Annotated in this window: 50 protein-coding genes, 6 tRNA genes and 1 other RNA gene; 37 read left to right on the forward strand and 20 right to left on the reverse strand. The window is 39.0% G+C overall.

What is annotated here, in order from left to right; genetic code table 11:
- The coding region (locus BLW93_RS08810) for a RidA family protein (protein ID WP_216818661.1) at positions 1–287 on the forward strand (287 nt) is incomplete at its 5' end.
- On the opposite strand, the gene BLW93_RS04155 is transcribed toward BLW93_RS08810, so the two are convergent.
- A complete protein-coding gene (locus BLW93_RS04155) occupies positions 284–466 on the reverse strand; it encodes a DNA gyrase inhibitor YacG (protein WP_076712851.1) in 183 nt (60 codons plus the stop codon). The two genes, BLW93_RS08810 and BLW93_RS04155, sit on opposite strands and share 4 nt — an antisense overlap.
- Entirely contained in the window at positions 466–1,032 is a 567-nt protein-coding gene (locus BLW93_RS04160; RefSeq protein ID WP_144444004.1) for a Fe-S-containing hydro-lyase, read from the reverse strand. Before BLW93_RS04160 ends, BLW93_RS04155 begins: the two co-directional genes overlap by 1 nt.
- 255 nt (positions 1,033–1,287) lie before the next feature.
- Between BLW93_RS04160 and BLW93_RS04165 the strand changes: the two genes are divergently transcribed.
- The 5 genes from BLW93_RS04165 to BLW93_RS04185 all read left to right on the forward strand — a co-directional run bounded on the left by BLW93_RS04165 (position 1,288) and on the right by BLW93_RS04185 (position 5,603).
- The gene (locus tag BLW93_RS04165; protein ID WP_076712853.1) at positions 1,288–2,988 is read left to right on the forward strand and encodes an FAD-binding protein; all 1,701 of its coding nucleotides are present in this window, start codon (positions 1,288–1,290) and stop codon (positions 2,986–2,988) included.
- A gap of 1 nt (position 2,989) precedes the next feature.
- Positions 2,990–3,316 carry a succinate dehydrogenase/fumarate reductase transmembrane subunit gene (locus tag BLW93_RS04170; protein WP_076712854.1) on the forward strand — a complete coding sequence of 109 codons (327 nt, stop codon included), beginning with the start codon at positions 2,990–2,992 and terminating at the stop codon, positions 3,314–3,316.
- Positions 3,313–3,618 carry a hypothetical protein gene (locus BLW93_RS04175; protein WP_076712855.1) on the forward strand — a complete coding sequence of 102 codons (306 nt, stop codon included), beginning with the start codon at positions 3,313–3,315 and terminating at the stop codon, positions 3,616–3,618. Before BLW93_RS04170 ends, BLW93_RS04175 begins: the two co-directional genes overlap by 4 nt.
- A 13-nt stretch (positions 3,619–3,631) precedes the next feature.
- The gene (locus BLW93_RS04180; RefSeq protein ID WP_076712856.1) at positions 3,632–4,372 is read left to right on the forward strand and encodes a succinate dehydrogenase iron-sulfur subunit; all 741 of its coding nucleotides are present in this window, start codon (positions 3,632–3,634) and stop codon (positions 4,370–4,372) included.
- 79 nt (positions 4,373–4,451) lie between these two features.
- Entirely contained in the window at positions 4,452–5,603 is a 1,152-nt protein-coding gene (locus BLW93_RS04185; RefSeq protein ID WP_076712857.1) for an N-acetylmuramoyl-L-alanine amidase family protein, read from the forward strand.
- Here BLW93_RS04185 and BLW93_RS04190 read toward each other — a convergent pair.
- A complete protein-coding gene (locus tag BLW93_RS04190) occupies positions 5,600–6,301 on the reverse strand; it encodes an O-methyltransferase (RefSeq protein ID WP_076712858.1) in 702 nt (233 codons plus the stop codon). The two genes, BLW93_RS04185 and BLW93_RS04190, sit on opposite strands and share 4 nt — an antisense overlap.
- Here BLW93_RS04190 and BLW93_RS04195 point away from each other — a divergent pair.
- Genes BLW93_RS04195 through BLW93_RS04210 form a run of 4 tightly spaced genes read left to right on the forward strand, consistent with a single transcriptional unit; the run spans position 6,275 to position 9,572 of the window.
- Entirely contained in the window at positions 6,275–6,838 is a 564-nt protein-coding gene (locus BLW93_RS04195) for a metallophosphoesterase (protein WP_076712859.1), read from the forward strand. The genes BLW93_RS04190 and BLW93_RS04195 overlap by 27 nt on opposite strands.
- Complete coding sequence (locus BLW93_RS04200; protein WP_076712860.1) at positions 6,831–7,775, forward strand: amino acid--tRNA ligase-related protein; 945 nt, start codon at positions 6,831–6,833, stop codon at positions 7,773–7,775. The genes BLW93_RS04195 and BLW93_RS04200 overlap by 8 nt, the downstream gene beginning before the upstream one ends.
- The gene (gene argB, locus BLW93_RS04205) at positions 7,759–8,637 is read left to right on the forward strand and encodes an acetylglutamate kinase (protein WP_076712861.1); all 879 of its coding nucleotides are present in this window, start codon (positions 7,759–7,761) and stop codon (positions 8,635–8,637) included. Before BLW93_RS04200 ends, argB begins: the two co-directional genes overlap by 17 nt.
- Before the next feature lie 8 nt (positions 8,638–8,645).
- A complete protein-coding gene (locus BLW93_RS04210) occupies positions 8,646–9,572 on the forward strand; it encodes a 1-phosphofructokinase family hexose kinase (protein ID WP_076712862.1) in 927 nt (308 codons plus the stop codon).
- Here the strand turns inward: BLW93_RS04210 and BLW93_RS04215 are convergent.
- Together BLW93_RS04215 and BLW93_RS04220 are read right to left on the reverse strand one after the other, a co-directional pair.
- Positions 9,573–9,649 (reverse strand) — tRNA-Arg (locus BLW93_RS04215). It abuts the gene before it with no gap.
- Positions 9,650–9,661: 12 nt separating this feature from the next.
- A tRNA-Pro gene (locus tag BLW93_RS04220) sits at positions 9,662–9,739 on the reverse strand.
- Between the two features lie 140 nt (positions 9,740–9,879).
- Here BLW93_RS04220 and fabD point away from each other — a divergent pair.
- The 3 genes from fabD to BLW93_RS04235 are packed head-to-tail and all read left to right on the forward strand — an operon-like array spanning position 9,880 to position 11,731.
- Positions 9,880–10,806, forward strand: coding sequence for an ACP S-malonyltransferase (fabD, locus tag BLW93_RS04225; RefSeq protein WP_076712863.1), 927 nt, complete (start codon positions 9,880–9,882; stop codon positions 10,804–10,806).
- Between the two features lie 3 nt (positions 10,807–10,809).
- Positions 10,810–11,394, forward strand: a complete 585-nt coding sequence (locus tag BLW93_RS04230) for a nicotinamidase (RefSeq protein WP_076712864.1) — start codon at positions 10,810–10,812, stop codon at positions 11,392–11,394.
- The gene (locus BLW93_RS04235; RefSeq protein ID WP_076712865.1) at positions 11,387–11,731 is read left to right on the forward strand and encodes an Hpt domain-containing protein; all 345 of its coding nucleotides are present in this window, start codon (positions 11,387–11,389) and stop codon (positions 11,729–11,731) included. Before BLW93_RS04230 ends, BLW93_RS04235 begins: the two co-directional genes overlap by 8 nt.
- Here the strand turns inward: BLW93_RS04235 and BLW93_RS04240 are convergent.
- From BLW93_RS04240 to purS, 4 genes are read right to left on the reverse strand one after another with little or no spacing between them, the layout of a single operon-like run.
- Entirely contained in the window at positions 11,724–12,839 is a 1,116-nt protein-coding gene (locus BLW93_RS04240; RefSeq protein WP_076712866.1) for an HD domain-containing phosphohydrolase, read from the reverse strand. The genes BLW93_RS04235 and BLW93_RS04240 overlap by 8 nt on opposite strands.
- Entirely contained in the window at positions 12,808–13,314 is a 507-nt protein-coding gene (locus BLW93_RS04245; protein WP_076712867.1) for a deoxycytidylate deaminase, read from the reverse strand. The genes BLW93_RS04240 and BLW93_RS04245 overlap by 32 nt, the downstream gene beginning before the upstream one ends.
- 4 nt (positions 13,315–13,318) lie before the next feature.
- The gene (gene purQ / locus BLW93_RS04250) at positions 13,319–14,014 is read right to left on the reverse strand and encodes a phosphoribosylformylglycinamidine synthase subunit PurQ (protein WP_076712868.1); all 696 of its coding nucleotides are present in this window, start codon (positions 14,012–14,014) and stop codon (positions 13,319–13,321) included.
- A gap of 8 nt (positions 14,015–14,022) precedes the next feature.
- Positions 14,023–14,283: a phosphoribosylformylglycinamidine synthase subunit PurS gene (purS, locus tag BLW93_RS04255; RefSeq protein WP_076712869.1), complete on the reverse strand. Its 261-nt coding sequence runs from the start codon at positions 14,281–14,283 to the stop codon at positions 14,023–14,025.
- Positions 14,284–14,373: 90 nt separating this feature from the next.
- Between purS and BLW93_RS04260 the strand changes: the two genes are divergently transcribed.
- From BLW93_RS04260 to rnpB, 14 genes are all read left to right on the forward strand, one after another.
- A complete protein-coding gene (locus BLW93_RS04260; RefSeq protein WP_144444006.1) occupies positions 14,374–14,877 on the forward strand; it encodes a CPBP family glutamic-type intramembrane protease in 504 nt (167 codons plus the stop codon).
- Between the two features lie 3 nt (positions 14,878–14,880).
- Positions 14,881–15,348, forward strand: coding sequence for a signal peptidase II (gene lspA / locus BLW93_RS04265; protein WP_076712871.1), 468 nt, complete (start codon positions 14,881–14,883; stop codon positions 15,346–15,348).
- A gap of 57 nt (positions 15,349–15,405) precedes the next feature.
- Positions 15,406–16,347 carry a malate dehydrogenase gene (gene mdh / locus BLW93_RS04270; protein WP_076712872.1) on the forward strand — a complete coding sequence of 314 codons (942 nt, stop codon included), beginning with the start codon at positions 15,406–15,408 and terminating at the stop codon, positions 16,345–16,347.
- 10 nt (positions 16,348–16,357) lie between these two features.
- Positions 16,358–17,203, forward strand: a complete 846-nt coding sequence (locus tag BLW93_RS04275) for a fumarate hydratase (RefSeq protein ID WP_076712873.1) — start codon at positions 16,358–16,360, stop codon at positions 17,201–17,203.
- 113 nt (positions 17,204–17,316) lie between these two features.
- Positions 17,317–18,504: an aminotransferase class I/II-fold pyridoxal phosphate-dependent enzyme gene (locus BLW93_RS04280; protein ID WP_078058134.1), complete on the forward strand. Its 1,188-nt coding sequence runs from the start codon at positions 17,317–17,319 to the stop codon at positions 18,502–18,504.
- Positions 18,504–19,013, forward strand: a complete 510-nt coding sequence (locus tag BLW93_RS04285) for a PH domain-containing protein (protein WP_076712875.1) — start codon at positions 18,504–18,506, stop codon at positions 19,011–19,013. Before BLW93_RS04280 ends, BLW93_RS04285 begins: the two co-directional genes overlap by 1 nt.
- A gap of 2 nt (positions 19,014–19,015) precedes the next feature.
- Positions 19,016–19,768: a tRNA1(Val) (adenine(37)-N6)-methyltransferase gene (locus tag BLW93_RS04290; RefSeq protein ID WP_076712876.1), complete on the forward strand. Its 753-nt coding sequence runs from the start codon at positions 19,016–19,018 to the stop codon at positions 19,766–19,768.
- A gap of 67 nt (positions 19,769–19,835) precedes the next feature.
- Positions 19,836–21,161, forward strand: coding sequence for a ComEC/Rec2 family competence protein (locus BLW93_RS04295; protein ID WP_158025377.1), 1,326 nt, complete (start codon positions 19,836–19,838; stop codon positions 21,159–21,161).
- Between the two features lie 25 nt (positions 21,162–21,186).
- Positions 21,187–22,443: a diaminopimelate decarboxylase gene (gene lysA, locus BLW93_RS04300; RefSeq protein WP_076712878.1), complete on the forward strand. Its 1,257-nt coding sequence runs from the start codon at positions 21,187–21,189 to the stop codon at positions 22,441–22,443.
- Positions 22,444–22,503: 60 nt separating this feature from the next.
- Positions 22,504–22,579: transfer RNA gene (locus tag BLW93_RS04305), tRNA-Lys, on the forward strand.
- Between the two features lie 7 nt (positions 22,580–22,586).
- Positions 22,587–22,664, forward strand: a tRNA-Glu gene (locus BLW93_RS04310).
- Between the two features lie 38 nt (positions 22,665–22,702).
- Positions 22,703–22,778, forward strand: a tRNA-Ala gene (locus BLW93_RS04315).
- An 8-nt stretch (positions 22,779–22,786) separates the two neighbouring features.
- Positions 22,787–22,863: transfer RNA gene (locus BLW93_RS04320), tRNA-Ile, on the forward strand.
- Between the two features lie 83 nt (positions 22,864–22,946).
- An RNA gene (gene rnpB / locus BLW93_RS04325) (RNase P RNA component class A) lies at positions 22,947–23,266 on the forward strand.
- Here the strand turns inward: rnpB and polA are convergent.
- The 11 genes from polA to BLW93_RS04380 all read right to left on the reverse strand — a co-directional run bounded on the left by polA (position 23,260) and on the right by BLW93_RS04380 (position 36,153).
- On the reverse strand, positions 23,260–25,776 hold the full coding sequence (polA, locus tag BLW93_RS04330; protein WP_076712879.1) for a DNA polymerase I: 2,517 nt from the start codon (positions 25,774–25,776) through the stop codon (positions 23,260–23,262). The two genes, rnpB and polA, sit on opposite strands and share 7 nt — an antisense overlap.
- 13 nt (positions 25,777–25,789) lie before the next feature.
- Positions 25,790–26,971, reverse strand: a complete 1,182-nt coding sequence (locus BLW93_RS04335) for an SPOR domain-containing protein (RefSeq protein WP_076712880.1) — start codon at positions 26,969–26,971, stop codon at positions 25,790–25,792.
- A complete protein-coding gene (cysE, locus tag BLW93_RS04340; protein WP_076712881.1) occupies positions 26,972–27,628 on the reverse strand; it encodes a serine O-acetyltransferase in 657 nt (218 codons plus the stop codon).
- A gap of 130 nt (positions 27,629–27,758) precedes the next feature.
- Entirely contained in the window at positions 27,759–28,838 is a 1,080-nt protein-coding gene (locus BLW93_RS04345) for a hypothetical protein (RefSeq protein WP_076712882.1), read from the reverse strand.
- A 117-nt stretch (positions 28,839–28,955) separates the two neighbouring features.
- Entirely contained in the window at positions 28,956–30,287 is a 1,332-nt protein-coding gene (locus BLW93_RS04350; protein ID WP_076712883.1) for a sigma-54-dependent transcriptional regulator, read from the reverse strand.
- Positions 30,268–31,488 carry a sensor histidine kinase gene (locus tag BLW93_RS04355; protein ID WP_076712884.1) on the reverse strand — a complete coding sequence of 407 codons (1,221 nt, stop codon included), beginning with the start codon at positions 31,486–31,488 and terminating at the stop codon, positions 30,268–30,270. Before BLW93_RS04355 ends, BLW93_RS04350 begins: the two co-directional genes overlap by 20 nt.
- Positions 31,472–33,685: a phosphoribosylformylglycinamidine synthase subunit PurL gene (gene purL / locus BLW93_RS04360; protein ID WP_076712885.1), complete on the reverse strand. Its 2,214-nt coding sequence runs from the start codon at positions 33,683–33,685 to the stop codon at positions 31,472–31,474. The genes BLW93_RS04355 and purL overlap by 17 nt, the downstream gene beginning before the upstream one ends.
- 13 nt (positions 33,686–33,698) lie before the next feature.
- Entirely contained in the window at positions 33,699–34,385 is a 687-nt protein-coding gene (locus tag BLW93_RS04365) for a YggS family pyridoxal phosphate-dependent enzyme (RefSeq protein WP_076712886.1), read from the reverse strand.
- On the reverse strand, positions 34,375–35,508 hold the full coding sequence (locus tag BLW93_RS04370; RefSeq protein WP_076712887.1) for a hypothetical protein: 1,134 nt from the start codon (positions 35,506–35,508) through the stop codon (positions 34,375–34,377). The genes BLW93_RS04365 and BLW93_RS04370 overlap by 11 nt, the downstream gene beginning before the upstream one ends.
- Positions 35,505–35,915, reverse strand: coding sequence for a PaaI family thioesterase (locus BLW93_RS04375; RefSeq protein ID WP_076712888.1), 411 nt, complete (start codon positions 35,913–35,915; stop codon positions 35,505–35,507). The genes BLW93_RS04370 and BLW93_RS04375 overlap by 4 nt, the downstream gene beginning before the upstream one ends.
- A gap of 58 nt (positions 35,916–35,973) precedes the next feature.
- Positions 35,974–36,153, reverse strand: coding sequence for a twin-arginine translocase TatA/TatE family subunit (locus BLW93_RS04380; RefSeq protein ID WP_245791993.1), 180 nt, complete (start codon positions 36,151–36,153; stop codon positions 35,974–35,976).
- Positions 36,154–36,327: 174 nt separating this feature from the next.
- Between BLW93_RS04380 and rpsO the strand changes: the two genes are divergently transcribed.
- The 10 genes from rpsO to BLW93_RS04430 form a co-directional block, all read left to right on the forward strand.
- Positions 36,328–36,597, forward strand: a complete 270-nt coding sequence (gene rpsO, locus BLW93_RS04385; RefSeq protein ID WP_076712889.1) for a 30S ribosomal protein S15 — start codon at positions 36,328–36,330, stop codon at positions 36,595–36,597.
- A gap of 185 nt (positions 36,598–36,782) precedes the next feature.
- Positions 36,783–38,921, forward strand: a complete 2,139-nt coding sequence (locus tag BLW93_RS04390; RefSeq protein ID WP_076712890.1) for a polyribonucleotide nucleotidyltransferase — start codon at positions 36,783–36,785, stop codon at positions 38,919–38,921.
- Positions 38,918–39,781, forward strand: coding sequence for a dUTP diphosphatase (locus tag BLW93_RS04395; RefSeq protein WP_076712891.1), 864 nt, complete (start codon positions 38,918–38,920; stop codon positions 39,779–39,781). Before BLW93_RS04390 ends, BLW93_RS04395 begins: the two co-directional genes overlap by 4 nt.
- A gap of 3 nt (positions 39,782–39,784) precedes the next feature.
- Positions 39,785–40,471, forward strand: coding sequence for a rhomboid family intramembrane serine protease (locus BLW93_RS04400; RefSeq protein ID WP_076712892.1), 687 nt, complete (start codon positions 39,785–39,787; stop codon positions 40,469–40,471).
- A 94-nt stretch (positions 40,472–40,565) separates the two neighbouring features.
- A complete protein-coding gene (locus tag BLW93_RS04405) occupies positions 40,566–42,086 on the forward strand; it encodes an ABC transporter substrate-binding protein (protein WP_076712893.1) in 1,521 nt (506 codons plus the stop codon).
- A gap of 93 nt (positions 42,087–42,179) precedes the next feature.
- Positions 42,180–43,184 carry an ABC transporter permease gene (locus BLW93_RS04410; RefSeq protein WP_216818662.1) on the forward strand — a complete coding sequence of 335 codons (1,005 nt, stop codon included), beginning with the start codon at positions 42,180–42,182 and terminating at the stop codon, positions 43,182–43,184.
- A gap of 10 nt (positions 43,185–43,194) precedes the next feature.
- Positions 43,195–43,992 (forward strand): ABC transporter permease, encoded by a 798-nt coding sequence (locus BLW93_RS04415; RefSeq protein ID WP_158025378.1) that lies wholly within the window; start codon positions 43,195–43,197, stop codon positions 43,990–43,992.
- Complete coding sequence (locus BLW93_RS04420; RefSeq protein ID WP_076712896.1) at positions 43,989–44,915, forward strand: ABC transporter ATP-binding protein; 927 nt, start codon at positions 43,989–43,991, stop codon at positions 44,913–44,915. The genes BLW93_RS04415 and BLW93_RS04420 overlap by 4 nt, the downstream gene beginning before the upstream one ends.
- Positions 44,902–45,528, forward strand: coding sequence for a M48 family metallopeptidase (locus BLW93_RS04425; protein ID WP_076712897.1), 627 nt, complete (start codon positions 44,902–44,904; stop codon positions 45,526–45,528). Before BLW93_RS04420 ends, BLW93_RS04425 begins: the two co-directional genes overlap by 14 nt.
- A gap of 2 nt (positions 45,529–45,530) precedes the next feature.
- A partial coding sequence (locus BLW93_RS04430; protein WP_245791970.1) for a transposase occupies positions 45,531–45,968 on the forward strand: 438 nt, incomplete at its 3' end.

The raw sequence follows: 45,968 nt of genomic DNA on the forward strand, positions 1-45,968 counted from the left end.
TGAGGCTAAGGAAGAACTTCAGGATATGTTCTCCAGGAGGTACTCCTAATGGTTTACACAAAATTATTGACACAACCGCTGCAGCGGGTTTAACACGCAGGGATAGAGTAAATAGCTGGTATTATGTTCATCATAGAGCTCCAAATCGTCCCTACGTTCCAAGGGGATGTGGTAGATGTCACGGACGATTTGGAGGTATAGGTCCTCAGTCTTGCATAAAATGCCATTTTCATGGAGGAGATGATAGGATTTTAGGATCTTATGCTACTTATAAAAGAACATTTTAGTTTTTGTTATCGTTTGTTGCTAACGGTTGTTTTTCAATAACGGTATACTCTTCGGTTAGCCATTTATGAAGATCGGCTAACTTACACTTTTCACTACAGAAAGGACGGAACGGGTTATTCTCCCACTCCGTCTCTTTTCCGCATGTTGGACATTTTATCTTCTTTGATTTCTCTTTCATTAGAATTCGAAAAGCTCCTGGTATTCTTTTCTTCCTATTTCGTAAAGATCGTTGCCGTAAATATCGTTAACCACAAATGCGGGAAAGTCTTCGACGACGAGCTTTCTAACGGCTTCAGGTCCTAAATCTTCGTAGGCTATAACTTCTGCTGACTTTACACACCTTGCGAGGAAAGCTGCAGCTCCTCCTATCGCGCCAAAATAAACTCCTTTGTATTTTTGAATTGCTTCTTTTACAGCTTTGTCTCTTTTTCCTTTACCTATCATGCCTTTGAGTCCCCACGCAAGCATTTTAGGGGCAAAGGGATCCATTCTGTAACTTGTTGTTGGGCCAACAGAACCGATTGGCATTCCGGGTTTTGCAGGCGCAGGTCCTGCGTAGTAGATGATCTGTCCTTTTATGTCAAATGGAGGGTTTTCTCCCCTTTCAACGGCTTCCACTATTCTTTTATGAGCTGCGTCTCTTGCAGTATATATTACTCCTGAAATCAGAACGAAGTCACCGGCTTTTAAGTTCTCTATTACGGAAACGTTAACGATTGGTGCTGTTATCCTTTTAGGTTCCATTGTTGCCTCCATACTTTAAGGTTAAGAAATGGTTTATTAATTATAAGTGACTTAATTATAAACGACGAGTGATTTTAAAGCAAAGTTTATCTGTTATTCTGATAGGTTTAAAATTCATTTCTGGTTATGCTACATTTATACTATGCTTATTAACTGCCGATTCTATATTGTGTTATACTATTTGTAGTTTTTAAATCTCTGTTTATGGTATAATTCCCATCCGCAAATTAAATCCATGTAGAAGAGGCAGTGGATATGGCTGTTTATTATCATGATGTTGTGATTTTAGGAACCGGACTTGCCGGTTTGAGGGCAGCTCTTGAGATTTTAAGGAAGACGGAAGATTCTGTTTCTGTCGGTCTTGTTTCAAAGGTTCAATTAATGAGAGCTCACTCTGTATGTGCAGAAGGTGGAACTGCAGCGGTTCTTTCACCTGAGGATAGCTTTGAAAAGCATGAATATGATACTGTCAAGGGAAGTGATTTTCTTGCCGATCAGGATGCTGTTGAGGTTTTTGTAGAAAATTGTCCGAGAGAGATTTACTTCCTTGATCACCTCGGATGTCCATGGTCAAGAACCAAAGATGGAAAGATAGCCCAGAGGCCTTTCGGGGGACACTCTTATCCGAGGGCGACCTATGCAAGTGATAAAACGGGCTTTTTTGAAATGCAGACGCTTTACGATAATCTTTTGAGATTTTCAAATTATGCTCGTTATGATGAATATTTTATCTATGATATATTTGAGAATAACGGAGCTTATGTTTTAGCTGCTTATAGGTTAAAGACAGGAGAGGTTGATTTTATTGTAGGTAATCAACTTGTCCTTGCCACAGGTGGTTCCGGGTGTATCTACTCCTTTACAACCTATTCAGATAGTTCAACGGGAGATGGTCTTGCCTATGCTTTGAGGATGGGACTTCCTCTTGAAGATATGGAGTTTATACAGTTTCATCCGACAGGTCTTATTCCGTCCGGAATTCTTATGTCCGAAGCAGCAAGGGGTGAAGGCGGTCATCTGCTTAATAAGGATGGTGAAAGATTTATGAAATATTACGCCCCTACTGCTATGGAACTTGCTCCGAGAGATATTGTTTCCCGTTCAATCTTTGAGGAGATTAAAAAGGGAAGAGCTTTTGAAAAGGACGGTTTAAGCTATGTTCTTCTGGATTTGACTCATTTAGGAGAGGAAAAGGTAAAACATAGACTTCATCTTATCAGGGAAGTTTGTATGAAGTTTTTGGGTATTGATCCTGTGAACGAACCTATTCCGATCAGGCCTGCTGCTCACTACTCTATGGGCGGTATAGCTGCCGATGTTTACGGTGTAACAGAAAAACCTGGTGTTTATGCAATAGGTGAGAATGCGAATGCCGGTATTCACGGCTCCAACAGGCTCGGAACCAATTCCACCGCCGAGTGTCTTGTGTGCGGAAGACTTTGCGGTGAGAAAGTGGTTGAAAATCTTAAAGAGTTTTCAGGTAAAAAGGAGCTAAATGAATCTCTTCTCAGAGAGAAGGAGAAGATGCTCTTTTCTCATATAGGTCATGGTTCCAGTGTTTCTGTCTATACACTCAGAAAGAGATTGAAGGAAACGATGGACAGGTTTGTCGGTATTGAGAGAAACCAGGAAGAACTTGAAAAGGCACTTGAAGAGATAAAAAAGGTAAAAAAAGAAGCCAAAAATGTTAAGGTTTCAAACACTTCTAAGGTTTATAATCTTGAGCTTATAAACTATCAAGAACTTTTAAACATGGCTGATGTTGCAGAAGTCATTACACTTTCTGCTTTGAACAGGAAAGAATCAAGGGGCGCTCATTTTAGAACGGACTATCCTTCAAGAGATGATGAAAATTACTTAAAGCATACACTTGTCAGAAAAGATGGTGATGAACTTAAAATCTCTTACAGAGATGTAAGAGTTACAAAATACAAACCAGTGGAAAGGAAGTACTGATATGATGGTGATGGAAGAGAGAATATCAAAAGCGCACAGGATTACAGGTATTTACCTTTTTATCTACATGATTGTGCACGTGCTTTCCAAAGGTCCTGTATGCTTTTTTGCCGACTGGATGGCTGTTTTCGCCTTTGCCTTCCATGCCTTTAACGGTATGAGGCTCATAATTCTCGAGCTTGGCTTTTTAGTGGGGAAACCTGCGTTTATTGAGTATCCGTATTCCCCTGTTTCTATTAAATATTCAAGAATACTCTTTTACATCTTTATGGCTCTTGCTGCTCTGTTCCTTGCAGTTGTTATTATCGGAAAGGGGATGACGTCATGAGAAGTGAAAGACTTTTTTATACTTTATACCTTGTTGCAGCCGTTTTTTTGTTCTTTTTTTTCATAATGCATAACCTTATGATGCATATTAAACCCTTAAAGGAAGCTCTCCATCCGCATACACCTTACTTTATATATGTTCTCGACTTTTCCATACTTGTTATGCTCTATCACGGCCTTTACGGCATAAGATCAATTGTTATTGAGAAGAAAGGATACAGTAAGGGTGTTGACCTTCTGTTTGCCGTTGTTGGTGTTATTCTTGCAGTTGTTCTCATAGCTGCAAAGCATAAGGTTATTTGAGAGGGAGTTTAAGATGGCAGAATATACGTTTACCATTAAAAGATTTGATCCTGTTAAGGATAAAGAGCCTTATGAGAAGGTTTATAAAGTTCCGAAGCTTGCAAGTATTGTAACGATACTTGATGCTCTTAATTACATAAAGGAAAATATCGATTCTTCTCTGTCATACCGTCATTCATGTAGAATGGCTATATGTGGTTCCTGTGCCATAAGAGTTAACGGTAAGCCAGCTCTTGCATGTATAACAAAAATTGTTCATCTCGGAACCGATTTTATAAAGCTTGAGCCTCTTGCAAAATACCCTGTTATTAAAGATCTTGTTGTTGATCTTGAGCCGTTTTTTGAGAAGCACAAATCTGTAAAGCCATTCCTCATAAATAAAAAAGAAAGCATTTTTGATATTGAACCTGATTCAGAGCTAAAGCAGGCGCCGGAAGATCTGGAACTTTACCTTCAGTTTGCTTACTGTATTAAATGTGGAAGTTGCTACAGTGTTTGCATGGGAACTCCCGATCTTTCAAAAGGTTTTAAGGAAGGTTTTATAGGACCTCAAGCTCTTGCTCAGGCTTACAGATACTCTTTTGACTCAAGGGACGAAGGATTTGAAGACAGACTTGATACTGTTGCTTCTCCTGAGGGTGTTTTTAGATGTCACTTTGCCGCCAGCTGCTCTGCCGTATGCGGTAAAGGTTGTGATCCCGCTTTGGCCCTTCAGCTTTTGAGAAGAGCAGTTATTTTCGGAAAGAAACATTAATTAATCGCCTTTTCGGGATTATATTTAGTGATATGTTACAGCGAATTTTTCCAGCTATTGCTTTTAAAGGAATTGAAAGATGAAGAGGCGTGATTTCTTAAAAGTTATAACATTAGGAGGGATTTTTTCCCTTCCGTCTTTTGATGTTGCGGATGCGAGAAGGTATATTCCGTATATCAAAAGAGTAAGGCACTCTTCATCTTCAAAGCGTGTCAGAATTGTTCTTGATTTAAGTGGTAGAGTTGATAAAAAAGGTATTTCCGATTATATAAAACATAATTATCTGGTTTTTATAGTTAAAGGATTGAGAACAAACAGAAAAAGATACAGGCTACACAGTGAATTTGCCAGGTATGTGGAGCTTATTCCTTTAACGAGAACAAAAACAAAGGTAAGAATAAAACTTGATGTTCCTCATAAATACAAGATATTTGCTTTAAAAGCCAGGCATCATAAACCTTTCCGTCTGGTTATTGATATTTTCCCGGATTTTGTTACTTCAGGTTGTAAACCGAGATTCGGAAAACGGATAGTTGTCATTGATCCCGGTCATGGTGGAAAAGATCCCGGTGCAATATGGCCTATCCACTGGAGGCATCCAAAGTATAAAGAGAAATACATTACTCTTGCTATTGCCAGGAAGGTAAAACGTATTCTCGAAACAGATCCAAACATTACGGTAATAATGACAAGAAACAGAGATGTTTACGTTCCGCTTTTAAAGAGGGCTGAAATAGCAGCGAAAGCGTGTGCGGATGCTTTTGTAAGTATTCATGCTGACTCTATGCCGAACCATCCTAACTGGAGTGGTGTTACTGTTTTTAAAGCATCACCGACTCTTTTTGCCAAGGCACAGGATACTGCCGAGGAGATAGCGAAAAACGTTAAGTTATGTTCGGATACTATGTGCTGGAGCATAACACCTGTGATTGTTTCTCTGTCAAGCACTGTTACTTTTGTCGAAAGTAAGCGTCTTGCTGAATCTATAGTTAAAAGATTAAAGGCGAATACAAACGAGAATCTTGTTAAAGGAATTAAAGATATGCGAAGAAACATTCTTGTTCTCAAGACGCCGGGTCGTCCGGCTGTTCTTATAGAAACAGGATTTATGACCAACAGAAAGGATAGACACAGACTGGTTCAGAGTAAATATCAATGGGAGATAGCCCGCGGGATAGCTGAAGGAATAAAAGATTATCTTCACTCTCTTGACAAGGTTGCGATGTATTAATCCTGTTTTTCAATAATCAGTAATCCGTCTCCTATGGGAATAATTGATGTAGTAATTCCGGGGTAAGTTTTTACATGAGAGAGGAACATTTTTAAAAGCTTTATGCTTTTCCTGTATTTAGGCGGATGGTTGTTGCAAACGTAGCCTCTGAATAAAACATTGTCAAATATTGCAATACCTCCCGGCTTTAACAAAGCTTGAATCTTATAATTCATAAAAATGTATTCTGACTTCATAGAGTCAACAAATATCATATCAAAGGTAGCTCCTTTGGACAGTAGTTCCCTTACGATATTAAAAGAGTCATCAAAAATTAGATTTACGGAGAAGCCGGCACGTTTTATAAATTCTCTGGCGACTTTTATTCTTTCTATATTGAAATCCACTGATGTAACGTGGCACTTTCCTTCTAAGGCAAAAAGCATGGAAAGTGTGCTGTATCCTATTCCTGTGCCTATTTCAAGGATATTTACAGGTTTTTTACTCCTGCAGATTATCTGAAGAAATCTGGCGGCTGATGGTAAAAGTATCGGAACTTTATTTTCAGATGCGTATTGTTCCATCTCTTTTAAGAGATGCTCTCTTTCGTTGAATTTGCTGGTAAAATCTTCTATGTCAGGTGGAATAATTTCACTGCGGTTCTGCCATCTCTCTTTTAGATAGGAGGTTTCGTGATTTTTTTCATCTCTGATACTCATTTTTACCACCGAAGCATAATAAATTTAAGTGCGTTTCGCTTTGAAGGTTTTGAAAACAGGATTCTTGAAAACCTGGAGAGAATTTTAACAGAAAAAGACATCCTTTACCATTTGGGGGATTTTACCTGGCACGGCAAAGATGGAGATGGTTTTTTGAAAAGATGGCAGGCTCTTCCTTGCAGGAAAGTTCTGGTGAAAGGAAATCACGATGAGATTCCTGCGGAAATTCTTCCTCGGTATTTTGATGAAATAGTGCCGTTTTTCAAACTTCTTGATTTTAGAGGGAAAAGGTTTTTCCTTTCTCACTATCCTGCACTTGATCTGCGGAAGAAAGAGAGATACAGAGACAGAATAGCTCGTGTTAGATGGCTGTTCAATTTTTATAGATGTGATTATCTTATTCACGGTCATGTTCACAGAAACATAGAGGGAGTACACTGCGGTTGTTTTATATGCGGAATAAAGTGTTTAAATGTTAATGTTGAATTTACGGGATATCGTCCCGTGCCGATAGAGGAGGTGATTAAGATTGGTTGATGTTTCAATTTTAAGATTAAGAGATTGTTTGTTAAATACTGTCAGACAGATTTTCAGGAAAAATGGGTTTATGGAAGTGGAAACTCCCGTTCTTGTTCCTTATGAAAATCCTGATGATAATGTTGATAATGTTGAATCTTATTTCAGAGAATTTTCTGGAAAGAAGTATCAGTTTTTTCTTCACACATCACCTGAATTTTTTATGAAAAGGTTGATATGGCACGGAGCAGATAGAATTTTTCAGATTTGCAAGGTCTTCAGAGATGGAGAGATAGGTTTCCTTCATAACGTGGAATTTACAATGGTTGAGTGGTATAGAAAGGGGGGTAGTTATTACGACGGAATGAGAGAAACTGAAGAGATAGTAAGAAAAGCCTATGAGAATGCTAAAGAAATTGGTTTTAAGCCTGATTTTTCACCTGTTTTTGAAAAAATTACAGTAGAAGAGGCGTTCAGAGAATTTGCGGGGATTGATGTCTTTGATGAAAACGAAGTGATAGCAAAGACGAAGTTTGACAATTATGAAGATGCTTTTTTCTATTTACTTGTAGATAAAGTTGAAAAAGGACTTTTGAAAATAGACAGTCCTGTTTTTCTCTATGATTACCCCGAGAAATTTTCTGCCATGGCGAAGATAGAAAATGGAAAAGCAGAGAGATTTGAACTTTACATAGGTGGTGTTGAGATTGCCAACGGGTATTCTGAGCTTACAGATTACGAATCATATATTAAGAAGTTTTTAAAGAAAGGAGGTAGAGCGGTAGATAAGGGTTTCCTTAAACTTTTGAAGGAAAAGCCTTTGCCTAAGTGTGAGGGAGTTGCTCTCGGATTTGATAGACTTTTAATGAAAGTTGCAGGGAAAGAAAGCATAAGACAGGTAATACCATTTACGGTAGAGGAACTTGTCAGGGAGGTGTCTTTTGGAAAAGCTGATTGAGAAAGCTTCTGTTTTACTTGAAGCTCTTCCTTATATTAAACGTTTTTATGGCAAAACCGTTGTTATAAAGTATGGTGGTAATGCGATGATTAAGGAAGAGCTTAAGAGGAGTTTTGCTAAAGATATTGTTCTATTAAAGTATATAGGGATAAATCCCGTTATCGTTCACGGAGGTGGGCCTCAAATAGGAGAATTTTTGAAAAGGCTAAACATTGAAACCCGTTTTGTCGGTGGAATGAGGGTTACCGATAGGGAAACCATGAATATCGTTGAAATGGTATTGGTCGGGAAGGTTAATAAGGAGATAGTGAAGCTTATAAATTCTCACGGTGGAAATGCAGTTGGACTTTCAGGAAAAGACGGTAATTTCATTGTTGCAAGAAAGATGGATTCAAAAAAATATCTTTCAGAAATAAAGTCCTCAGAGGTTGCGGATCTGGGGTTTGTTGGAGAGGTTGAAAAGGTTAATCCTGAGATAGTTTTAAAACTACTTGAGTCAAAGTTTATTCCTGTCATAGCTCCTGTCGGTGTTGGAAAAGATTTTGAGGTTTATAATATAAATGCTGATATTGTTGCCGGTGAAGTTGCTGCTGCCCTTAAGGCAGAAAAGTTAATAATGCTCACTGATATAGAAGGTATAAAAGATAAGAAAGGTAATTTGATTTCCACACTTTCCAAAGATGAAATACCGACATTGATAAATGACGGAACAATTTCAGGTGGAATGATTCCAAAAGTTAAAGCGTGCCAGATTGCATTATCGGCAGGAGTTAAAAAGGCTCACATAATAGACGGAAGGATTCTTCATGCGGTTTTGCTTGAGATATTTACGAGAGAGGGAATAGGAACGGAAATTTCATAGGGGGGCTTATGATAGCGTCTGTCTGTCCCAATCCATGTCTTGATGTTTATTACTACACAACTGTTCTGATGGAAGATGACACAAACAGGGTAGAAAATCCCTATTTAAGTCCTGGGGGTAAGGGGCTTAATGCTGCGAGGGTTATCAGCAGGCTCGGGATATCTCCTCATCTGATTACGACTATAGGTGGTTGCACAGGTGAATGTGTTATGAGGGGATTGGAGAGAGAGTCTGTTCCTTTCGAATACGTTAAGATAAAAGGTGAAACGCGGGTAAATACGATACTTGAACAAAAGGGAAAGAAAAGCCATGTTTTAATAGCCTGTAGAGGACCTATTTTGGATGAGAGGGAAGTGAAAGAACTGGAAGAGAGGATATGTAGCCATTCACCTGATTTTCTCATTCTGGGAGGGAGTGTTCCACCGGGGCTTCCTAATGACTTTTATGCAAAGATTATAAAATATTTTAAAAATAGAGGGTGTAGTGTCCTTGTCGATGCAGATGGAGAACTTTTAAGAAAAGCTATATCGGCTTCTCCTTTTGCCATAAAACCTAACAGGCATGAACTTGAACGGCTTGTAGGAAGACCTCTGTTTGATTTTAACGATATCGTAGAAGCTTGTAGAGAAGTTGTAAATAGCGGAGTGCAGATTGTTATTACCTCTCTTGGTAGATATGGAGCTGTTGCCGTAACAGAGGAAAAAGTTATAAGGGTTGTTCCTCCTGATGTTAAAGTTATTAATACTGTTGGTGCCGGTGATTCGGTTGTTGGCGGTTTTATCTACGCTCTTGATAAGGGAGAAACTCTGGCGGAGGCTGTGGCATTTGCGGTTTCCTGCGGAACGGCTACGGTGATGATGGAAGGTCCAAAATTGTGCAAACCTGATGATGTTTATGATGTCTATGAGAGAGTGGCTATTTTTTATCTGGAATAGTGGCGGGCCCGGGAGGATTCGAACCTCCGACCTACGGATTAGAAGTCCGTTGCTCTATCCAGCTGAGCTACGGGCCCCGGTAGAAGGGATGGTCGGGGCAGCCCGATTTGAACGGGCGGCCTCGTGCTCCCAAGGCACGCGCTCTAACCAAGCTGAGCTATGCCCCGAATTGACAGAGGTAAATATAGGAAATGTTCTTTCTGTTGGCAAGTCTAACAAGTCTAATTAGCTTGGAAAAATTCTCTTTCTTCACTATCTCTTTCTGATAAATGATAAACTTTCTTTATAAACTTGTAGGAGGTTGTTTATGGGAGCTGCTTTTATCTTTCCCGGACAGGGTTCTCAGTATGTTGGAATGGGAAAAGAGATCTATGATGCCTTTCCTGAAGCACGTGAAGTTTTTGAAATGGCGTCAGAAGGGGCGAAAATGGATATTGCAAAACTTTGTTTTGAATCTTCGGAAAGTGAACTGACACTTACATACAACGCTCAGCCTGCAATTTTAACCGTGAGTATGGCTGTTCTTACTGTTTTGAGGAAAAACGGATTTTCTGTAAAGCCTGAGCTTGTTGCAGGCCATTCTTTAGGTGAATTTTCTGCATGCTGTGCCGCAGATGGTTTTTCAGTTTCTGACGGAGCTTATCTTGTCAGGAAAAGGGGAGAGTTCATGCAGGAAGCTGTGCCGGAAGGAATGGGCGGCATGACTGCTGTTATTGGTCTTCCTGCTGATAAAATAGAGGAGATTTTAAAAACGGTAATTTCAGGTTTTGTTCAGATTGCGAACTATAACAGCCCTGAGCAAACGGTTATTTCCGGAGATATAAAAGCTCTTGAAGAAGCTGAGAAAAAGCTTGAAGAAACTGGAGCTAAAAGAATAGTGAGGCTTGCAGTTTCTGCTCCTTTCCACTCTGAACTTATGAAACCTGCTGCTGAAAGGTTGAAGGAAGAGATGGAAAAGATAGCTTTTAATATGCTTTCTGTTCCTCTTCTCAACAACGCTGATGTGAGTGAGTTGAAGCAACCTGATGAGGTGAAAAATTCTTTTTACAGGCAGATGTTCTCTCCTGTTAGATGGGTTGAAGATGTTAGCTATATGGAATCTAAAGGTATAGATTTGTGTTATGAGATAGGTCCAAAAAATGTTTTGAAAGGTTTGATAAGGCGAATAACAAGGAATATAAAAGTTGTTAGTGTTGAAAAGCCAAAGGATATTGAGAAATTGCTTGAAGGGTAGGATATGAAGCTAAATTTGACAGAAAAAGACGCATTGATTGTTGTTGATGTTCAAAAAGATTTCTGTCCGGGCGGTGCTCTGCCCGTTCCTTTTGGTGATAAAGTGGTAGAACCGTTGAATTTTTACATAAAGGTTTTTTCATCGTCAGGTCTTCCGATATTTGCTACGAGAGACTGGCATCCAGAGAATCACATCTCTTTCAAAAAAAACGGCGGTTTGTGGCCTGTTCATTGTCTTCAAAATAGTGAAGGTGCTGAGTTTCACGATAATCTCAGGTTACCTCCAGATACTTTCATAATAAACAAGGGGGACAGGCCTGAGCTTGAAGCCTATTCAGGTTTTCAGGGAACATTACTCGAATTTCTTTTAAAAGAGAGGGGAATAAGAAGAATTTTTGTTGGAGGTCTTGCAACTGATTATTGCGTAAAGCATACCGTCATTGGCGGGTTAAATCTTGGTTATCAGGTATTTCTTTTGTCAGATGCCGTTGCAGCTGTTAATATTAATCCTCAAGACGGTGAAGCAGCAGTTTTGGAAATGCTCGATAGAGGTGCTGTTAGTATTGTTCTGGAGGATATATATGTTTGATTATTCTATGGATAGGCTCGATAAAGATAGGATTAAAAAAGCCGCATTGGACTATTTGTTGAGTATGGAGTTTGACAGAGATACTGCTGAAATGATAGCAAATACAGGTGTTGAGAATTTGAAAGAGAATATAGAGGAATTAATTCAAACCTTAAACGGAGGAGATTTTCAGAAGGCTGCAGATGTGGCTCATACTATAAAAGGAATACTGTGGAATATGGGTTTGCAGGAAGAGGGAAGTCTGTTTAAAAAAGTGCAGCTTGCACTTCTTGATGGTGCACCTGAAGATATTTTGAAAGGTTCCCTTGTGAAAGCTCTTAATTCAATATCTAAGTAATTATTGGCGGTGGTCTGAAATCTATGTGGTCGTTTAATAGGGGATTTTCTACTATATTTTCGGCAGGGGGGTTCTCTTTTATCTTTAGAACTTCTTCTTTTGAAGATAGGAAGGCATTCACTACTTGAGGATCAAATTTTTTTCCGGCGTTTTCTCTTATGAAGTTAAAGACAGAGTGTATATCCCATCCCTTTTTGTAAGGTCTTGCTTCGCCAAGAGCGTCAAATACGTCTGCTACAGATACAATTCTGGCTTCGACGGGAATAGCTTTCCCTTTTAATTTGTAAGGATATCCGCTTCCGTCCCAGTTTTCGTGATGATAGAGAGCAATTCTTGCTGCCATTTTGAGAACTTTTACCTTGCTATTTGCAAGAAGCCTGTATCCGTAAATGGTGTGTTTTTTCATTATTTCCATCTCTTCCGGTGTTAATTTGCCCTTTTTCTTTAAAATAGAGTCAGGTATGGCAATTTTACCTATGTCGTGAAGAGGGGCTGCAAGATATATGTTTTCGCAAAAGGTATCGCTGTAACCGAGTTTTTGTGCTATTAGTTGGGAATATAATGCGACTCTTTCAATGTGATGACCGGTCATTTCATCTCTAAATTCTGCAGCCATCGAGAGTCTCAGGATGATTTCTCTGTCTCTCATTTTTATTTCTTTCAAAGAGCGGTCAATTTCATATTTGAGAAGTTGTGCTTTGTTTTTAATTAGTTTTTCTTTAAGACGAAGTCTTAAAAGGTTTCTGACTTTTGGAATAAATTCCAGTTTATCTAAAGGTTTTGTTAAAAAGTCGGTTGCTCCGAGAGCAAGCGCTTCTCTTTTTATGTTTCTTGCGTGTTCTGCCGTTACCATTATAAAAATTACCGATTCTTTGTCGGGAAGTTGCCTTACTTCCTTTAGAAGCTCTATACCGTTCATATCCGGCATTATGTAATCAGAAATTATCATGTCAACGTTGTTCTCTTCTATGTAGTCGAGGGCATCTTCTGAGCTGCGAAACGTCTTTGTTTCTATAGGCATAGGGAATTCGATGCTTTTTATCATTTCTTCCATAAAAAAGAGGAAGAAAGGTTGGTCATCTATTAGAACTATTGTCATTGTTTCCATTTGTTTCTTCCTCGACTTTCACTTTAAAAAACTTTTTGATTTGAATAACGGTAAGTCCTGCCTCTTTGGCTATCTCTTTTGCCAGCCAGTCCGGGTAGCCTTCAACGTATATAATCTTTTTGATACCTGCGTTTATAAGCATTTTTGTGCAAAGACTACACGGACAGTGTGTGCAGTAAAGAACAGCTCCTTTCGTTGATACTCCGTGTAAAGCTGCCTGTATTATTGCGTTCTGTTCCGCATGTAGTCCTCTGCACAGTTCGTGTCTTTCGCCGCTCGGAACGTTCAGTTTTTCCCTTAAACAACCCACTTCGTCAGGATGTTTTAATCCCGATGGAGCTCCATTGTAACCTGTGGCAATTATCCTTTTGTCTTTCACAAGAACCGCTCCGACTTTTCTTCTTAAACAGGTGGAACGGCTGGATACCATGTATGCTATTGATAAGAAGTAGTCGTCCCATGAAGGCCGATTCATCGTTTCACGCTTTCAGTGCAGTTTCAACTATGGATTTAAACATTCTAAAGCCGTCTGTGCTTCCCAATACTGCTTCCGATGCCCTTTCGGGGTGGGGCATGAGACCAAATACGTTTCCTCTTTTGTTGCATATCCCTGCTATGTTATTCAATGAGCCGTTAGGGTTAAATTCGTCGCTTACGATGCCTTCCGGTGAGCAGTATCTTACGACAACCTGCCCGTTTTTTTCTATGTTTTTTAGTGTTTCAGGTGTGCATGTGTAGTTACCTTCTGCGTGAGCAATAGGAATATTTATGACTTCTTCTTTCGAATAGAGTGATGTAAATGGAATTTCGTTGTTTTCCACCTTAAGGTGAACAAACTTGCAGACAAATGAGAGGTTTTTGTTGGGCATCATGGCTCCGGGAAGTAGCCCCATCTCAAGGAGTATCTGGAATCCGTTACAGATTCCCATCACAAGCCCGCCTTTTTCGGCAAATTCGTAAATAGCTTCTGATATAGGTGATAGCTTTGCCATTGCTCCGGCTCTTAAATAATCTCCGTAAGAGAATCCTCCCGGTACAATTATGCAGTCAATGTCAGAAATACTTTTCTCTTTGTGCCAGAGGTATTTAACCTCTTCCCCTAAAACTTTTTCGATAACCCATCCTATATCTTTATCGCAGTTGCTTCCCGGATATACAGGTATGCCAAATTTCATCTTTTACCTCATTGGCTATTTTCTGTAATTTCAAAGGTGTATTCTTCAATTACAGGGTTTACAAGAAATCTCTTCGCCATCTCTCTGATTTCATTTTCTACTTCCTCTTTTGAAGAAGCTTCTATTTCCATGGTTATGTATTTACCTACTCTGACATTTTTTACCTTTTCAAAACCAAGGCTGTGAGCGGCTTTCTCAACAGCAACGCCCTGAGGATCAAGGATGCCTTCTCTATAGGATATAAAAATTTTAACATTGTAATTTGCCATTTCTATCACCTCTGTTGCATAATTTCAATAGAAATTTTATCACATGGAAGGTTTGCCGTGTTTTTGAAACGGTGTGAAAGATGCCAGTTTATGAAGCCTTATTTTGCCTTTTTCGTAGGGGAAGGAATTTCAGTTACTTTTTTTCCTCTATTTGAGCCGTTTGTTAATGTAATCTGTCTTGTTGTCGTTCCTGTTCTTGTTTACAGAAAACGTTTTGAGGAGTTAGGAGTCAGGAATTTTAAGAAAGGTTTTCTTTACGGGATTTCGGCTTTTGTTTTTTTGCCTTTTATTAATCTTATATATTTTCCTGTTGCTCTCATTGATGCGTTCTCTCAGGAGTTGTTTTTTAAAGGTTTTTTCTATTCCGTATTCGAGAATGAATATATTTTCTGGAAGATTTCCAGATTGAACCTTATATCGAGTTTCCTTTACTTTCTAATTTTTTTGACTATCTCTCGTAGTCTGTTCTCTTTTTCTTACTTTTTGGTTTCTATTATTTGTGGTGTTCTCTACGAAGAAAGCGATTCCATAGTCGCTCCTTTTATGTTCCATTTGGGATTTTTCTTGAGTAAATTTTCTGGTATTTGGAGGTGATTTTTGATTCCGTTTTTAGTTGCTTTTTTTGTTTTTGCAATTGATAGGATAACTAAAATGGTTGCTTTTAAGTATTTAAAGGGTAAAGTTATCGCTGTCATTCCCGGTTTTTTCAATCTGGTGCTGGCACAAAACAGAGGTGCGGCTTTTAGTATTTTTTCTTCTACGTCAGGGTGGGGAAGGTTTATAATGCTCATAGGTTTTCCGATAGTTATCGTTATTTTTATAATGTATCTGCTTTTGACGAAAAGAGAGTATTCTTTATATCTTAAAATTGCTCTTGCTCTTATTCTTGGTGGGGCTTTGGGGAATCTTTATGATAGAATTGTTTATGGAACGGTAGTTGATTTTCTGGATTTTTATTTTGGAAAATATCACTGGCCTACTTTTAATGTTGCTGATATAGCTGTATTTCTGGGAACGGTAATGTTGATTCTGAACGTTTCAAGGGAAAAAAAGGCAGAAGCTTGATGTGATACAATATTCTCTCCTTCCGTTTCACAAAATTTCACTTTCAGGAGGCGAAAATTGGAAAGAAAAAAAATAACAATAGTCGGAGCCGGAAACATAGGAGCTACTCTTGCACTTCTGCTCGCAAGAAGGGAGGTTGCTGATGTCTATCTTATTGATATTGATGAAGGAATTGCAAAAGGAAAAGCCCTTGATATTATGGAAGCATCTCCGATTTTAGGTTTTAACTCAAGGGTTGTTGGAACGGGAAATTATGAAGATACTGCCAACTCTGATCTTGTTGTTATAACAGCAGGCTTTCCGAGAAAGCCCGGTATGAGCAGAGACGACCTTTTGTTTAAAAACTTTGAAGTTGTTAAGAGTGTAACTGAGCAGATTAAAAAGTATTCACCTGAGACTTTCATTATCGTTGTTACTAATCCTCTTGATGCCATGACATACACTGCTCTTAAAGTTTCTGGATTTCCTTCCCACAGGGTCATGGGAATGGCAGGTGCCCTTGACGCTGCCCGATTTGCTTATTTCCTTTCGGAAAAAACGGGGATTTCTGTTGAAAACATAAGGGCGTTCGTTATAGGAAGTCACGGTGATGATATGGTTCCTCTTAAAAGATATACGACTGTAAGCGGTATCCCGGTTAAGTATTTTCTTTCTGATGAGGAACTTGAGGAGCTTGTAAATAGAACGAGATTTGCCGGTGGAGAAATAGTTTCTCTGCTTAAAAGAGGAAGTGCTTTTTACGCACCAGCTGCTTCAATTCTTGATATGGCTGTATCTATTCTCTGGAATAAAAGAAAAATCATTTCCTGCAGTGTTTATCTTGAAGGAGATGCAGGGAAGTATTATGGAGCTGAAGGGCTTTGTGTTGGCGTGCCTGTTGTTCTTGGAAAAAACGGTATAGAAAGAGTTGTAAAATTAGAGCTTTCCGATTATGAATGGGCGCAGTGGAGAAAGTCAGTTGAATCTGTTAAGAATCTTGTTGAAAAACTTCCTCTTTAGGAGATAAGAGATGAGAGAGATTCATGTTAATAAAATAAGGGAGGCTGTTAAAAATTTATGTATGGATGTTAACTACTATCTTCCTGAAGATGTTCTTGCCTCTTTTGATAGAGGGATAGAAAAGGAAAAGTCTCCGGTAGGCAGGAATGTTTTTGAGATTTTGAAGGAGAATGCTGCCATAGCCTCGGAGAAAAAGATTCCCTACTGCCAGGATACCGGATTTGCTGTTCTTTTTGTTGAGTTAGGACAGAATGTCAGGATTGTTGGTGGTGATATAAACGAGGCGATAAAAGAAGGAGTTGCCGAGGGTTATACAGAGGGATATTTGAGAAAATCCATAGTTACAGATCCCCTGTTTGACAGGAAAAATACCGGGGATAATACACCTCCGATTATTCATTACTCAATTGTGCCCGGAGATAAATTGAAAATTAAAATGGCTGCTAAAGGTGGTGGAAGCGAGAACATGAGCCGTCTCGCCATGTTAAAGCCGGCTGATGGTGTTGAAGGTGTTAAAAAGTTTGTTCTTGAGACAGTTAGTGAAGCAGGTCCAAATCCGTGTCCTCCTATTATTGTGGGAGTTGGAGTCGGTGGAACCTTTGAGAAAGTCGCTTATCTTGCCAAAAAGTCTCTCATGAGGCCAATAGGAGACAGAAATCCCGATCCAAGATATGCAGCGTTAGAGGAAGAGCTCCTGGAAAAAATAAATAAGCTTGGAATTGGTCCTGCCGGATTCGGGGGAACTGTTACAGCTCTTGATGTTAAAATTGAGTGGTATCCCTGTCATATAGCCTCCCTTCCTGTTGCGGTGAATATTCAGTGTCACGCTTCAAGACATAAAGAAGTAGAACTATGAAATTGAGCGGGGAATCCCCCGCTTGTCCCCTTTTAACTCCTGCCTTGTGGTTAATATTAAGTTATAATTTTTTCTAAGGGTTTTTCTAATTTGATTACTGGAGGATAGGAATGATAAAACTTTCAAAACGTGTTGTTAATATGAATCCTTCTCCTACCATGGCAATTACTGCCAAGGCAAAAGAGATGAGGAGAAAAGGTATTGATGTTGTAGGATTTGGTGCAGGAGAACCGGATTTTGATACGCCTCCTCACATAAAGGAAGCTGCGATAAGGGCTATGGAAGAGGGTTTTACAAGATATACTCCTGCTGCCGGGATTCCGGAACTAAGGGAGGCTGTTGCCGAGAAGTTAAAAAGAGAGAACGGGATAGATTATTCGCCATCTCATGTTGTAATAACGGACGGTGCAAAATTTGCCCTGTTTTCACTTATGCTTTCTGTGATAGAAGAGGGTGATGAGGTTGTGATTCCTGCTCCTTATTGGGTGACATATCCGGAACAGGTTAAATTTGCAGGTGGAACACCTGTTTTTGTTGAAACATCTGAGGAAAACGGGTTTGTCCTTACGGTTGACCTTTTGGAAAAAGTTGTAACCGATAAAACGAAACTTCTTATTCTCTGTTCTCCGAGTAATCCGACAGGTGCTGTTATCCCTGCAAAAGAGTTAGAAAAAATAGGAAAATTTTGTGCCGAAAGGGGTATTTTGATAGCTTCCGATGAATGTTATGAAAAACTTTTGTATGATGGAGAAAAGCACGTAAGTATTGCTTCTATTTCTCCTGAAATCAGACAGGTTACCATTACAATAAATGCTCTTTCAAAGGCTTATTCAATGACCGGCTGGAGAGTCGGTTATGCCGCAGGTCCTGAAGAAATTATTTCTTCAATGATAAAGATAAACTCTCAGTCCATTTCTAACGTTAATGCAATTGCTCAGAAAGCTGGAGTTGCTGCTTTGACGGGTCCTCAGGCTTTTCTTGGTGATTGGCTTAAAGCTTTTGATGAAAGAAGGCGTTACATGGTTGAGAAGTTAAATTCTATTCCCGGTGTTACGTGCACGATACCAAAAGGGGCTTTTTATGCCTTTCCGAATGTTAAGACAGTGATCGAAAAAGGCGGTTTCAAGGATGATTTTGAGTTTGCAGATTTTCTCCTTGAGAATGCGAAAATAGCGGCTGTTCCGGGATCTGCCTTCGGTTATCCCGGTTATATGAGATTTTCTTACGCTACTTCTATGGAGAATATCAAAAAAGGTCTTGATAGGTTTGAAGTTGCCGTTAAGGCCATAATGGAGAAATGATGAAGGATTATAGAAGTTCACCTTTGTATGTTGCTACCTATGCGGTTTTGACGTTGCTTTATTTTGTTTTTTTAGGTTCTGTTGCGGTTAAGTATGGCGTGAATATTAACTTCTTTGTTCTTGCAATTCTGGTTATTCCCGTTCTTCTTAGATTGGTTGCTCTTTTGAAGAGAAAAGTTGTAGTTTCCGATGATGGGATAGAAATAAGGGATCTTTTTAAAAGCGGTTTCGTTAAATGGGACGATATAGAGTCTGTCGGCTTTTCATCTCGCCGGCGGACGTTTCTATTTATTGTTACGAAGGATAAAAACGGCTATTTGATAGATGATTCCGTTGAAAATTTTAAAGAACTTCTTGAAGAAATCGGGAAGCGGGTTGATAGGAATAAATTGCCAGAGAACTGGCAAGATATAGTTAACAGTTATAAGCCGTCATATGGCGGCATAGCACTTGTTGTTCTTGCTGTTCTTGTTATTGGGTATGTTATTCTTAAATCTCTTTCGGGTTGAGTGTGTTTGACATTAAGGAACTTGATAGGACAACTTTTTTAAAAGAATCGCTTGTTATATATCAGAAGAGGAAGGGATTCCGTTTTGGGACAGACACCTTTTTGCTTGCCGATTTTGTTCGTTGTCAGTCAGGAGAGCATTTCATAGATCTTGGGACCGGTAGTGGCGTTATTCCTTTGCTTCTCCTTGAGAAGTATGAAAATGTTACAGGTGCTGCGATTGATGTTGTTAAAGAGTGTGTTGAGTTAGCCAGACTTAATGCAGAAGTTAACGGTTTTTCAGATAGACTTGATGTGTTTTGTATAAATGTTAAGAATGTGAGGAGCTGCTTTCCATCAGAAAAGTTTGATGTCGTTGTTACCAATCCTCCGTTTAAGGAGGTAAAAAGAGGATTAATAAATCCTGATAACTATAAAGCCATAGCAAGGCATGAGATAGAAGGAACGTTAAAAGATTTTATAGAGGCTGCGGCTTATCTTTTAAGGTGGAAAGGCCGTTTTTATCTTGTTTGTCCTGTTGAAAGATTTGTTGATACTATTTTTTTCTGTCGCAGTAAGAATCTTGAACCGAAAAGGCTTCGATTTATTCAACCTTCCCGTGATGAGAAGGCGAATCTGTTTCTTTTGGAAGCAAGAAAAGGGGGAGGAAAAGGGATAGAAGTTCTCCCTTCTCTTATCATCTATGAAGACAAGAAAAATAGGGTTTATACTCCGGAGATGAGAAGGAAATACGAGGCTTTCTTTGAAGATAAGTAGACACACCCTTTTAATTATTTTTCTCTTTTTTTTAGCACTTTCTTTAAAAATCAAGAGTATGTTTTTATTGCCGTTTTTGGCGGTTGTATTTTTACTTTATCTTGTGAAATATGGAATAAGAGATCTTGTTTTTTCAGCTCTTATTGTTGTTTTATTGGTTTCTCTTCTCTCTGTGTTTTCATCTTCTTCTATTTCTGAAGTAAAGTGGATTTTCGAAACGGATGAAGGAAGAGTTGCCCTTTTAACCGATGGAAGGTATGTTTCTGTTTCGGACGATGTTTCTGTTGGAGATGTCGTATCTGATGATGGTATGCTTGTTGAAAAAGGTGGGTTACTTTCATTGCCGGATAGAGTGAGATTTGCACTCTCTGAAAAGGTGGAATCTTCAATTGATTATCCTTTTTCATCTCTTGTGGAAGCTGTAACATTGGGGGTAAGGTATAACCTTCCTCAGAGTGTCAAAGCCTACATGGCACTGGCTGGTGTGTATCCGTTCCTTGCAATATCGGGTCTTCACGTTGCGGTTATTTTTGGTTTTATATCAGTTGTTATGAAGCTTTTCAGGATTTTTTCGCTTAAGAGGGCACTTTTTATTCTTACGGTTTTAATGCCATTTACAGGGTTTCCGGTTTCGGTAATAAGAGCTTATATCTTTATTGTGATTGCAGTTTTTTTGAAGATTCACGGTAGGAGAGTCGATTACATATACATTACCGTTTTAACTGCCTTTTTGATGTCTCTTATTTTTTCTGTTTCTTCCGGTTTTATACTTTCTTTTTTAGGTGCTTTGGGTATTTTTGCAGCTATGGAAACAGATGGTTTTAAAAGAAAGCTTTTCTTAATTCTATTTCCTTTCTTTTTTACGCTTCCTTATGTTGTTTTTAGATTTGGGACGGTAAATTTGTTTTCGCCACTTTTTATGGTGCTGTTAACACCTCTGTTTACTCTTTTCCTTTTCTTATGCTTTTTATCCGAAATTACATATTTTAAATTAAATTTATTTGTGGTTGCTACGGAAAAAGTCAGCGGATATTTAATTTTATTTATTAAATGGCTTTTTGGAATTTTGCATTTTGGCATTATTCATGTTTATTTGTCTTTATTCGAGATTTTTGTGCTAACTTTTCTTGTATTTGTTGTTTTAATTCTTAAGATAAACAGAAGTTATCTTTTGGTGGTTTTTTCTATTTTTACTGTTTTGCTTCTTTTTAACCGTTCTTATGTTTACAATGAGACAAAAAGGATTTCAGGGAGAAAGCTTAACAGTGCTTATTTTTTATCGGGAGAAGGACAGAAGTATAAGGATTCTACGCTTGTAACGGATTATGTTTTTCCTTATAGCAGGAGAATATTAAAGTTTAACGGTGTTGCAGTTAAGCAAAGTGTAAAATAGCCTTTACAAAAATCAGGAGGTTATTATGGAGAAACTTTTCCCTTTTATAGAATATAGAGGAAGAAAACTTTTTGTTGAAGATGTTGATGTTCAGGCAATAGCTAAAAGGATTGGAACTCCCGTTTACGTTTACAGTAAGGCTGCGTTTTCTTACTGGTTTAACGAGTTTGATTCTGCTTTTAACGATGTTGAACATTTAACAGCTTTTGCCGTTAAATCGTGTTCTAACATAGCTATTCTTAGGCTGCTTGCCGAGATGGGAGCTGGTGCCGATACCGTGTCTGCCGGAGAGATATTTCGTGCAATCAATGCTGGAATTGCTCCTGAAAAGATTGTATTTGCGGGAGTTGGCAAAAGAAAAGATGAGATGGAATATGCACTTTCCCACGGAATACTTATGTTTAATGTGGAATCTCGCCAGGAACTGGAAACACTAAATAAGGTTGCGGAAAAGCTGAGAAAGAGAGCCAGGATAGCTATCAGGGTTAATCCGGATGTTGATCCTAAAACCCATCCTTATATATCAACTGGTTTGAGAACAAGCAAATTTGGTATTGATTATGATGAAGCATTTGATGTTTATATGAAAGCTAAGGAGATGGAATGGGTGGAACCTATTGGAATCCATTTTCACATAGGTTCTCAGATACTTGATGTTTCTCCGTTTGAAGAAGCATCGGCAAAGGTTGCAGATCTGGTTAAAGCTTTAAGAGATAAAGGGCTTGATATTGAGTATTTTGATGCAGGTGGCGGACTTGGAATAAACTACCATCCTGAAGAGAATCCGCCTTCTTCTTCTTCTCTTGCTGAGCGGATTGTTCCTTTCGTTAAAGAGCTTGACTGTAAGTTGATACTGGAGCCGGGAAGGCGCATATCCGGCAATTCAGGTTTTCTTCTTACAGAGGTTTTGTATATTAAAAGGAAAGAAGGTAAAATCTTTTATATTGTTGATGCTGCAATGAACGATTGTATGAGGCCGTCTCTTTATGATGCGTACCATCATATTGTTCCTGCTGAGAAAAAGGAAAATATTGAGATTGTTGATGTCGTTGGCCCTGTATGTGAAACTGGAGATATTCTTGCTAAAGAGAGAGAATTGGGAAAATGTGAGCAGGGAGACATTCTGGCTGTTTTAAGTGCCGGAGCTTACGGATTTTCAATGTCTTCAAATTACAACTCCAGAGTCAGACCGGCCGAAATACTTGTTTCAGGTTCAAAATTTGAAGTGATAAGAGAGAGAGAAACATTCGGTAGTCTTATAGAAGGAGAAAAAATTGTTTAAAAGTCGTATTTGCAGTTGACATTACAGGTGCTTAAGCTTATATTATTCCACGCTAACCGTGGGCCGCTAGCTCAGTTGGTAGAGCAACGGACTTTTAATCCGTAGGTCCCAGGTTCGAGTCCTGGGCGGCTCACCATTTAAGCGTCCCCATCGTCTAGCCCGGCCTAGGACACCGGCCTTTCACGCCGGCGACGGGGGTTCGAATCCCCCTGGGGACGCCAAATATATTGTATAATGGCTGGATCTATTTTGTAGATTCGGGGCCGTAGCTCAGCTGGGAGAGCGTCAGGCTGGCAGTCTGAAGGTCGTGGGTTCGAATCCCACCGGCTCCACCAGTGAATGAGGGCCTGTAGCTCAGTTGGTTAGAGCATCCGGCTCATAACCGGACGGTCGGAGGTTCGAGTCCTCCCAGGCCCACCATCTATCTTCCCATATTTTCCATAAAACTTCTTCATAAAACCTCCAATATTAGCTATTGATATATACCTTATATTATGTCGGGAGAGGTAGGCCGGAGAGTCGCTTCCCTTTTGGGGAGAGGAAAGTCCGGGCTCCACAGGGCAGGGAGCTGGCGTTGAGCCAGGCAGGGGAAACTCTGCGGAGAGGGCCACAGAAAACAGACCGCCCCTTAAAGGGGTAAGGGTGAAAAGGTGGTGTAAGAGACCACCGCCTCTTTCCGCGAGGAGAGAGGGCATGGTAACCCCCTCCCGGAGCAAGGCTAAATAGGTCGGCGCTTGAGGGTTGCCCGCCCGATGCCGACGGGTAAGCCGCTTAGATAAATGGCTCTCTAAAACAGAACCCGGCTTACGGGCCTGCCTACTCCCATCTTTTACCGATTTTGATATCAACTTTAAGTGGAACGTCTAAGCTGACGATGTTTTCCATTATTTCTTTTACTTTTTCTTTTGTTTTTTCTGCTTTTTCTTCCAGAGTTTCCATAACTATCTCATCATGAACCTGGAGGGTCAAAAATGTCTCTTCTTTTTTGAATTCTTTAAAGAGTTCTATCATTGCCATTTTCATTATGTCAGCAGCTGTTCCCTGAATAATGGCGTTGAAAGCTGCTCTTTCCCCAAAATGTCTTAAATTTTTGTTTTTCGCTCTCAGTTCCGGAACAGGTCTTTTTCTGCCGAAAAGTGTTTTAACGTATCCCTTTTCATAGGCTTCCGACAAAGTTTTTTCAATAAACTCTTTTACCGTGGGAAACTTTGAGAAGTAACTTTCTATGTAATTCTTAGCTTCATTGAAACTAATTCCTAATCTTTGAGATAGACCTTGCGGACTCATTCCGTAGATTATGCCGAAGTTGACCATTTTTGCTACTTTTCTTATTTCGGGGGATACGTCTTCAGGTTCAGTTCCAAACAGAATTGATGCTGTTTCTGTATGGATATCCCTGTTATTTTTATAAGCATCGATTAACCTTTCATCTCCTGATAGGTGAGCAAGGACTCTTAACTCTATTTGTGAGTAATCTGCCCAGATAAGGTTGTATCTTTCTGGAGCAATTATGGCATTTCTTATCTGTCTGGATATTTCATCGGAAACGGGAAGATTTTGTAGGTTTGGTTCTGCACTTGATAATCTACCGGTTGCGGTTCCTGTCTGTATAAAGTTTGTATGAACTCTTCCTCCTTCATCCATATGTTTTGCTATGCCGTCTATGAAAGTTCCCAGAAGTTTGGAATATTTTCTGTATTCCAGTATAAGCTCTGCGATTTCATATCCGTTGAGTGCAAGTGTTGTAAGAACTTCAACGTTTGTAGAATATCCGGTGCGTGTTTTTTTCACAGGTTTTATCTTTAATTTTTCGAATAGGATTTTTGACAGTTGTTTCGGAGAATTTAGGTTAAAACTCTCTCCCGCTATTGAGAATATCTTATCTTCCAGTTGTTGCATCTTCTGCAGGAAGTTGTCTTTCAAGTTGTTCATATATATTCTGTCAAACAGAACACCTCTTTTCTCCATGTAGTATAGAACTTCTATTAAGGGATGTTCTATCTTTTCGTAAAGCTTAAGAAGATTTTCTTTTTTGAGCTTTTCTTCTATCTTTTTTCCGACATCTATAACGTGATGGGCATATTTTTCAATAGGTTCTATTTCTACGGTTTCCAGATATTTCTTCATAATTGTGGCTGGAGAGTAATCTTTTTGGATGGAATTTAGCAAGTATTCTCCTATGGATATGTCAAAAAACTGTTTGTGCTTATCTGATATTCCAGTTTTGTGGTATAGATTTTTCAGATTAAAAGTGTAAATTTTCCCGCTTTTTTTATATATTTCTTTTAGTGTTTGAGGATCTATTACGCTGTAATGTTTTTCCGCTGAAGCGAAGATGTTGTTGCTCATTATCACTGCGCATTCTTTCCTTGAAAACAGATCATCGGATTTGAGGCTTTCTAAAAAATTTTCTGTATCGATTTCTTTTGCCTCTTCAAGTTTCCTTCCTCGAAATTCAAGATTAGGGAACAGTTCTTTTATCTCTTTTGTTAGTGATTTCATCTCGAGTTTTTTAAGAAGTTCTGACAGACATTCTGCGTCGGGCTCCTTGAGTTTAAGGTCTTCTGGTTTTACATCTATCGGAACGTTTCTGTCTATTGTTGCAAGTTTTTTGCTCATAAATGCCTGTTCTCTGTAATCTTCAAGAAGTTTTTTTCTTTTCGGAGAAAGATTTGCCAGGTTTTTATAAAGATTTTCAAGAGAGCCGAATTCCTGTATGAGTTTTGTTGCTGTTTTTTCTCCAATTCCGGGAACGCCAGGTATGTTATCGCTGGTATCTCCTGCCAGTCCGAATATGTCCGGAATTTGCTTCGGATCATATCCGAATTTTTCTTTGAAGAGTTCGAGTGTGTAGAGAGTTTCTGTTTTTTTTTGTGGCGAGATTGATAAAACGTGGATATTTTCCTCTATTAGCTGTCGTATGTCTTTATCAGGTGAAACAATAATGACTTCGTATCCTTCTTTGGAAAGTTTTTTCCCTAACGTTCCTAAAATATCGTCTGCTTCGTATCCTTCCTTTTCAATTACGGGGATTCCAAGACATTCGAGAAATTTTTTTATGTAAGGGAGTTGAACTTTAAAATCGTCTGGAGCTGGTTTCCTGTTTGCCTTGTATTCTGCCGATATTTTTTCTCTAAAGGTTTTTCTGCTTACATCAAATGCAACGGCAGCATATTCTGGTTTCATTTCTTTGAAAAGTTTGAGGAACATTCTGGCAAATCCGTAAATGGCGTTTGTTGGGAATCCGTAAGAGGTAGTTAAACCTCTTATTGCATAAAAAGCTCTGTATGCAAAACTTGTTCCGTCAAATAGGTAGACTTTTCCTTCTGGCATTTCTCACTCCAGACTATTCTGGCTGATTCTTTTTGAATTCTCTGTTTACCAGATTTTCAGCTTTTTTTTTAAATTTTTCTGCTTTTTCAAACTGCTTTTTTCCCTCTAATACTTCCGCTATGGCAAAGTAGATGTCAGCTGCTTCTATGTATCTGCCTTCTTTTTCAAGTGCCAAAGCGTAAAGCTCCTGGGCTTTTATGTCTTCAGGATATCTGGCAAGATAAGGAACAACGATCTCTTTGACAAGAGCAGTATTACCTTTTTTAAGTGCATTGGTCAAAAGTTCATACATGTCTCTGGCTTCTTTCAGGGTTCTTTTCCTTCTTAAAAAGAGATTAAGAATTAAAAATCCGCCTGAAATTGCTGCTGCCAGAGCAGCAATTATGATGTAGGTTGACAATGTTTTCTTCTCTTTAGTTGTTTGAGGTGTTTGCGTTTTTGTTGTGGGTTTGTTTGTTTTAGGTATAAAAGGTGCTGGTTTTGCTTTGTTTTGAGTAACGTTCTCTGTTCTATTTTCGAGAATCTTTTCTATGTTTGCCTTTTTTGTAGGTTTAATTTCTGTTTCAAAATGTAGATATTTAATGGAATTTTCTTTTTCTGTTGCATTTTTGTATCCTTTTACGAGAAAAGCCCTTACTGAATATGTCCCATTTTCTTCATATAGAAAAGCTTCTTTTTTGATCTCATCCGGTAGTCCTTTGAAAAATTTTATTGCTTTTTCCCTGTTGTCTGTTTTGTATAGTGATACGGAAAAGGCTTCATTTTCTGCATTAATTTTTTCTTTATTGGATTCTGTTGTTGCATTTTCAGATTTAATAGTTTCATTATTTGATATTGGGTTCTTCTTTTCTGGTGTTTTGATCTTTTCAGTTTGGAGTGTTGAAGGATATATGCTTGTTTTTAAAATTTTATCGTCAACTTTTGTGATGAAGGCACCTTTGAAGCTTTTTCTTATCTTGTTTTTAATAAGGAATTTTTTAGCTTCTCCGTAAGTGCTGAAAAGGCCTATTCTCACTTTATAGTAGCCATCAACAATGTCTATTCTTGCTTTCGGATATTTTTCAACTTCTTTTAAAATTTCATAGGCTGTCTGCATGCTTTTTCTCGCGGATAGTTGAATGGAATAAAAGACTTTTGCGAAAGCAGATATAGGTAAAATTATAGTGGCTATGAAGATTATCCAGAAACTTCTCACTTATTCTTCCCCCTTCCTCTCTTTTTTGAGAGTTTTTACTTCTACCTCCAGAGAGTGAATAATGTCAAGCATTTGTCTTAAAGATTCCATTACAGGGTCCGGTAATTGTCCGTGTTCCAGGTCTACACGGGTTGTTCTTATACCGTCTCTCTTAACTATTTTACCAGGAATTCCAACAACTGTTGAGTTTGGAGGAACGTCCCTTACAACGACAGAGTTGGCTCCTATTTTGCAATTATCTCCTATTTTTATCGGTCCTAATATTTTTGCTCCTGCACCGATTACGACGTTATTGCCTATTGTGGGATGCCTTTTTCCTTTATGAGTGCTTGTTCCTCCCAGTGTAACTTGGTGATATATGGTTACATCGTTTCCTATTTCGGTAGTTTCTCCAATTACAACACCCATGCCGTGATCTATGAAAAATCGTCTTCCTATTTGTGCTCCAGGATGTATTTCTATTCCGGTGAACCATCGAGAGAAGTGGGATATCATTCTGGCAAGGAGTTTCAGGTTTTTTTTCCATAAAAAGTGGGCTATTCTGTGTAGCCATATTGCATGAAGTCCCGGGTAGCAGGTTATTACTTCGAAAACATTTCTCGCTGCTGGGTCTCTTTCAAAAACGACCGATATGTCTTCACGAATTCTTTTAAACATTTAAGCGGTACTCCTAGAAGAAAAACGGTAGTGAGATTGTAACACGAAAAGATTATATATCAATGTTGATACTGTGCAAAGAAAAGGTATTGATTGATGAGTGCCGGGGAAATTTTCCCCGGCATATGGATTATTTCCAGTTGGTAATTTTTTCGAGGTTGATGTAGTTGAGCTTCCCGCCTTTTGCTCTGAAAGCTTTGAGTTTCTGAAGTAGAACTTTTTCTTTTGCAAACTCTGCCTTGAGAACGTCGTCCGGCTTGTTGTTGTCCTTGCAGGCAGGGTCGTGAGGTGTAATGTGACATGTGAGACAGTTTGGATACTTCTCGGCAATAGCCTTTCCGTGAGGATATTCGCCGTGACAATCCTGACATCTCGGGATAAATCCGTGCCTGTTGTGGTGACAGGCAACACATGCCACTTTGCTGTGCTTTGTAGTTGATGTTTCGAGGTTGTGTGCAACATAGCCGTGACAAGCTGCACATTGGGAATTTGGTGTATTCTTGCTGTAAGTAATGTTGACCGGATAGTGTGGGTTGTGGTGACAAGCAAAGCAGTCGTTGTTTGTTTGCTCCGGTCTGTGTGGAAGGTGGCATTCGAGACACTGTGGAATGTATCCGTGTGTGCTGTGGTGACATGCAGCACAGCCGATTTGCGTGTGCTTGGTTGGTTTTTCCTGCATAAGGTCATAGATAGGACCGTGACATACCTGACAGTTCTTGGCAACGAAGTTTTCAGGTTGTCCTGTGCCAGGATATTTCTTACCGCCGACATAACCTGTAAACGGTGTTGTAACAGGCATTGGCTTTTTGATAGCGTGTGGATCTGTGTGACACTTCATACAATCTGGGAGAGAAGGTCCGTGGTAGAGTCCGTGGCACCTTGTACATTTAGGCATCAGTTCTTCCCAACCTTTGATGCCTTTTTTAGGACTCCACTCGTGGAATCTTTCGTGACAAATTGTACAGCTAAACTGGTGCCTTCCACCCTCTTTCTGCATCGCCTTATAGATGCTGTAGTGACAGGCGCCACAATCGGCTGGCTTAAGCGGTTGAACCGGTTTAGTAAATAAAGCCTTCTCTTCCGGACCTATTTTCGGAAGATTTCCTCCGTTTGTAAGGGAGGGTGGGCAGTTTGTAAGGGTTACACCGTAAGCCGTTGTAGCACCCATCAGCGCAGAGCAGAGGATGAGTGCCTTTAATTTCCCTCTCATTATTAACAACCCTCCTGCTTTGGGATTTTCAACTTTACATCTAATAATAACAGAGAGACTATGTACTGTCAACAATATTCCAAATCTGCTCAAAATCTTTTGTAAAAAATCTTTTAACTATTGTGAAAGCCCGTATTTGGATAATCTATAACGAAATTCTCTGAATGTAAGTCCTAAAAGTGATGCTGCTTCTTTTTTCTTTCCTCCAGTTTTTTCCAGGGCTTTTAGCAGGTATTCTTTTTCCAGTTCTTCGAGAATGTTTTTTAAATTAACTCCTTCGTCCGGGATTATGATTTCTGTGTGGGGGTTTTTTTCTTCACCTGTTATGGGGAGAGAAAGAATATCTTTATCGGATAAAATTATTGCTTTTTCAACAAGATTTCTTAATTCCCTGACGTTTCCTTTTAACGGTAGTGACATAACGTAATTTATGAAGTCCGATGATATAGATCCGAACTTTTTTCCGTATTTTTTAGACAGTTTTTTGGCAAAGTATTCTATGAGTGGAGGAATATCTTCTTTCCTTTCCCTTAGAGGGGGTAGGTTAATGGTAATGGTTGATAATCTGTAAAAGAGATCTTCTCTGAATAAGCCTTTACTTATTTTTTCTTCAAGGTTACTGTTTGTTGCGGCTATTACTCTTACGTCAACTTCTTTTTCTTCAATCCCTCCTATTGGTCTTATCTTTTTCTCTTCTAAAAATCTCAAAAGTTTTGCCTGTAAAGGTAGAGGCATATCGCCTATTTCGTCCAGAAATAAAGTTCCTCCGTTTGCCTCTTCTATAAGCCCTTTTTTGTTTCTCGTTGCTCCTGTGAATGCACCTTTTTTGTAACCAAATAGCTCACTTTCAAGAAGTTCTGATGGAAGTGATGCACAGTTTATTGCCACAAACGGAGCGGTTTTTCTGTTGCTCAGGTTATGGATTGTTCTTGCCACTACTTCTTTTCCCGTGCCGCTTTCACCTGTAATGAGAACGTTTGTATCATAAGGGGCTATTTTTTTTATAAATTCTTTTATTTTTTTTATTTTCGGCGATTCTCCTATAAAATCTTTGTAGGTGTCTTCGTATTCTTCTACTTTTTTTTCAAGTTCGATTTTTTTCTTAACATTTCGGAAGATGAGTCTGAGTTCCGAGATATCAAACGGTTTTGCTACGTAGTCAAAAGCTCCGAGTTTTATTGCTTCTTTTGCCGTTTCAGATGATGCAAAGGCAGTTATTATGATTACTTCTGTTTTTAATTGTTTTTCCCTTACTTTTTTTAGAACTTCCATTCCAGAACCGTCCGGAAGTCTCAGGTCAAGTAGAATTAAATCGTAATCGTGGTTTTCCAGTTTTTTCAGACTTTCTTCTACATTTGCGGCTTCTTCTGTTTCGAAATCAAACTCTTCAAGCATCATTCCAAGAATATCTCTTATACTTTTTTCATCGTCAACTATTAGCGCTTTCATTTTGTTCCTCTTTGTTTTCCAGCGGTATTTCGAAACAAAATTTACATCCTCCGTATATAGAAGATGTAACTGTTAGCCTGCCTCCCAATTCTATTGCTACCCTTTTGGCGATGGCAAGTCCCAGTCCTGTTCCGTCCTTTTTCTTGGTGAAAAACGGTTCGAAAATTTTTTCTTTGGAATCGCTGTCTATTCCAGGACCGTCGTCTTCAATACATATTTTCAGGATTTTTTTCTCATAGGATATGGATATGATTACCAGATTTTTTGACCATTCGAAAGCGTTTTTAACGATGTTTGATATGGCTGAGTAGAGAGATTTGTAGGGAACCGTTATTGTGAACTTTTTGTCTGGCATTATCAGTTTCAATTTTTTTTCAGGGTATATGTATCTGATAGATTCGACAATTTGTTTTACCATTTCTTTTATGTTAACTTCCGTTTTCTGAACGTCAAGAGGTCTTGATAACATCAGAAAATCGTTGATTATAGAGGATAGCCTTTCGGTTTCTCTTTTAAGCAGGTCAAGAAGTTTTTTGTTGCATGTTTCTGATTCTGCCATCAGATCAACGGCAGCTTTTATAGAAGCGAGCGGGTTTTTGATTTCATGGGCAAGGTCGGCACTGATCCTGTATAGTCGTTTAAAGACTTCATTTTTCTTTTTTTCTTCTTCAAGTTGGGCAATGTATATTGTTTGATTTATCATTTTCTTTGCGAAAGTTTTTCCTGCTACATATATTGCGAAGAAGGCGACGCCGTTTAGAAAAAGCTTTATTGTCAAATCCTGAAATGTATACATTTTGGTTGTGTATAACGTTATTCCATATGTTATTAGAGAGATTATCGGAAACAGAACGGTCAAAGGTGATTCCAAGAAGAAAGAGGCAAAGAATATAGGAAAAAGATATAAAATGGCTATATAGTCCCAGTATAGGATGTTACTTTTTATTAGAGCAGAAATAAAGATGATGTCAAGTAAAAAATCATAAGGGTTTTCTTTCTTGTAGAACAGAGATAGGAGAGATACCATGGAATAGAGGAATATAACGCCTAAGGAATAAACATTGTAAATGACAATTCCCTCTCTCCAGAGAGAGAGGGAAATAAGTATAAGAAAAAGCGAAGATGAGAATATGAAACGTGAAACCTTATAATAGAGAAAAAAGTCTTTCCAGAATGCCAGTTTTTTAGAGTTTTTCTTCAAGACTCTGCTCATATACGGTTTGTGCTTCTGTTATAGGTATATCAATGATCTCTTTGTTTTTGTGGAGTATTCTGCCGTTTTGTCCTCCGGTTTTACCTATTACCTTTGCAGGTATGGTTTTCTTTTTGAAAAATTCAAGTGCTTCATCTACATATTCAGGGGAAACGGTGATTATGATTCTGCTCTGTTCTTCACCAAACAGCAGAAAGTCTGTTCGTATGTCGTCTTCAAGGTTTACTTCAAATCCGATCTTATTGCCAAAGGCGGACTCAAACAGTGTTACTGCAAGACCACCTTCAGATATATCGTGAGCGCTTTTAATAAAACCTTTAGATATTGCTTCTACGAGACTTTTTTGAAGATTCTTTTCAAATGTCAGGTCTATTGTTCGGCCGGGTCCCTTTATTTTTCCTTCTATCAGCTTCTGGTATTCACTTCCGGAGATGTTTCCAGTGTTTTCTCCAAGTAGAATGATTATGTCACCTTCGTTTTTGAAGTCTTTTGTCATTCTATTATTGATGTTTTCAAGAACTCCAACGCAAACAACAGTAGGTGTTGGATATATGGCTCTTTTTTTATTGCCAACTACTGTTTCGTTGTAAAAGCTGACGTTTCCGCTAACGACAGGTGTTTCGAGGATTTTACAGGCGTCAGCCATTCCGTCTGTGCATTTTACAAATTGCCACATTATTTCAGGGTCCTCAGGACTTCCAAAGTTTAGGCAATCAGTTATTGCTCTTGGAGTAGCACCGCTGCATGCTACGTTTCTTGCTGCCTCTGCTACGGCAATTTTTCCTCCCTCGTAGGGATTTAAATAGCAATAGCGGGAGTTGCAATCTGAGCTTATGGCTATTCCTTTTTCTGTTCCTTTTACTCTTAGAACGGAGGCATCAGATCCCGGATATACCGTGGTATTAATCTGGACCATGTGGTCATACTGCTGGTATATCCATCGTTTGCTTGCTATTGTTGGAGAGGAGAGAAGTTTTTTCGTTATTTCATTGTAATCTTCCGGTTCTTTTATGATTTCTGGATCATATTTCATATTTTCTTTTATGTATGAAGGCATCTTGAAAGGACGATAGTAAACGGGAGATTCTTCGGTTAGTATGTCTATCGGAAGTTCGGCAACTTTATCACCGTGCCATAGTAACTTTATAACAGGTTCTTCTATAATTTCTCCTATTATGCAGGCATCAAGCCCCCATTTCTTGAAAACGTTCATAATTTTATCTTCTTTACCTTTTTCACATACTACGAGCATTCTTTCCTGTGATTCGGATAACATTATTTCATAGGGGGTCATGCCTTCTTCTCTCGTTGGCACTTTGTCAAGTTCAAGTTTGATTCCGACGTTTCCTCTTGAGGCCATTTCTACGGATGACGATGTTAAACCTGCTGCTCCCATGTCTTGAATTGCTACTATTCCGTCGGTTTCCATTGCTTCAAGGCACGCCTCTATTAAAAGCTTTTCAACAAACGGATCTCCAACCTGAACGTTGACTTTCTTTTCAACTTCTTCCTCAGATGAAAACTCTTCTGATGCCATTGTGGCGCCGTGGATACCGTCTCTTCCAGTCTTTGATCCCACATAGATTACGGGATTTCCTACACCTGCAGCTTTTGCATAGAATATCTTGTTCTTTTCAACAAGTCCGAGTGCAAATGCATTAACGAGAGGATTGGTTTGATAGCAGCTGTCAAAGTAGACTTCTCCTCCGACAGTTGGTACTCCGACACAGTTTCCATAGTGACTTATTCCGGAAACTACCCCTTTTACTATGTATTTCATCTTGGGATCGTCAAGCTCTCCGAATCTCAGTGAGTTCATACAGGCTATCGGTCTTGCTCCCATGGTGAAGACATCTCTCAGGATGCCTCCCACTCCGGTGGCAGCTCCGTTGAACGGTTCTATAAATGATGGATGGTTGTGGGATTCTACTTTAAATGCTGCGCATATTTCTTTTTCTTCATCGATCATGATTATTCCGGCATTTTCACCGGGGCCCTGAACCACCCATGGTGCTTTTGTGGGAAATTTTGAAAGATGGGCTCTTGAGGATTTGTAAGAGCAGTGTTCAGACCACATTGCAGAAAATATACCAAGTTCAACGAGGTTAGGTTCTCTTCCCAGCAGTTTTACTATCTTTTTATACTCTTCCATTGGCACGTGGCTTTCTATTGTTTTTTTATCCATAGTTGTTGCTCCTTTAGTAGTTTCTCGGTCCAAAAAGTGCTGTTCCAATTCTAACAATTGTAGCTCCCTCTTCTACGGCAATCTCAAAGTCGTGCGACATTCCCATTGAAAGATGAGGGAAATTTCTCTTAAATTCTTCTTCCATTTTTTCTTTTATATTTCTCAGTCGCTGGAAATAGGGTCTTACGTCTTCCGCATTTTCAAAATATGGAGGAATTGTCATAAAGCCTAGAAGTTGCAGATTGGGGCTGGATAGTATGGTGTCTATCAATTCTGGGACTTCGCCTTCTTTGCATCCGTGTTTTGTTTCTTCTGGGGATAGTTTAACTTCTATTAGTACTTTCTGAATTTTGTTTTCCTTGTCGGCTCGTTTTTGTAGCTCTTCAACTAAAGCTTTAGAGTCAACGGAATGGATTAGCTCGAACATTTTTACCACATATTTTGCTTTATTTTTTTGCAAGTGTCCTATAAAATGCCATTCTATTGGCAGGTCTGAAAGAGCGGGAATTTTGTCTCTTGCTTCTTGAACTCGATTTTCTCCAAAAACTTTTATTCCTGCGTTGAATGCTTCTCGAATCTCTTGAGGAGTTCTTGTTTTGGAGGCGGCAAGTAGTGTTATTTCTTCCGGTTTTCTTCCGGCTCTTTCAGCAGCCTTTGTTATTTTTTCTTGTATCTTCATCAGGTTTTCTTTAATTCCCATTTTCTACCCTCTCATAGACTTGGTTTGCAAAGAACCAGAGATCTTCACTAAGCTCTGATTCTGTTCTGTCCATAAATTGCTCTGGCGGCGCGTCGCATATGCCGTTTTTATAATCTGTTATACCTACGGCAACGAATCCTTTTTTTTCAAAGCTTCCTTTTCCGTTAAATCTGAAAATATTAAGCTGAATGAATTTAACGTTTGATGATGACCTAAAAACCTCTTTTGATAGTTTTTGCCAGAAGACTTCGTTTCCTTTTTTAAGTATCAAACGGGTTTTTCTATCCTTTATTTCTGAACCATCTAAGTCGTAAAACAGATATTTGATGTTAACGAATACACCTTTCTTTCCGTTTTCAAGTGTTACGGTTTTTATGTCGTCTTCCGTGAGGGGCAATACTTTTGGGAAGTAGCCAAGTCTTTCTGTTATGGCACTAGATACTCTGGCACTGTTAAATGTGTCTATTACCATGTTTAATTTGTTTAGTATGCTTGATATCGGAAGGTATGCGTTTGATGAGGTTGATATGGGGACAATGTTTCCTGCATAACCGTTTATAATGAAGAGATTGTCTTTAAGCTTTATGCAGAAAGTTCCTTTTTTTAGAAAGGTTATTTCTCTTCCAGTTTCAGGATTTATGAGAGAGGCGTTTTTTAAAATTACTCCTGCCGGGAACTTTCCATTGAAAATTGTTGTGAACTTTCTGGGAATTGCTGTTATTCCCCTTTCCGTTTGGATAACGGCTATGTCGTTTTTGATGAGTATTACAGGATATACCTTCCCGGCATTCAGCGTTATCTTTCCAATTTTGGTGCTTCCTTCCATATCCTTATTTATAAGCAGGAATTTTCCCTTTATAGTTTCTGTGAATAGAATGTTTGGTGATGTTTCAGTGATTTTTGTAAAGTCACTGTCAATCCATCCTCTGTTATTTCTTGCCCAGTTTTTATAGTAGTTAAAAACGGGAGAAGTGCTATTTTTATCTATGGTTTCTACTATTTCTCCGTCAGGTTTGTTTCTTATTGATAACGAGTCTATCATTACTGTTGCTGTATCGGCAAGAGCTGTGTTAAATAGTCCCAGGATCAAGGCAGTTGTGGCAATATTTTTAAGCAGTTTCATTTTTCTCTCCTTACAAACATAATGGCTTCAGCTTCTGCTACTTTTGTTCCGTCTGCTTTTTCCATGATGGCCACGGTTTCTTTTATCCGTTTTCTGTCTTTTTTTATCCAGGCTTTTACCCTGACTTTTTCTCCGGCCATGAGCGGGTTGTGAAACTTAACGGTAATTTTTCCGGTTAAAAATCTTTCTTCTTTTGTCTGTAAGTAAGCCATAGCTTCATCCAGTATCAGAGATATGATACCTCCGTGGATAATATTGTCATATCCTTGATAAATTTTGTCTAAGCTGAAAGTGCTTTCAACTCTGTCAGGATATTTTTCAAACTTTAGATGCATACCTTTTGGATTGTCTTTTCCGCATACAAAGCAAAAACTGTCTCTTCTGGGAAGCTCTGTTTTATCGTTCATTATGCCTCGAGATTAGCTAAAGATAATTATCAACATTTGAATTATAGCAAGTGTTGGACTATCCTTTTTTGATAACTTTTATTTTTGGTTTTCCGTCAGAGATCACTTCTTCTTCAATACCTTCCTTGCCCTTTTTGAACTCTTCCTTTGCAAGCTTGAAGCTTTTTATGAGTTTTATTAATCTGTCTCCTTTGAAGGCAAGCACGGCAATTATTGCTACCAGAATCCATTCAAACACGATTTCCTCCGATCCGGTAAACTTGGACCTTCTATACATGATGTATTATACTTTATTTTGCGGTATTTTGCCGGTAAATCTCTAAATTGGGAATTTCCCTCTTTACAAACAGACTTCACTTTGATAAATTTCACTTTGCCTTTGCCACCGGTGAAACAGAATAGGAGGTTTTTGATGGCTGTAGATAAAGATGTCAAACAGGAAATTATAAAGAAGTATGGTTTTCATGAGAAGGATACCGGTTCTCCAGAAGTGCAAATTGCTCTTCTTACTGAAAGAATCAAAATCTTAACAGAACATTTTAAAGAGCATAAGCACGATAACAACAATAAGAGGGCTCTTTATAAGCTGGTTGGAAGGAGAAAGAGGCTTCTCAGGTATCTGAAAGAGAAGGACTTTAACAGGTATAAGAATATCGTTCTAAAGCTTGGTTTAAGGAAGTAATCCGGGGGGCTTCAAAGCCCCCTTTTCTTTTTCTGCCGTCAAAAATCTCTTACCAAACCTTCCCGGTTTAGTGATATACTTATAGGTGTTTAGCTGGCAGTTTGCCTGTGAATATAATTAAGAAAAATAACAGTTTTGAAATATAGAATAAATTAATGAAATGGTAATTTTTAAGGAGGAAACAGATGCCAATAACAGAAGTTTCAGGTGAAATTGGAGGGAGACCTCTTGTTTTTCAAACGGGAAAAGTAGCCAAACAGGCTGATGGAAGTGTTCTTGTTTTTCAGGGGGATACAGTTGTTCTTGTTACTGCCGTGATGTCCGATGAACCGAGAGAAGATATAGATTTCTTTCCCCTGCTTGTGGAATACAGAGAAAGGGCTTATGCTGCGGGAAAAATTCCCGGTGGATTTATAAAGAGAGAAGGTAAACCTTCCGATGAAGAGGTTTTAAAATCAAGGGTTATAGACCGTTCAATACGCCCTATTTTCCCAAAAGGTTTCAGGAATGATGTTCAGGTTATAGCGTTTGTTATCTCTGCAGACCAGGAGAATGATCCTTCAATCCTGGCAATTAATGGGGCTTCGGCAGCGCTTCACATTTCAAAAATACCTTTTGAAAAGCCCGTTGCAGGCGTCAGAGTGTGCCGTATAGATGGAAAGCTTGTTATTAATCCTTCCTATGAAGACAGACAGAGGGCGGATATTAACCTTATTGTTTCCGGGACGGAAGATGCAGTTGTTATGGTTGAAGGTGGAGCAGACGAGGTTCCAGAAGAGGAAGTCCTTGATGCCATTCTTTTTGCTCATGAAGAGATCAAAAAGATAATAAAACTTCAGGAAGAGCTTAGAAGTCTTGTAGGGAAGGAAAAATATGAGTTTACCGTTCCGTCTCTTGATGAGGAGACTAAAGAAAAAATAGAAAAGTGGGTAATGGAAAGAATAGAGCCTGTTATAACTATTCCTGATAAACATGAAAGAAGAATGAAGCTCCGTGCTTTAAGAGAGGAGATGTTTGTTGAGCTCAACATTCCTGAAGAACTTGCGAAGCTTGCAAAGGAGGCTTTTGCAGAGGCCGAGAAAAAATTTGTAAGACAGCTTGTTCTTGAGAAAGGAATAAGAATAGATGGAAGAAAACCTGATGAGATAAGGCCTATTTCAATAGAAGTAGGAACTCTTCCAAGGGCTCATGGTTCTGCTCTGTTTACGAGGGGGCAGACTCAGGCTCTTGTTACCACAACACTTGGAACGCCTGAAGAATATCAGTTTGTTGAAGGTTTAATGCCCGGAGAAGAGAAAAGATTTATGCTTCACTATAACTTCCCGCCTTTCTGTGTTGGAGAAATTTCTCCTATGAGGGGACCTGGCAGGAGAGAAATTGGTCACGGTGCTCTTGCAGAAAGAGCTCTTGTTCCTGTTATTCCAGAGGAATCAGAATTTCCTTACGTGATAAGGGTTGTTTCGGATATTCTTGAATCAAACGGTTCATCCTCAATGGCAACGGTTTGCGGTGGTAGTCTTTCCCTTATGGATGCTGGTGTGCCTATAAAGGCACAGGTTGCCGGGATTGCCATGGGATTGATTATTGAGGGTGATAAGTTTGTTGTGCTTTCTGATATTTTGGGTGATGAGGATCACCTTGGGGATATGGATTTTAAGGTTGCAGGGACAAGAAAAGGTGTTACTGCAATTCAGATGGACTTAAAAGTTACCGGGATTAACAGGGATATTCTTGTAACAGCTCTGAAACAGGCAAGAGACGGCAGGATGTATATCCTTGATAAAATGGATGCTGTTATAAGTGAACCTCGTAAGGAAATTTCTCCTTATGCGCCGAGAATTGTTACAACTCACATCGATCCTGATAAGACGAGAGATCTTATAGGTCCCGGTGGAAAGACTATTAAGATGATTCTTGACAAAGCTGGTGTGAAGATAGACATAAAAGAGGATGGAACAGTTCTTGTTTCAGCACCGTCTGAAGAAGCTGCAATGCAGGCTATAAAGATGATTAAAGATGTTACTAAAGATATAGCCGTTGGAAACACTTATCTTGGGAAAGTTACAAGGGTTGAAAATTATGGTGCTTTTGTGGAAATGTTTCCCGGTAAAGTTGGACTTGTTCACATATCAAAGCTGCCTCCTGAATTTAAAGAAGATATCTTCAAAAAGATAAAGGTTGGAGATCTTCTTCCTGTTAAAGTTGTTGATGTTGATCAGATGGGAAGACCAAAACTCAGCCGGATTGATGTTAATGAGGAAGAAGAAAGAGAACTGAGGAGAAGTGGAGGTTTTTACTCTGATCCGGAGGTTAATGAAGAGTGAGTAAGTTTAGCTGGGGTGCCGGTTGGGTATATGTAAGAGGAACGAGGATTGCCTTTGACGATAGATTCCTTGATGTTGCCGTTAAACTTCACGATATATTTGGCGGGAAAATAGAAAGGGAAGAGAATCATTTTGTTCTTTCTCTTCCTGCTTTTCCTTCTGTTGATAAAGTGGATATTGAATTTGTTAAAGGTGCTTTTGAGGCCGGAGGAGTCTGGGGAAATAAGAGTGTATTCATCCCTCTAATTTCTTCCTTTGAGAGTGAAATGGAAGAAATTTTATCTCCGTTTTTCTCTATAAAAACAAAAGAGGGGTTTTTTTTAAACGGTGATGGTGCTATTTTATTCCTTCATGCCATCTATGATGAGTCGTTGGGAGAATGCTCAAACTACCATTTTGAAAAGTTTCTTTCTTTCCTTTTTGGAGCCCCGTGGCAGAGGAGTTATGTAGAGGTTGCTGTTGAAGATGGGGGTATTCTTCCATTTAAAAAAAGAGTTTCAGATAGTGGCTGGGATCTTCACCTTGTTGAATTGATAAAAAGAGAGGGAAATATCTATTTTTTCGATACCAAAGTGAAGGTCAAACCGCCTGCCGGTTATTATCTTGATCTTGTACCCCGCTCAAGCATCTTTAAGAGCGGATTCATGCTGGCTAATTCTGTTGGTATAATAGATATGACCTATAGAGGAACCATAAAAGTTCCACTTGTAAAAGTGAATTCTAAAGCACCTGAACCGGAACTTCCCTGGAGAGCAGTTCAGCTCATCCCAAGACGTTACTATCCCCTTGAGATTAGACAGGTTGCTTCTCTTGATGAAACATTAAGAGGAGAGGGAGGCTTTGGGAGCACGGGAAGGTAAGAAGTGATACCGCTAAAAGATTTAAATAAAAGGGAAACCGTTCCAGTGGTTACCACCTTTTTGGTGGTAGCCTGTTTTGTTGTCTTCTTTTATGAGCTATCTGCCGGAAAGTATGTTGTATATCTCATTCATGCTTTTGGAGTTATTCCATATGAAATAACGCACGGTGTTGACATACCACCGCCGGATCCTTTTACGCCCTACGGGAATTTGATATCTCATCAATATCTTCATGGAGGGTTCTTCCACATTATAGGAAACATGCTTTTTCTCTGGATTTTCGGTGATAACGTGGAGGACTATTTCGGAAAAATTCCATTTTTTCTCTTCTACACGTTTTGCGGTATAGTTGCTGCGCTTATTCAGGTGTTTGCGTATCCCGATTCGGTAGCACCATTGATAGGAGCTTCAGGAGCTATAAGCGGAGTGCTGGGAGCATATTTTATACTTTATCCTGATGCGAAGATTGTTACGCTCGTTTTTCTTGGATTTTTCATAGATATTGTTGTTATTCCGGCTTACATCTGGATAATTTTCTGGTTTATTATGCAGCTTTTAAGCCTTCTTTCCACCGCTTCAGCCGGTGGTGCTGGTGTTGCATGGTTTGCCCATATAGGGGGATTTTTAGTAGGACTTTTTATTGCTAAGTTGCTAATTTCCCGGAAAGGTAGGCCTGTCAAAGTAATCTAAAAACTTTAATATAGCCGTATTACTCTTAACATTTTTTTCATTTTGATGTATGACGGTATGAATTGTGATTCAATCTTCACGGGAGGTGGAAAAAATGAGGAAGTTGTTGACTCTAGCTTTACCTTTGATTATTGCTTCAACTGCATTTGCAAGTTCTTCTGACACTGTTGTTATCGGGACCCTTGATAAGTGGAAAGTTCTTGATCCTGCTAAAGCTTACGATGTGATGAGTTGTAACCTTATGCAAAACACATTTATTGGGCTTTACGGTTATAAACCCGGTTCTACCGTTCCTGAACCTGTTCTTGCAAAGAGTGTAGATATTTCAAAGGACGGGAAGACTTACATTTTTCACCTTAAGAAAGGTTTAAAATTTCAGAACGGTGAAGAGATTACCGCTTATACGCTTAAACGTTCCTGGGATAGAGTTTTTAAACTTAAGGGAGATCCTGCGTTTCTTCTGACGGATGTTGTTAAATCTTATAAAGCAAAGGATAAATATACATTTGAAGTTCACCTTAAATATCCGTTTTCACCATTTTTAGCAGTTACCGCTTTCACAGTTGCGTATCCTGTTCCTTCTATTTATCCTCAAAACAGTTTCTTTAAAGGTATCAAGTATCCAGCTTCAGGACCTCTTACAATTAGAAAGATTAAGAGAGACAGATATGTTTATCTAACCAGGAATCCTAAATATTTTGATTTTAAAGATGTTAAAGCCAAGAAGATTCTAATCAGGCAATACCAGAACGCTCAGACGATTCGTCTTGCCCTTGAAAGGGGTGATATTGACATGACAGGTTCTCTTAACACGCTTGATGTTAAGGACTTTATAACCAATCCTTCTCTTAAGTCTCGCTTTAATGTTTACGTTGCACCAAGTTTCGTAATTTCTTACATTGTTTTTAATGCCAAGAAGGCGCCGTTCAATAATTCTAAAGTTAGGAAAGCCATTGCTTATCTTATCGACAGAAATGAAATCAAGAAGTTTGCTTACAACAACATTCTTCATGAGAATCTTTACTCTCTCATTCCGATTAACATGTGGGGACATAAAGATGTCTTTAATAAAAAACCTAATGTTGAAAAGGCTTTAAAACTTCTTGCTGAAGCCGGCTATAATAAGAATCATCCTCTTGTCATAAACTACTGGTATCCTCAAGGACATTACGGTGCTGATGTTGATAAGGAAGCTCAAATCATTAAATCACAGCTTGAAAAGACAGGAGTGATAAAGGTAAATCTTAAAACGACGGAATGGCCTACGTATCTTGATTACATGACAAAAGGAATTCTCGGAATGTTCAGACTTGGCTGGGCACCAGACTATGTAGATCCTGATGATTACATCTATCCGTTTATGCATTCAAAGACAGACGCTTCCCTCGGTTCCTTCTATTCAAATCCAGAGGTTGACGCTCTTATTCAGAAAGCTCGTTCAGTTAGTGATAAAGCTGAAAGGGAAAAACTTTACTATGAGATTCAGGATTATCTGTGGAAGGATGTTCCTTACATACCTCTCTTCCAGTCAGAGGCGGCTATTGTTGCCAACAAGAGTGTTAGAGGTGTAACAAACGATCCTATCTATCCGAGATACTATCTCCTTCATAAGTAATCTTTTAAAAGTCCCCCTTATGTGCTATCTTGAGGGGGGACTTTTGTGTTAATTTCTGTTTAAGGAGATGAGAAGAGGGTAATGAGAGGGTTGTTGAAGTATATAGGATACAGGCTTGTTTCTTCTGTGGTGATGATTTTCTTAATGGTTACATTTGTATTTTTCCTGCTTAGAATTCTACCAGGTGATCCGGTTTTGGCACTTACGGGTGGAAAGGCACCGCCAGAAGTTGTTAAGCAGTTGAAAGAGCAGTTAGGACTTAATCTTCCTATATATAAGCAGTATTTAAAGTTTCTTTCTGACATACTACACGGTAATCTTGGAACTTCTATAGTTACCGGGGAAAGCATTAAAAGTGAACTTCTTGAAAGATTCCCCGCCACTCTGGAGCTATCTATCGTAAGTATTATTCTGGCGGCCGGCTGGGGTATTGTTCTGGGTATTGAGGGAGCAAGGCGTGAAGGTAGTGTGTTTGATTTTGTTACCAAGTTAATAGCTCTTTCTTTCTATGCTATTCCTATATTTTTCGTAGGTATTATGATGCAGTATATTTTTGGTGTGAAGCTCGGCTGGTTTCCGATTTCAGGAAGAATTGATCCTCTAAATGAGCCTGACCACGTTATAACAGGCCTTTACCTTGTTGACACTCTTTTGACAAAGAATTTTGCAGGCTTTGTTGATGCCCTTAAGCACATTTTCCTTCCTGCTTTCTCTTTGTCTCTTGTTCTTTTTTCTGTCATATACAGAATTACGCGGAGCAACATGATTTTGCAGCTTAAGAAAGAATATGTAAAAGCTGCGAGAGCAAGAGGATTGAAGGAAAGGAGAGTGATTTACTATCACGCATTTAAGAATGCTTTTATTCCGATTTTTACTCTTATAGGTCTTCAATTTGCTGGACTTTTGGGCGGAGCAATCCTTACAGAGAATGTCTTTTCATGGCCCGGGCTTGGTTCTTACTTAATTGAAAGAATCGGTTACAGAGATTTTCCAGCAATTCAGGGGGCTATTCTGTTTTATGCTGTTATTGTTGTGTTTATATCTATCGCGATAGATATAATTTGTGCTCTTATGAATCCAAAAATTAAGTATGAGTAGGGTTTGCAGGATGAACTTAAAGAAGGTACAGCTCTTTCTGGGAATATTTATTGTTGTTTTTCTTATTGTTATTGCGTTGTTTGGTCCTTACCTTACGTCGGCTGATCCGATCGCTATTTCAAATGCCACATTTTCACCCCCATCTTCCCAGCACATATTCGGAACGGATGCTCTGGGAAGAGATATTTTTGCAAGAGTTCTCTATGGAGCTAGAATTTCTCTTCTGGTATCTCTTTTAGCTGTTGCGATAGGGGTATCTGCAGGGACATTTTTGGGTTTGGTTTCAGGTTTTTTCGGTGGAATTGTTGATAAGGTTCTGGTTCTTATGATGGATGCCATGTATGCATTTCCGGGTCTGCTTCTTGCTATTACGTTTACAGCGTTTCTCGGGCAGGGCATAAAAAATGTTGCGATAGCTATTGCCATAGCTTTTATTCCAACTTACTTCAGGCTTGTTCGTAATCAGGTTCTTTCTCTTAAAAGGGAGCCTTTTGTGGAGGCAGCACAGGTATTTAAAGTGCCACTCTGGAAAATAATCTTTATTTATATTTTACTGCCGATTATTCCCACTCTTGCTGGGATTCTGGCTCTTTCAATAGGTGATGCTATTTTGACAGAGGCGGGACTTTCATACCTCGGACTTGGTGTTCCTCCACCAACCCCTGACTGGGGTGCAGATCTTTCAACCGGCCAGCACTACATCCTTCAGGATTACTGGTGGTGTTTTGTCTTTTCGGGTCTTGCCATATTCCTTGCTGTTCTTGGATTTGCCCTTATCGGTGATTACCTATCAGAGGAAAAGCTATGATAGAGGTAAGCCATTTAACAATTACATATCCTAACGGGTTTGTTGCCGTTAAAAATGTTTCGTTTAGTATTGATAAGAAAGAGGTTTTTGCTCTTGTCGGCGAGAGTGGTTGCGGAAAATCAACAACGGCTCATGCTCTCATAAGGCTTCTTCCAAAGGGGAGCAGGATAGAAGGTTCTTTTAAGCTTTCAGGTAGAGAGATAGTTTCCCTTAAAGAGAAAGAGATGAGGAAAGTCAGGGGAAAAGAGATAGGTATGGTGTTTCAGGATCCCCTTAATGCCCTTAATCCCCTTGTTAGAGTTAGAGAACATTTTTTTGAAACGTTTGCAGCTCACGGAATTAAGAAATCCAGAGATGAACTTCTCGGGAGAGTTAGAGAACTTTTTGAGTTTATAGATCTTCCTTTTGAGAAAGTTAATTCTTATCCATTTGAGCTTTCCGGCGGGCAGCGTCAGAGGGTTATGTTCGCCATCGCTCTTGTTTTGAATCCTCGTCTTATAATTCTTGACGAGCCGACAACTGCACTTGATGTTCTTGCCCAAAAAAAGGTTCTTGGATTGATAGATAAAACTAAGGAGACTTTTGATTCTGCAACTCTTCTTATCACTCATGATATGGGAGTTGTTAACGAAGTTGCCGACAAGGTGGCTGTTATGTATAAAGGTGTAATTATGGAAAAAGGTGATAAGGATAAGGTGCTTCATTCTCCCATTCATCCTTACACCAGGCTTCTTATTTCCTGTGTTCCTAAATATGATATCCATGATACTTCCATTCCCGATATTCCTTTGGAAGATAAGAATGTAGAAGGATGTCCTTTTGCTCCAAGATGTCCGAAGGTTTCTGACAGATGCTTTAAAGAGCTTCCCAAACCTGTTGTTGTAAAAGGAAGAGAGGTGTCTTGTTTTAATGTTGAAAGTTGATGGATTGAACATAAAGATTGTAAGAAGTAGAAGAAAGACTATTTCTCTGGAAGTTAGTGATTCTGGAGAAGTTATTTTGAAATCACCTGAAAATCTTTCCAGGGCTTTCCTTAGAAAGTTCGTTTTAAAACATAGAAACTGGCTATTTCAAAAGCTCTTTGATGTTGAAGAGAAAAAGAAATTTTTCGAAGGAAGAGGCTTCAGAGACGGTGCCGTTTTTTACTATTTCGGTGTTCCTTATGTTTTAAAGGTGATTGAATCTTCTATTTCTCTTAAACTTTCCGGTAATTACTCTCTTCTTTCTTCCGACTGGTTGAGTGATGCGAAAGGTGTTTTTATTACCTGGTATAAGAAGGTCGGATTGCCGTATATAACTGAACGAGTTAGGTTTTTTGCAGAGGACAGATTTTCTTATAAAAATGTGAAAATTACACGGGCAGAAAAAAGGTGGGGTTCCTGTTCAGGAAGTAACTCTCTCTGCTTTTCTTACAGGGTTTTGATGCTTCCAGAAGAGATTCTGGATTATATTGTTGTTCACGAGATAGCTCATATAAAAGAGAAGAATCATTCAAAACGTTTCTGGAAGTTAGGTAGTGTACGATATTTTGTGTAAGCTTGAGAAATGGGATAACCTCCTGGGGAACACCCCACAAATACCAACCCCAGGAGGCAAAAATGGAACTACAGAAGATTTTACCAGACCTAGTTAAGGAAGTGGTAAAGCAAACCTTAGAGTCAATCATGACGGCTGAAAGAGAAGTGTTTCTTAAAGAACATGGAGGAACAAAGAACGGCTTTTACGTTAGAAACTTAGATACTGTTATCGGTAAGCTTGAAAATCTGAGAATTCCAAGAGATAGAGAGGGAAAATTCAGAACAAAGTTGATAGAACCTTATAGAAGAAGAGATATCAATCTTGAAGACTTAATACTTGGGATGTTTGCCTCTGGTATGAGTGCAAGAGCAGTAGCCCAGGCTCTTGAAAGCGTGTTTGAACTTAAATACTCACCCTCAACCATAAGCAAAATATCGCAGGTAACCTTAGAGGAAATA

It is taken from the genome of Desulfurobacterium indicum, assembly GCF_001968985.1.
Lineage (GTDB): Bacteria > Aquificota > Aquificia > Desulfurobacteriales > Desulfurobacteriaceae > Desulfurobacterium_A > Desulfurobacterium_A indicum.

Excerpts from the sequence above, each read along its gene's own strand:
- BLW93_RS04155 (WP_076712851.1), bottom strand. The coding sequence starts at position 466 with ATGAAAGAGAAATCAAAGAAGATAAAATGTCCAACATGCGGAAAAGAG.
- BLW93_RS04160 (WP_144444004.1), bottom strand. The coding sequence starts at position 1,032 with ATGGAACCTAAAAGGATAACAGCACCAATCGTTAACGTTTCCGTAATA.
- BLW93_RS04165 (WP_076712853.1), top strand. The coding sequence starts at position 1,288 with ATGGCTGTTTATTATCATGATGTTGTGATTTTAGGAACCGGACTTGCC.
- BLW93_RS04170 (WP_076712854.1), top strand. The coding sequence starts at position 2,990 with ATGATGGTGATGGAAGAGAGAATATCAAAAGCGCACAGGATTACAGGT.
- BLW93_RS04175 (WP_076712855.1), top strand. The coding sequence starts at position 3,313 with ATGAGAAGTGAAAGACTTTTTTATACTTTATACCTTGTTGCAGCCGTT.
- BLW93_RS04180 (WP_076712856.1), top strand. The coding sequence starts at position 3,632 with ATGGCAGAATATACGTTTACCATTAAAAGATTTGATCCTGTTAAGGAT.
- BLW93_RS04185 (WP_076712857.1), top strand. The coding sequence starts at position 4,452 with ATGAAGAGGCGTGATTTCTTAAAAGTTATAACATTAGGAGGGATTTTT.
- BLW93_RS04190 (WP_076712858.1), bottom strand. The coding sequence starts at position 6,301 with ATGAGTATCAGAGATGAAAAAAATCACGAAACCTCCTATCTAAAAGAG.
- BLW93_RS04210 (WP_076712862.1), top strand. The coding sequence starts at position 8,646 with ATGATAGCGTCTGTCTGTCCCAATCCATGTCTTGATGTTTATTACTAC.
- fabD (WP_076712863.1), top strand. The coding sequence starts at position 9,880 with ATGGGAGCTGCTTTTATCTTTCCCGGACAGGGTTCTCAGTATGTTGGA.
- BLW93_RS04230 (WP_076712864.1), top strand. The coding sequence starts at position 10,810 with ATGAAGCTAAATTTGACAGAAAAAGACGCATTGATTGTTGTTGATGTT.
- BLW93_RS04235 (WP_076712865.1), top strand. The coding sequence starts at position 11,387 with ATGTTTGATTATTCTATGGATAGGCTCGATAAAGATAGGATTAAAAAA.
- BLW93_RS04240 (WP_076712866.1), bottom strand. The coding sequence starts at position 12,839 with ATGGAAACAATGACAATAGTTCTAATAGATGACCAACCTTTCTTCCTC.
- BLW93_RS04245 (WP_076712867.1), bottom strand. The coding sequence starts at position 13,314 with ATGAATCGGCCTTCATGGGACGACTACTTCTTATCAATAGCATACATG.
- purQ (WP_076712868.1), bottom strand. The coding sequence starts at position 14,014 with ATGAAATTTGGCATACCTGTATATCCGGGAAGCAACTGCGATAAAGAT.
- purS (WP_076712869.1), bottom strand. The coding sequence starts at position 14,283 with ATGGCAAATTACAATGTTAAAATTTTTATATCCTATAGAGAAGGCATC.
- BLW93_RS04260 (WP_144444006.1), top strand. The coding sequence starts at position 14,374 with ATGAAGCCTTATTTTGCCTTTTTCGTAGGGGAAGGAATTTCAGTTACT.
- BLW93_RS04275 (WP_076712873.1), top strand. The coding sequence starts at position 16,358 with ATGAGAGAGATTCATGTTAATAAAATAAGGGAGGCTGTTAAAAATTTA.
- BLW93_RS04285 (WP_076712875.1), top strand. The coding sequence starts at position 18,504 with ATGAAGGATTATAGAAGTTCACCTTTGTATGTTGCTACCTATGCGGTT.
- lysA (WP_076712878.1), top strand. The coding sequence starts at position 21,187 with ATGGAGAAACTTTTCCCTTTTATAGAATATAGAGGAAGAAAACTTTTT.
- polA (WP_076712879.1), bottom strand. The coding sequence starts at position 25,776 with ATGCCAGAAGGAAAAGTCTACCTATTTGACGGAACAAGTTTTGCATAC.
- cysE (WP_076712881.1), bottom strand. The coding sequence starts at position 27,628 with ATGTTTAAAAGAATTCGTGAAGACATATCGGTCGTTTTTGAAAGAGAC.
- BLW93_RS04345 (WP_076712882.1), bottom strand. The coding sequence starts at position 28,838 with ATGAGAGGGAAATTAAAGGCACTCATCCTCTGCTCTGCGCTGATGGGT.
- BLW93_RS04350 (WP_076712883.1), bottom strand. The coding sequence starts at position 30,287 with ATGAAAGCGCTAATAGTTGACGATGAAAAAAGTATAAGAGATATTCTT.
- purL (WP_076712885.1), bottom strand. The coding sequence starts at position 33,685 with ATGGATAAAAAAACAATAGAAAGCCACGTGCCAATGGAAGAGTATAAA.
- BLW93_RS04365 (WP_076712886.1), bottom strand. The coding sequence starts at position 34,385 with ATGGGAATTAAAGAAAACCTGATGAAGATACAAGAAAAAATAACAAAG.
- BLW93_RS04370 (WP_076712887.1), bottom strand. The coding sequence starts at position 35,508 with ATGAAACTGCTTAAAAATATTGCCACAACTGCCTTGATCCTGGGACTA.
- BLW93_RS04375 (WP_076712888.1), bottom strand. The coding sequence starts at position 35,915 with ATGAACGATAAAACAGAGCTTCCCAGAAGAGACAGTTTTTGCTTTGTA.
- rpsO (WP_076712889.1), top strand. The coding sequence starts at position 36,328 with ATGGCTGTAGATAAAGATGTCAAACAGGAAATTATAAAGAAGTATGGT.
- BLW93_RS04390 (WP_076712890.1), top strand. The coding sequence starts at position 36,783 with ATGCCAATAACAGAAGTTTCAGGTGAAATTGGAGGGAGACCTCTTGTT.
- BLW93_RS04405 (WP_076712893.1), top strand. The coding sequence starts at position 40,566 with ATGAGGAAGTTGTTGACTCTAGCTTTACCTTTGATTATTGCTTCAACT.
- BLW93_RS04415 (WP_158025378.1), top strand. The coding sequence starts at position 43,195 with ATGAACTTAAAGAAGGTACAGCTCTTTCTGGGAATATTTATTGTTGTT.
- BLW93_RS04420 (WP_076712896.1), top strand. The coding sequence starts at position 43,989 with ATGATAGAGGTAAGCCATTTAACAATTACATATCCTAACGGGTTTGTT.
- BLW93_RS04425 (WP_076712897.1), top strand. The coding sequence starts at position 44,902 with ATGTTGAAAGTTGATGGATTGAACATAAAGATTGTAAGAAGTAGAAGA.